The sequence below is a fragment of the Rubripirellula lacrimiformis genome, from assembly GCF_007741535.1.
Classification (GTDB): domain Bacteria; phylum Planctomycetota; class Planctomycetia; order Pirellulales; family Pirellulaceae; genus Rubripirellula; species Rubripirellula lacrimiformis.
On sequence record NZ_CP036525.1, the window covers coordinates 7035906 to 7093576 of the forward strand.

At 54.5% G+C, this 57671-nt stretch carries 47 protein-coding genes and 3 pseudogenes (2 of these 50 cut by a window edge); 37 read left to right on the forward strand and 13 right to left on the reverse strand.

The genetic code is table 11. The features are described 5' to 3' along the window. From K227x_RS24570 to K227x_RS24595, 6 genes are all read left to right on the forward strand, one after another. Positions 1 to 32: the 3' portion of a hypothetical protein gene (locus K227x_RS24570; protein ID WP_145174158.1), read on the forward strand. It extends 706 nt beyond the left edge of the window; only the last 32 of its 738 coding nucleotides appear in the window; its start codon lies off the left edge, out of view; it ends in the stop codon at positions 30 to 32. Further along, positions 19 to 384: a hypothetical protein gene (locus K227x_RS24575; protein WP_145174161.1), complete on the forward strand. Its 366-nt coding sequence runs from the start codon at positions 19 to 21 to the stop codon at positions 382 to 384. The genes K227x_RS24570 and K227x_RS24575 overlap by 14 nt, the downstream gene beginning before the upstream one ends. Further along, on the forward strand, positions 372 to 1076 hold the full coding sequence (locus tag K227x_RS24580) for a hypothetical protein (protein ID WP_145174164.1): 705 nt from the start codon (positions 372 to 374) through the stop codon (positions 1074 to 1076). The genes K227x_RS24575 and K227x_RS24580 overlap by 13 nt, the downstream gene beginning before the upstream one ends. Before the next feature lie 174 nt (positions 1077 to 1250). Further along, positions 1251 to 4304, forward strand: a complete 3054-nt coding sequence (locus tag K227x_RS24585) for a hypothetical protein (protein WP_145174167.1) — start codon at positions 1251 to 1253, stop codon at positions 4302 to 4304. Beyond that, positions 4304 to 4558 carry a hypothetical protein gene (locus K227x_RS24590; protein WP_145174170.1) on the forward strand — a complete coding sequence of 85 codons (255 nt, stop codon included), beginning with the start codon at positions 4304 to 4306 and terminating at the stop codon, positions 4556 to 4558. Before K227x_RS24585 ends, K227x_RS24590 begins: the two co-directional genes overlap by 1 nt. Then, on the forward strand, positions 4530 to 4946 hold the full coding sequence (locus tag K227x_RS24595) for a hypothetical protein (protein WP_145174173.1): 417 nt from the start codon (positions 4530 to 4532) through the stop codon (positions 4944 to 4946). The genes K227x_RS24590 and K227x_RS24595 overlap by 29 nt, the downstream gene beginning before the upstream one ends. 195 nt (positions 4947 to 5141) lie before the next feature. Here the strand turns inward: K227x_RS24595 and K227x_RS30825 are convergent, their stop codons facing one another. After that, positions 5142 to 5324 carry a hypothetical protein gene (locus K227x_RS30825; protein ID WP_218933496.1) on the reverse strand — a complete coding sequence of 61 codons (183 nt, stop codon included), beginning with the start codon at positions 5322 to 5324 and terminating at the stop codon, positions 5142 to 5144. Between the two features lie 161 nt (positions 5325 to 5485). Between K227x_RS30825 and K227x_RS24600 the strand changes: the two genes are divergently transcribed. From K227x_RS24600 to K227x_RS24620, 5 genes are all read left to right on the forward strand, one after another. Then, the gene (locus tag K227x_RS24600; RefSeq protein WP_145174176.1) at positions 5486 to 5752 is read left to right on the forward strand and encodes a hypothetical protein; all 267 of its coding nucleotides are present in this window, start codon (positions 5486 to 5488) and stop codon (positions 5750 to 5752) included. Between the two features lie 714 nt (positions 5753 to 6466). Next, on the forward strand, positions 6467 to 6919 hold the full coding sequence (locus K227x_RS24605; RefSeq protein WP_145174179.1) for a hypothetical protein: 453 nt from the start codon (positions 6467 to 6469) through the stop codon (positions 6917 to 6919). A gap of 39 nt (positions 6920 to 6958) precedes the next feature. Further along, positions 6959 to 7414 (forward strand): hypothetical protein, encoded by a 456-nt coding sequence (locus K227x_RS24610; RefSeq protein ID WP_145174182.1) that lies wholly within the window; start codon positions 6959 to 6961, stop codon positions 7412 to 7414. 106 nt (positions 7415 to 7520) lie between these two features. After that, the gene (locus K227x_RS24615; RefSeq protein ID WP_145174185.1) at positions 7521 to 8471 is read left to right on the forward strand and encodes a helix-turn-helix domain-containing protein; all 951 of its coding nucleotides are present in this window, start codon (positions 7521 to 7523) and stop codon (positions 8469 to 8471) included. Between the two features lie 796 nt (positions 8472 to 9267). Continuing rightward, positions 9268 to 10128, forward strand: a complete 861-nt coding sequence (locus tag K227x_RS24620) for a hypothetical protein (protein ID WP_145174188.1) — start codon at positions 9268 to 9270, stop codon at positions 10126 to 10128. Positions 10129 to 10970: 842 nt separating this feature from the next. Here the strand turns inward: K227x_RS24620 and K227x_RS24625 are convergent. The 3 genes from K227x_RS24625 to K227x_RS24635 form a co-directional block, all read right to left on the reverse strand. Beyond that, positions 10971 to 11270, reverse strand: a complete 300-nt coding sequence (locus tag K227x_RS24625) for a hypothetical protein (protein ID WP_218933497.1) — start codon at positions 11268 to 11270, stop codon at positions 10971 to 10973. Positions 11271 to 11500: 230 nt separating this feature from the next. Beyond that, positions 11501 to 13273: an autotransporter family protein gene (locus K227x_RS24630; protein WP_246146198.1), complete on the reverse strand. Its 1773-nt coding sequence runs from the start codon at positions 13271 to 13273 to the stop codon at positions 11501 to 11503. Positions 13274 to 14124: 851 nt separating this feature from the next. Then, positions 14125 to 14634 (reverse strand): peroxiredoxin-like family protein, encoded by a 510-nt coding sequence (locus K227x_RS24635; protein WP_145174194.1) that lies wholly within the window; start codon positions 14632 to 14634, stop codon positions 14125 to 14127. A 256-nt stretch (positions 14635 to 14890) separates the two neighbouring features. On the opposite strand from K227x_RS24635, the gene K227x_RS30830 reads away from it, so the two are divergent. Beyond that, positions 14891 to 15103 (forward strand): hypothetical protein, encoded by a 213-nt coding sequence (locus K227x_RS30830; RefSeq protein WP_218933498.1) that lies wholly within the window; start codon positions 14891 to 14893, stop codon positions 15101 to 15103. A gap of 542 nt (positions 15104 to 15645) precedes the next feature. Here the strand turns inward: K227x_RS30830 and K227x_RS24640 are convergent. Together K227x_RS24640 and K227x_RS24645 are read right to left on the reverse strand one after the other, a co-directional pair. Next, a pseudogene (locus K227x_RS24640) lies at positions 15646 to 16635 on the reverse strand (IS4 family transposase); the annotation flags it as partial. 27 nt (positions 16636 to 16662) lie between these two features. Beyond that, positions 16663 to 16938 carry a hypothetical protein gene (locus K227x_RS24645; protein WP_145174200.1) on the reverse strand — a complete coding sequence of 92 codons (276 nt, stop codon included), beginning with the start codon at positions 16936 to 16938 and terminating at the stop codon, positions 16663 to 16665. Positions 16939 to 17384: 446 nt separating this feature from the next. Between K227x_RS24645 and K227x_RS24650 the strand changes: the two genes are divergently transcribed. From K227x_RS24650 to K227x_RS24690, 9 genes and pseudogenes are all read left to right on the forward strand, one after another. Next, positions 17385 to 17885 (forward strand): DUF1016 N-terminal domain-containing protein, encoded by a 501-nt coding sequence (locus K227x_RS24650; RefSeq protein WP_246146203.1) that lies wholly within the window; start codon positions 17385 to 17387, stop codon positions 17883 to 17885. Positions 17886 to 18164: 279 nt separating this feature from the next. Beyond that, complete coding sequence (locus K227x_RS24655) at positions 18165 to 18767, forward strand: hypothetical protein (protein ID WP_218933499.1); 603 nt, start codon at positions 18165 to 18167, stop codon at positions 18765 to 18767. Positions 18768 to 19344: 577 nt separating this feature from the next. Next, entirely contained in the window at positions 19345 to 19809 is a 465-nt protein-coding gene (locus K227x_RS31635; protein ID WP_391540464.1) for a hypothetical protein, read from the forward strand. 508 nt (positions 19810 to 20317) lie between these two features. Continuing rightward, positions 20318 to 21681 (forward strand): annotated as a pseudogene (locus K227x_RS24665) (IS3 family transposase); the annotation flags it as partial. Positions 21682 to 21933: 252 nt separating this feature from the next. Next, on the forward strand, positions 21934 to 22680 hold the full coding sequence (locus K227x_RS24670; protein WP_145174209.1) for a hypothetical protein: 747 nt from the start codon (positions 21934 to 21936) through the stop codon (positions 22678 to 22680). A 686-nt stretch (positions 22681 to 23366) separates the two neighbouring features. Next, on the forward strand, positions 23367 to 23942 hold the full coding sequence (locus K227x_RS24675) for a hypothetical protein (protein WP_145174212.1): 576 nt from the start codon (positions 23367 to 23369) through the stop codon (positions 23940 to 23942). Positions 23943 to 24811: 869 nt separating this feature from the next. Continuing rightward, positions 24812 to 25960, forward strand: a complete 1149-nt coding sequence (locus tag K227x_RS24680) for a response regulator (protein WP_145174215.1) — start codon at positions 24812 to 24814, stop codon at positions 25958 to 25960. Between the two features lie 361 nt (positions 25961 to 26321). Next, entirely contained in the window at positions 26322 to 26636 is a 315-nt protein-coding gene (locus K227x_RS24685; RefSeq protein WP_145172788.1) for a transposase, read from the forward strand. A gap of 35 nt (positions 26637 to 26671) precedes the next feature. Continuing rightward, a complete protein-coding gene (locus tag K227x_RS24690) occupies positions 26672 to 27613 on the forward strand; it encodes an IS3 family transposase (RefSeq protein WP_261343464.1) in 942 nt (313 codons plus the stop codon). Between the two features lie 200 nt (positions 27614 to 27813). Here K227x_RS24690 and K227x_RS30840 read toward each other — a convergent pair whose 3' ends face one another. Next, positions 27814 to 28224, reverse strand: a complete 411-nt coding sequence (locus K227x_RS30840; RefSeq protein ID WP_218933502.1) for a hypothetical protein — start codon at positions 28222 to 28224, stop codon at positions 27814 to 27816. A gap of 296 nt (positions 28225 to 28520) precedes the next feature. Next, positions 28521 to 29540 (reverse strand): flagellar motor switch protein FliG, encoded by a 1020-nt coding sequence (gene fliG / locus K227x_RS24700; protein ID WP_246146205.1) that lies wholly within the window; start codon positions 29538 to 29540, stop codon positions 28521 to 28523. Between the two features lie 370 nt (positions 29541 to 29910). Between fliG and K227x_RS24705 the strand changes: the two are divergent. Together K227x_RS24705 and K227x_RS24710 are read left to right on the forward strand one after the other, a co-directional pair. Then, positions 29911 to 31274, forward strand: a pseudogene (locus tag K227x_RS24705) (IS3 family transposase); the annotation flags it as partial. A gap of 736 nt (positions 31275 to 32010) precedes the next feature. Beyond that, complete coding sequence (locus K227x_RS24710) at positions 32011 to 32964, forward strand: HD-GYP domain-containing protein (RefSeq protein WP_145174218.1); 954 nt, start codon at positions 32011 to 32013, stop codon at positions 32962 to 32964. Positions 32965 to 33143: 179 nt separating this feature from the next. On the opposite strand, the gene K227x_RS24715 is transcribed toward K227x_RS24710, so the two are convergent. Continuing rightward, complete coding sequence (locus tag K227x_RS24715; RefSeq protein WP_145174221.1) at positions 33144 to 33326, reverse strand: hypothetical protein; 183 nt, start codon at positions 33324 to 33326, stop codon at positions 33144 to 33146. Between the two features lie 517 nt (positions 33327 to 33843). Here K227x_RS24715 and K227x_RS24720 point away from each other — a divergent pair. Together K227x_RS24720 and K227x_RS24725 are read left to right on the forward strand one after the other, a co-directional pair. Next, on the forward strand, positions 33844 to 34215 hold the full coding sequence (locus K227x_RS24720) for a response regulator (protein WP_145174224.1): 372 nt from the start codon (positions 33844 to 33846) through the stop codon (positions 34213 to 34215). Between the two features lie 132 nt (positions 34216 to 34347). Continuing rightward, positions 34348 to 35331 carry an integrase catalytic domain-containing protein gene (locus K227x_RS24725; RefSeq protein ID WP_145174227.1) on the forward strand — a complete coding sequence of 328 codons (984 nt, stop codon included), beginning with the start codon at positions 34348 to 34350 and terminating at the stop codon, positions 35329 to 35331. 13 nt (positions 35332 to 35344) lie between these two features. Here the strand turns inward: K227x_RS24725 and K227x_RS24730 are convergent, their stop codons facing one another. After that, positions 35345 to 36562, reverse strand: coding sequence for an ISAzo13 family transposase (locus tag K227x_RS24730; RefSeq protein ID WP_145169668.1), 1218 nt, complete (start codon positions 36560 to 36562; stop codon positions 35345 to 35347). Between the two features lie 68 nt (positions 36563 to 36630). On the opposite strand from K227x_RS24730, the gene K227x_RS30850 reads away from it, so the two are divergent. The 8 genes from K227x_RS30850 (at position 36631) to K227x_RS24765 (ending at position 45608) form a co-directional block, all read left to right on the forward strand. Then, entirely contained in the window at positions 36631 to 37197 is a 567-nt protein-coding gene (locus K227x_RS30850; RefSeq protein ID WP_218933503.1) for a hypothetical protein, read from the forward strand. A gap of 752 nt (positions 37198 to 37949) precedes the next feature. Continuing rightward, positions 37950 to 40247: a chemotaxis protein CheA gene (locus K227x_RS24735; RefSeq protein WP_145174230.1), complete on the forward strand. Its 2298-nt coding sequence runs from the start codon at positions 37950 to 37952 to the stop codon at positions 40245 to 40247. Between the two features lie 27 nt (positions 40248 to 40274). Then, the gene (locus K227x_RS24740) at positions 40275 to 40709 is read left to right on the forward strand and encodes a chemotaxis protein CheW (RefSeq protein WP_145174233.1); all 435 of its coding nucleotides are present in this window, start codon (positions 40275 to 40277) and stop codon (positions 40707 to 40709) included. Between the two features lie 85 nt (positions 40710 to 40794). Further along, positions 40795 to 42558, forward strand: coding sequence for a methyl-accepting chemotaxis protein (locus K227x_RS24745; protein WP_246146207.1), 1764 nt, complete (start codon positions 40795 to 40797; stop codon positions 42556 to 42558). A 122-nt stretch (positions 42559 to 42680) separates the two neighbouring features. After that, positions 42681 to 43055: a response regulator gene (locus K227x_RS24750; RefSeq protein ID WP_145174236.1), complete on the forward strand. Its 375-nt coding sequence runs from the start codon at positions 42681 to 42683 to the stop codon at positions 43053 to 43055. Continuing rightward, the gene (locus K227x_RS24755) at positions 43052 to 44212 is read left to right on the forward strand and encodes a protein-glutamate methylesterase/protein-glutamine glutaminase (RefSeq protein ID WP_145174279.1); all 1161 of its coding nucleotides are present in this window, start codon (positions 43052 to 43054) and stop codon (positions 44210 to 44212) included. Before K227x_RS24750 ends, K227x_RS24755 begins: the two co-directional genes overlap by 4 nt. Positions 44213 to 44215: 3 nt before the next feature. Next, positions 44216 to 45052 carry a CheR family methyltransferase gene (locus K227x_RS24760; RefSeq protein ID WP_145174282.1) on the forward strand — a complete coding sequence of 279 codons (837 nt, stop codon included), beginning with the start codon at positions 44216 to 44218 and terminating at the stop codon, positions 45050 to 45052. A gap of 55 nt (positions 45053 to 45107) precedes the next feature. Further along, on the forward strand, positions 45108 to 45608 hold the full coding sequence (locus tag K227x_RS24765) for a chemotaxis protein CheX (protein ID WP_145174285.1): 501 nt from the start codon (positions 45108 to 45110) through the stop codon (positions 45606 to 45608). Between the two features lie 313 nt (positions 45609 to 45921). Here the strand turns inward: K227x_RS24765 and K227x_RS24770 are convergent, their stop codons facing one another. Genes K227x_RS24770 through K227x_RS24780 form a run of 3 tightly spaced genes read right to left on the reverse strand, consistent with a single transcriptional unit; the run spans position 45922 to position 48238 of the window. After that, positions 45922 to 46854 (reverse strand): WD40 repeat domain-containing protein, encoded by a 933-nt coding sequence (locus tag K227x_RS24770; RefSeq protein ID WP_145174288.1) that lies wholly within the window; start codon positions 46852 to 46854, stop codon positions 45922 to 45924. A 5-nt stretch (positions 46855 to 46859) separates the two neighbouring features. Beyond that, entirely contained in the window at positions 46860 to 47618 is a 759-nt protein-coding gene (locus K227x_RS24775) for a protein kinase domain-containing protein (protein ID WP_145174291.1), read from the reverse strand. Beyond that, entirely contained in the window at positions 47615 to 48238 is a 624-nt protein-coding gene (locus K227x_RS24780) for a sigma-70 family RNA polymerase sigma factor (protein WP_218933504.1), read from the reverse strand. Before K227x_RS24780 ends, K227x_RS24775 begins: the two co-directional genes overlap by 4 nt. Positions 48239 to 48511: 273 nt before the next feature. On the opposite strand from K227x_RS24780, the gene arsD reads away from it, so the two are divergent. From arsD to K227x_RS24800, 4 genes are all read left to right on the forward strand, one after another. After that, positions 48512 to 48886, forward strand: a complete 375-nt coding sequence (gene arsD / locus K227x_RS24785; RefSeq protein ID WP_145174297.1) for an arsenite efflux transporter metallochaperone ArsD — start codon at positions 48512 to 48514, stop codon at positions 48884 to 48886. Between the two features lie 33 nt (positions 48887 to 48919). Then, the gene (gene arsA / locus K227x_RS24790; protein ID WP_145174300.1) at positions 48920 to 50692 is read left to right on the forward strand and encodes an arsenical pump-driving ATPase; all 1773 of its coding nucleotides are present in this window, start codon (positions 48920 to 48922) and stop codon (positions 50690 to 50692) included. A 209-nt stretch (positions 50693 to 50901) separates the two neighbouring features. Beyond that, positions 50902 to 55881, forward strand: coding sequence for a beta strand repeat-containing protein (locus tag K227x_RS24795; protein WP_218933505.1), 4980 nt, complete (start codon positions 50902 to 50904; stop codon positions 55879 to 55881). A 530-nt stretch (positions 55882 to 56411) separates the two neighbouring features. Further along, positions 56412 to 57671, forward strand: the 5' portion of a protein-coding gene (locus K227x_RS24800; protein WP_218933506.1) for a ShlB/FhaC/HecB family hemolysin secretion/activation protein. The gene runs 513 nt beyond the window's last position; 1260 of the gene's 1773 nt are visible here — the first part of the coding sequence; its start codon is at positions 56412 to 56414; its stop codon lies beyond the right edge, outside the window.

Here is a 57671-nt window from a genome sequence, read left to right on the forward strand (position 1 = left end):
ATCCAAGAGGGGACATCGATGAGCAGATTTGAATTGTTGGCGGCAATCGAGCAGCTGGATGCCGAGCTAGAAGCAGCCGACGAACATCACGCAAAGGTCACGGCAGGGTTGCAGTTTGAACTGTTCTGCATTGATCGGCAGCAAGACGAGACGCTTGCCGACCAACGTCACCAAGTCACAACCAAGATCGAAGCCGCCAACGCCCAGCTTGAAGCGGCGGCCAAGTCGATCAGCCGACAACGGGCGATTGCCGAAAAGCAGATTCAACAACTGAACGCGGACCGCTCGCCATGCGGCGTTAGAGACGTTTTTCCCCGTCAATCTAACGCCGCTGGCGGGCAACTTCCCACCACCACAGAAAAGGCCTACCAATGTCAAACGTGATTGACCAACTCGCTTCCACACTTCGCGACCGGAAAGAATCGGGCCGGATCAAATACCGTGAATTGGTCCGATCGATTGCGGATGGTGAACAGTCGCCGGATCCCGAAGTCGTCGAAGCCGTGTTGCGTGATGCCGATAAATCGATCGACGATCTGGCATCCGATGAAAGCCGTTGCCGACGACGCAATCAGCATCGCGCAGCTATCGCCGAAATCCCCGAGGTACAAAGGCAACTGGCAGAAGCCAACGCAGCCATTGCTGAGGCTGACGCAATTCTCGAAGCCGCTAAGCAAGCGAGACACATCGCGGTGCTTCCACAAGCCGCGAAGATCAGGGAATGCAATGACGCGCTGATGGTATCAACAGCGGCTAAGTCGGAACTTCGCAATACGATCTGGCCCGAGGACAAGGCGGAGTTGGAACGGCTCAACAGTCGCTGCGAGAGGGCTCACAGCGCGATGCGTGAAGCATCCGCACACTTGGCAGCGGTCAAGTCGAGAACCACCGTCGATCGATCGGCCTTTGTGAAAGACTACGAATGGACCAAGGAATCGGACCAGGCTACCCGAATCAAGACAGCAACGCCCGAGCAACTGCAAGCGGCACAGGATCGCTACGACGAAGCCAACGCCGTCTTGACTGATGCGATGGCCGAGCATGACGCATTCCTCGCGGAGGCTCTGGCAAGATGAGGCAGCACACCCCCCTTTGGGTCCTTCCGGGGTGTTTCGCGGTATCCCCGAGATCAAGCAGCCCGAACACTAGCACACACAGTCCGGCGCTAATTTAAGCCAGCGGGGTAAGGGGGCGGTGCATACCGACTCGGCCATCCTGATCAAAAACACGAATAGAACCAAGGGATTGAAATGTCACAGTCAAAAGTCAAAGCCGGCGAAGGCTACGTCGAAATCGGGCTTCGCAACCGCATTGCCCAAGGCGCGGCTGGCGTGCAGGCCGATCTGGAAAAGCTGAGTAAGAACGCTACCGCACTGGGGGCCAAGATCGCTGCCGGATCCGCTGCATTGCTCGCGTTCCCGATCAAGTCAGCGTCGGAAATGCAAGAAACCGTTGGTAAGTTCGAAGTCGTCTTTGGCGAAGCTGCCGGAAGCGTTCGCGAATGGTCAGACACCACGGCGAAGGCAATGGGACAATCCAAGCAAAGTATGGCGGATATGCTTGCGAGCATGCAGGATCTGCTGGTTCCGATGGGCGTGATGCCGCAAACGGCCGCCGGCATGAGCAAGACGCTTTCGGCGCTGGCTGTTGACCTTGGATCGTTCAACAACATGGGCACGGCGCAGGTGTTCGAAAACCTGATGTCAGCGATCACTGGCGAAGGCCAGGTGATGAAGAAATACGGCGTGATCCTGACCGAGACCGCGACCAAGCAAGAACTGTTCAACATGGGGCTTGACCCCGACACCACGGACAACGCCGCAAAGGCTAAAGCGCGTCTGAACATCATCATGCGAGGGACCACCGCGGCCCAAGGTGATGCGATCCGGACGGCAAGCAGTTTTGAGAACCAGATGAAGGCACTTTGGGCGGCCGTTGTCGATGCGAGTGGTGCGATCGGTGGGGCGTTCCTAGATGACACCGCAGCATTGGTCACCATGGCCCGTGACGCTGTTCAGTTGATCGCGGATTTCGTGACAAAGAACCAAGACCTTGTTCGTACCATTGGGTTAGCAACCATTGCAGTTGGTGGGCTGGGTGTCGGGCTGGTCGCGACCGGGTTTGCCGCAAGCGCGATGGTATCGACTCTTGGCACGGCAATGACTGCGATCAAAGTGGCCGCCGGAGGCGCTACGATTGCATGGGCGGGCGTTGGGTTGCTATTTACCGCGGTGACGCTCAAAGCAAGGATCACAGCTGCCGTTGTAACCGCAGGATGGAAGGTCGCCAGTGTCGCCGTATCGGCGGCGTGGACTGTAGCAATGGGAGTGATCGGCACTGCGTTCAAAGCAGTCACAGCTGCGGCGATGGTGACCGCGGTTGCTACGCCATGGGTTGCTGGTGCTGCGGCGATTGCCGTTGCGTACTTTGGCTTGGACGTGATCATGAGCGCACTAGCAACGGGCGTTGCTGCGGTTTGGTCAGCAAGTGCCGGAACTGTCACGGCTGCTTGGTCGGCATCTGCGGCGTTCTTGATGCCAATTGCTGCTGCGATCAGCGGCGCATGGTCAGCGAGCGCAGCATTCATCGCGACGGCTTGGGGTGGGCTGAGTGCGGTGTTCGCGGCATCTGGCCTTGCCGCATCCACATCCGCATTGCTTGCCACGGCAGCGTGGTCGGCGTTCGGTGCGATCAGTGCAATTCTGGCCGTGGAGCAAAGTGCATCCGCGGCAATCGTCGCGATCGCTTGGACAACGGCATCATTTGTTTCATCAACTGCATGGTCTGGGTTTATGGCTTTGCTGACGGCCGCTCTAACGCCCGCTTCACTGATGGCCGGTGCCGCGCTGCTTGTTTCAGGATCTTGGACGGTTGCCGCTGGGTTGGTGTCGCTCGCTTGGGGCACCGCATGGGCGGTTATCTCTGGCCCGCTGCTGCCGTTCATCGCCGCGGCCGGTGCTGCAATCGCGGTGGTTGGTACCCTGGCCGCCGGCATTGGCGTGCTGGCCGTCAAGTCACTGAACCTTGGCGGGGCATTCGCGAAAGCAAAGGACATGATTTACGGCATCGTTTCGGTGGTCACCGATACTTTCGATGCGATCAAAGCAGCAATTTCGAGCGGAGATTATGCCGCGGCCGCACAGGCACTATGGGCAGGCGTTCGGCTTGCGTTTTGGGAGGGCGTTTCCGGCACGATGGATGCGTTCAGTTGGCTTTGGAGAGAGGCCAAGCTGACAGCCGCGAGGTTCTTCACAGCACTACTGGTCAACACTCAAAGGGTTATGTCGGCAGTCGTGACATCGATTACAAGCCCATTCAAAGCAGCCAAAGAGATCCAGTCGGCAATGCTTGCCTTGGGCGCGTCAGCCACATCGTTTGACGTAGATGGCCGGGCTAACGCAGCTCGCGAAGAGTTGAAGGCCATCCGAGACCGATTGACGGCGGAGAATGAAAGCACCGAGGCCAAAAAGAAATCACAGGCCGAAGCCAAAAAAGAAGCGGACGCCGCATCCGAATTGTTTGATACCAAAATCAAGGCACTCGAAGCGGAGATTTTGGCACTCGAAAAGGGCGAAACTGCCGCCGACCGCAAACGTCTGGCTGACGAAGGATTAAACGCCATCCAGATCAAGCAAATCGAAGCCATGAAGGCCAAGAAGAAGGCCCTCGAAGATGAAGAAACCGCCCAGAAGAAGGCGACCAAGGCGGCCGAAGATGCGGCGAACAAGGCATCTGATAAACGGGCTGATGCGGTGTTCAAGCGAGCCGACCAAATGAGCAAAGACGGCATGAACCCGGCGGACATCTTCAGGAAGGTCATCGCCCAAATCAATTCCGATGAACAAGCTGGAAGGATCAACGGAGGTGACGCCGCTGATGCAAGGGATCGAGCAAGAGATAACCTTGACGATCGCACCGAGGCGATTCGTCAGGAAGGTAAGGCGCTGGCCGAATCGCTTCGCACGCCTGCCGAGAATCTTCGTGCAAAGATGGCCGACATCGAGAAGTTCAAGTCGGCCGGTGTGTTTGGCGACAACATGGCAGATCGAGCGAAGGCAAAGGCGAGAGAAGAGTTTGCCGAAGAGGAAGCCCGCAACAGGAAGCGAGCCAAAAAGGTTGAATTGGGTTTCGAGAAAGAGCAAAAGCGAACGGGTCCGTCCGGAGCGTTTTCCGCAGCGGCCGCGGGAGTCATCGGCATGGGCCGACAAGAGGACGAGAAGACGAAGCTGACCAGGATCATCGCAGGCAACAGTACCGAGCAAGTCAAACTTGCCAGAAAGAAAAACACCGCGAGGTTTGGCTGATGGACGACCCAAGTTTGAACGCTGCTTTTTGCTACGAATCGCAGGGTGAATGTTTCAGGATCCAGCGTGATTTGTTCCTTGAGAAGATCGATCAGGCAGGCGACCGAGAAGGGTTTACCGAAACCGATTTGCGATACTTTGCGTTGCTGGATGAATGCGCCGACCTGCTAGGGCGGTTGCACCCGGCTTTCATGACCCTATCTGCGCTGACACAACTGGCATCTGATGAAGCAGACGACGCAAACGGTGTGTGAAGCAGGGAACGAACCACCGCGACGGCGATCGGCCAGAGCCAAAGCACTGATTCAATCCCATGGATGGCCCCAGGATCAAGCGTGTGAGGCGATGGGGCTGGATCCGGCAAAGTATCTGCCCAACGTCGCGGCGTTCACCATGCCCGACCACATGCCCACACGGGCCGAAATCGAAGCGATAACTTCGGCGATGCGTTCCGGCGAACTGGTAATCAGCCAGCAGTCGGCGCGACGGTGGGAAAAGTACCGCGCCGAACAAGAACGCATGGCACAGCCCGAGGCCGAACAGCGGGATGCCTATGAGCTTGCCGGCCGGATCGCAGAGGACGATTGCCCGGTGCCTTCGTGGTTGTACTCGGCTGGTCCGATCGGTGACGAAGCGGATTAATCGTGGTCCAAACTTCGCCTATCGAGAACGACCACTTTCGTCTCATCATCGAACGGGATTTTCGTTCTAGATTTGGGTACATCGCCAAGCTTATCGCGGACGACAAGACCAGCTGAATCATCAACCTTCTCGAATGTGCAGTTGCCGAAGTGGAAACTCTTTCCAATCGGCAGACTCCGAAACGTCATCAGGTTCCTAGTCGTCATCGGTCTGGTTCTCCTCATGAGGGGTCACCCTGTCGTCTGCGTAGAATCGGAATCTTTGTTTTCCGGCTGTACTCGCGAAAGTTTCATCCACTTTGGTGAACGATTCACCATCGCTCGTGAAGCTTTCGCCGATAGGGAGTGATCCGAATTCGATGTCGTTTTGCGTATTCATGCTTTATAGCCCTTTGCAGTAGAGGTTTTGCACATGAATACGCAAATTACATTCCAAAGCCCGAGACTGGCCCAGGTGATTCGCACACCGCCTGCCCGTCCAATATTTTCCCTACCGTTATCCCCTATGCCTTCCCGGCGACAAAGCGGAACAATGACGGCATGAGCCACCGCGATGATGCCATTGCCCGACTGACGATCCGGATTGCCGAAAGACTTGGGATTGATCAAGACCGGATCCGGTGGGGGCCGTTGCCGTCCGGGCGTGGAAAACTCGGCACCAGTGGCGACCATTGGCAAATCTGGTATCGCGCCGAATGGCGGGAGTTGCCGTGGCACTTCGATGGGCCGGACATGGTGACCCGTGAGATGATCCGCCGGCACTACGGTGATCCGACTGCGGACGAAGCGAGCGAGCCGCCCAGGTGACCGGCTGACTTGCACCGCCATCATCACAATTTCAGCGTTGCAGATCTAGAGACCATTCACCCCGGCATCGAGTCGATTTGACAGCCTCGCTCAGTCATCTAGGATCTTGCCCAATGGGGGAATTACTAAGGATTTTAGGATGATCAAGAAGAGAACTGTTTCGCGTTTCGGTGTTCGGATCGGCTGTAGAGAAGACCGAATTATCGTGGTCCATCAGTGGAAATCGTTCCGCTCTGGTTCACATGGCCGGCAGATCGTTTGGGTGTCGGATTCAATCCCAATTCTCGAGAGTTGCGGGCATCGCGTCAGATGGGATGGCGAGACATTTCGTGACCGAATCGGCCGAGAGATTGGAGTTCACGACCATGATCGGAAACACATTCGCCAGTATTTGCGAGAATAGTGTTGACCCAATCGGCAACGGCCGTAACAATCCGAGAGAAGTGATCGGAGCTTAGAACCTCCACATGGTCACACCGGTTTCAGAATCCTTCGATCTGGAACGTCACTACCACTCTCGCATTCAAGGAATTTCTCGGCCTGGGCGTTGCGGCGGCTACCACTGTTTGAAACTGCCTGTTTGGTGGCGGTTAGGTGATGTAGTACGGGCTGCATTTTGGATTGTAGTGATCCAGAGCGTCAGTTGTTCTAACCGCAATGTCCAGGCCCGGACGTGCGCCGACGTTTTGAGCGTCGGCGGAAAGTGTTTCCAAAATGGAAGCCAGCATCACCACCTATCTAAAAGCCCAGTCCTACGGGGACCGTGGCTACTACCGCGAAGCCGACGATCCCACACCCGATGAGATCCGGCAGCGTTGCCGCGAAATTCACCGGATGAAGAGCGCCGAATACAACCGGCAAGATCAGGTTCGCCAATCTCGACAGCGGAAGATTGTTTCGGCGATCCAACGCTCCGGTGCGATCAATGGTCGGGCCGCATCTGATCTGATTGGAACCAGCCAGGCAACGGCATCGAAGCTGCTATTTGAGCTCGCAAGCGTGGGCACTCTCGTCCGCATTAGCCGGTCCCGCTACGGACTGCCGGACACCGAGCCGACTATCGCGACAGGACCAGACTTGGCATCACCGGACGCCATTCTGCGCCGATTCCGCGATCGCGCACGTTCGCCGCGTTTCAATCGCTTGCCGGCCGATCTGGTCGCGTAGCTTCCCCCGATCCAATCCCATTGAGAAAGAGACATTGTGATGATTGTGCAACTTCACGATTTGCGAGCCGAACGACGAGAACGGCTGAACCAGAACCGGCGGGCCAGAGAAGAGGCAGCAATGCCCAAGACGCCGCTACAAGAAATGATCCGGCTGGTGGCCGAGAAGCAGGCGACCAAGGCCAACGTGGGCGTCGAAACGCTCGAACAACTGGACGCGGTTCTAACCTCCACGGAACGAATGGCGCTAGATTGGCCGGCCGATGCCAGTGCCATCGCTACGGGACTCCTGCGGTCGCTGCTACGGCTCAACTTGGTCAAGGTGACTGGCAAGCCGAACTCGGCACCCGAACATTCACGCGTGGCAATGAAGCTGTTTCAAAAGAACGTCATCGATAAGCCGACGATGCGACGGATCACGGCATCATTGAAGACCGATAACCCGGTCCACATTCTCGACACTTGCCGCGCGCTGCTAGTACTGCTGGCGAACTGATCCGAGAGGCTTTGCCGGTTGGCCGTTGCTTGGAATTGAGACTCCCGAGCGATTGGCCTGCCGGCTTTTCTTTTGTCGCCATCGACCCGACCACCGAGCCGAACCAATGAAACAACAAGACCTATTCACCGATCTGCCGCGCGGCGAGCAGCTGGCCGCACTGCGCCGGATCGAGTTTGCCACCTATTCGATCGGGAAGAACAAAGTATCCCCCAAGATGCAGAAGGCCGTTCTTCGCGCGATCGATGATCACGAAGGGCAGCGGGAGTGCTTCGCCACCCAAGAGACGATAGCCGCCGAGATCGGTTGCAGCGTATCGACGGTGGTACGGGCCATCGCCGCGTTGGTCGATCAAGACTTAATCACGAAGGAACGCCCCAACGGATTCAGCCCCAACCATCATCGCATTGTGTGGACATCGGTTTTCATGAAAACGAAGCAGGGAACGGCACCCGAGACCCGGAAAGCTTCCAGCGGGAAAACTTCCGGGGTGGAACGTATCCAAGTCGAAGATGGAACACTTCCAACTCGGACACGGATCACTTCCAACTCGGACGTGGAAGTCTTCCAACGGAAACGCCCAATAAACGACCAGTTAACCGACCAACCAACCGCCAAGTGGCAGGCGGTGGCGGCGACGATGAGGCGATGGGGTTTGGCGTCAGCCGTCCAAGCGTGCAAGGCAGCCCAGGACCGGGGGCTTGCGCTCGAGTATGTGGCCGAACTGTTCCGAGAAGCCGGCGGCGATCGATTGCCCGAGCGATGGGAACCGGGACAGCTGGCGAACTGGTTGACCGGCCGGACACCGCCACCGTTTGATGAGGCCGAAGCAGACCGCCGCCGCGAAGCGAGGGACCGGGCAAAGGGCATCGAAGCCGACCGAATCCGGGAGAGCGTCAGGCGGGACGGTGAGAGCCGCGGTGCGCCCGAGTGGGCTATCGCTGGGGTTTCGTTCAAACGGTTGCGAGAGGCTGGGTTGGAGCGGCTGACTACCGACGCAGAAATTCAGAATGCTCTTCTACTGGACCGGCATGAACGCACTCGAATGCCCGGATAAAGACATCGCGTGAATTTCACGGCTCTGTTGCAGTTTTCCCCGTGCACCGTTACTCAGCCCCCCCCCCCGGTTATTGCCGCCCGCGACTAATTGCTGGGAAAATAGCAACGATAGAGCCGGAGAAACTACAAAGGCATCAAGGTAGGCGACGCAAGAAGCACTTACCCAAAACTCAGTTAAAGAGGCTGATCGCCGAATTTAAAAAGCAGGGGTGATGTGTCGCTACGGGTGAGAAGAACGACAAAGCTCCCTATCTGCATTGCAGAAACGCCGTCAGAAATGCCGTCAGAGACTTCCATCCGGTCGACTTCTGTTTCGCTTGCCTAACGCGAATCGAGTAAGGCTTTGTCTGGACAAGCGCATCGGAAAAAATTCTTATCGTCGAATGAAGATTGTCTGACTCGATTCGGATTTCGCGTTGAGAAGCCATTTCGCCGGTTTCGCGTTCGTCAATATCGGGGGGTGAGATCGTCATTGTTCTATTATCGGAACGTTTTCAAGTCAACGTAGAGCATAGTCTGGGAGGCCGCGCAACTCGGCCTATTCGCGCTAGTTTTTCGAAATGGCGTGCATTTTGGCTGGAAACAAGCAGAAGAAATAAATCGCACACATTGTTGCAAGCTACAGGACAGTTTATAAAACCGCCAATCGGGGGCTGCCGTCGGCGCAGCTTAGGCAGTTAGGCAGCGCTCATGGGCATTCACATTTGACCAACGCACCAAGTACGCTCGCCGAGTACCAAACCTACGCCGCAAACTGTCGATCGAAGTCGCAGCGACTCCAGAATCGCTGGACAATGATCGTCTCAATCGGAAACTCGCTGTTTGCGGCGGCTGGGGTTATTGCACATCTCTTCCTAACCGACACACAGGGACGAGAATTCTTCCAATTACTTTCTCTGGTGTTAGTGTCCGTGTGTTCACTTGCAGTGGCCGTCGGTGTGTATGTTCGAACGCAGAAACGCGAGCGTTATGCAAGGGCATTTGAGTTAGTCCATCTTGCGGTTCACGCAATTAGAGACGAGTTGCAGCGGACACTTCCGGACGGGGACGATGAGGACGCGAGGAACCAATCCATCAAGGATTGCGTAGAAGCTGTCTTGAACTGCTTGTCAATTGGGTTCTCGATGATCACTGGTGGAAGATGCCGAGCCACGTTAAAAACGTTAGAAGTCGACGTGCCGCAGGAGCTGAAGGGAAAGACGCTGGACGATGGGGATCTCGCCAAATACGGGAAAGTCGTGACATTCTGTCGTGACCCGATCACAAGCCAGCTGATTGCTGAGAACGACCTGGGGAGCTCAATTGATCTCCAAGAAAACGATCGTTTTTTCGATCTGTACAAGTCTTCGCGAACGCGTTTTTGGATCAACAATGACGTAAAATTGGACAATTCGCGAAGAACCAAACCGGAAAAGTACGGTAGTTGCCTGCCGTACTCATCCCAGATGATTTGGCCTATTCGGCACACCCGAAAGGGAAAAGCAGATGCAAATCATGCGAAAAGAGTTACTCTAAAAGAGCAAGATCTAATCGGTTTCTTGATTGTCGACTCGCCCGAAAAGAACTGCTTCAACAAGCTTTTTGATTTTGATGTTGGTGCGATAGTTGCTGACGCTCTATACATCTACTTAGACAGTGTGCAACCGAAAAAGTGAACGAACCGAAAACAGACATATGAGGTGTTTGAGGAATGTGTTCAAAAAGAAAAGCGGCGAAAGACAGGAATCGAGAGCGAATTCGCCTGTCTCGTTTAAAAGCTGCTCGAGCCGTTGGTGATGAAACGCATGTGGTCGTTATCCGATCAACAGCCGGGGACGATCAATCAGTTGAGAATTTGACGACAATTCGGTCGTTTTCTGACCAACTGGTCCGAACGCTCCCCGCAAGTTTGCGGAGAAGACTGGCGCAGCACGCCTGACCTGCAGCGTTTTCAAGTCCACAAGCCTCCTTGGTGTTGCGGCAAAGCAGTAATGCCGAGACCCCAAACGGAAATAGCACGCACGTTCTCGATTGCATTCCAGTTGCTTTGGGGATGGCTTCGTTCGTTACAGTAGGCGTCCTGCTTTTAGTGCTTGAATGTTTGACGGGTAATGCCGATGTGCATCGGGATTCTGGATTCGGTCAATCGCGGTCTGACCAGAAACGCGACGGGGTTGACCAATTGGATTGGCGTGAGCGAAGCCGGCGGGCGCTGGCGTGACAGCCCTGTCTCACCTACGCGACTACTCCATAACGGCACCTTTTCTTGCATCGCTAGTGGCATTTTGCTAAGCTGTCAGACGACACCAAACATGCAGTTTTCCCCGTAAATCGCGGGAGAAAACGAATCAGAGGTAGCGGAAACTCGAACGGCCGGACCACGTTGACATCGTGGAGGTCACAGATTCGAGTTCTGTATCGCCCATCCGCAAGAACCCCGTAAAACCAAGCGTTTTGCGGGGTTTTTTCGTGTCTGCATTCTCCGCGTCACTGGTCGCCAAATGGTCAGGAATGGACCCTATTTGACCTGTTTGGACGGGGTTAGGTGCATCCACAGGTGCATCCGTTCGCGGGGGGTGTTTCCGCTTTCGTTTCCCCTGTTTTTCCGGTTAGGTCGGCTTCCGAAGCGTTCACGCGTTTTCGGTCCGTCAACCGCGCCGGTCTCATCATCGGCGATCGGCAGTGTTGGTAGCGATTCAACCGCAGTGGCGGTGTCGAGCAATTTGGCGTCGGCGTAGGTATGCGTCGATGGGTTTGCAGACAGAGCGTTGATAAGGATGCAGAAAAGAACGGCTGCCAGTTCTTGTGCTTTCGTCAAAACCAGACCCGGATGGGACGGCATCACCGCCCCGTAGACGCTTCCGACGCGCGATCAGCAGGAGACAACCGACTGCCAGTAGAAGTGCAATCGTCGTGTTTTTCGGAACGCGAGCGTGTGCTAGCAAGGGACGTTGGCCCTGTCGCTCTTTCATCGGGTGCAGCGTGGGCGTTTGGTGTTCTCACATCCAACCGAGTATCAGTCGGTGGCAAGTCGGTCGCGAAAACCTGCTACCAAAGCCAGCGAGCACCGATCAATCCACTTTGAAACGCCGTATGTTGATTGAGATTACCTTGGTAAGCCAACGTCAATTGACCGCCGAACAGAATTGCCCAGTCAAGTTGACCACCGACAGACAACCAGTCTCGACCGGTGTCGGAACTTTGAACACGGAAGTCGCTCGGGGTGATCGACGCATTGAGGCGATTCGCAGTGATCCGCGTCGTATCACCAAATTCGTGCAACCATCCTCCCCGAATTTGGGTCGTCGCCATGCCGATGCCGGTCATGTTCGATTTAGAAATCGAAAGCCCAACCATGCTGCGAATCGAATCCTCGTCCAATCCATTGACGGACAGACTGAACTCAGACGTACCGGTCTCGACCGCGGAATCCGTTTCGACGTGAATGCCTTGAAGCGAAACAAATGAAAGCAGTACCGAGTCGCCGGCAGTCAAAGCGGTTCCTGCCTCGACGTAGGCAAATTGATCGGTTCCGTCGAACTTGCTGCCAGCGGATTGGCCTGCCCCGAATTCACTTAAAGAACGCTCGACGGAGTGGTCTTGAAACCCGAACCCGCTTGCACCGACTAGATACATCACTTCGCCAACGTATTGAACCGAACCGCCAAACCGGTACGAGTCTGTGTCAGCGTCTTGATTGACGTCGCGAAGCTGAGTGTCTGTTGACCCCAGTCTCGCAAAGCCGTGAACGCCAATACCGGAAGCCCACAGAAGGCCTGTTCCCAAATCGAGCCCGGCAGATTGCTGACGGTATCCCGGTGTCAAACAGTCGTCGGGATCGACACTCATGGTACTGCCGTACGCTCGCGCCCACGGTGTCCAGCGTCCCAACTCATTGAACGAATCGCTGTGTAGAACGATTCGATCACGGAAGCCGTGAATGTTGTTTTGAACTTGTTGAATCTGGCCATCGACCAGCGAAGTGTAAATGGTTCCTGAGAGCTGATTGACCGCATTATTCACTCTCGACATGATGCCATTCCGCAGATCAGCGATCGCGCCGAGTTGCCCCGCAGTGGCAGGAGGGCCGAGGCGAAGGCGATCAAGTTCCGCTGCGGCGGCAAGCTGATTGCAACCTTCGAGCACGCTCGCGAAGGTGACGTCATTGTCCCGAACAGCCAGCTCCACACTGGAAGGCGACATGTTGATCGTGGCTTCCAGAAACGGGTTAAGCGAAAGCTGGAAAACGTCGGCTGCGTTGGCAAAGGCTGGCGTGACCACTCCAGTCGCCTCGATCACCGAAAATGTGTCGCCGACTGAATAGGCTGAACCGGCGAAGGTCGGCACCAGCGTGGAATCAGTCACCGTCACATTACCATCCACGTCAATCAAATCATTGCTCGGCACGTCACCAAGAATGTCGACCTGGATGGTTGCGTCAGTGGCATCAAGATCGCCGGTGATGAACAGTGTGCCCACCGTTCCCACATTGCCGTTTGCTCCCGGCGCAATGGCCCCCGAAGCGGTCACATTGGCAGTAACTTGATCAAGGTCTCCGATCAAGGTGGTCGAGGGTGAGAGCACGATATCCGGAGACGCATCGCCAGTCAGATTTAGATCTCCCAGATCGATCGTTCCTCCCGTGGCACTGATCGCACTGTTCCCAACCCGATCAATGACGACCGCAGCGACATTGTCGTTGGCAAAGGTGATGCTATCGGTAATCGTTGGCAGGTCACTTAACAGAATGATGGTACCGCCGCCGGGAATATCAAACACGATCCGGTCGCCCGCAGCAGCGGTTCCAATCGCTGCTCTCAAGGAACCGCCCCCTGCATCACTCAGGTTATCAACGATAACGTCCGCCGAGCGGGCGTCTTGGGCATGCAGGAGGACACAACATGCTACCAACGCCCGACAAAAGGAACGCGTGCCGGTGATTCGAAAAGGGCTTGAAAGCATCGTCATTAACTTCTCGCTCGTGTCAGCAGAGGCCATTCGATCCATTCAAATCGACCTTCGATAGCATCGGCGGCAAACCGTTACATGCTGAAGCACCGTTGCGTTGATTTCTATTGATGCCATCGCTTGGATCACAACAATCCTCATCACGCATCAATTCCGCGCAACCCGCGAAGCCTGCTTCACCCGCACAGTTCGCCAAAGAACTTGAGGTGATTTCCATTCGTGTTCCATCCATCCGCTGGAGCCGTCAGGGACGAGGAGTAGGGAACACGAGATCCTGGCGATGGCACTCTATTGTTTTTTTCGATTTTTTGAAAACACGACTTTGCAGAATAACTAGATATCCGTGACCGGAGCGAGCGGGGTTCCGGGTCAAGAAACGGAATCGGTTTAGATCGACAGCGTGTCCATTGTCCCACCCTGGGCGGCGTGTGCTCGCTCGCCCTCTAGCGTGCCACCAGCGGCAGGGGCGGGGCGGTAAATTCCACCACTCGCTTTCATGCACTCTGCGGCAGTGCGTTGTCATCTCTGGGGCCAATGACAATGCTCACTGCCTGCCGTGCGTCACGTTACGTTACGTGACGACCTTTGAACTGAATCCTGATTCCGGCTTGCCGATTCGGTCTGAACGATTGCCTTGATCTCGCTCAGTTAGGCACCGGTCAATTCTGACTCCACGATTCCAATCAGTTTGCTGTCCAAGTTGCTCACGCTTCGCCTCTACCCGGATATCCGTTTTTGATGATGTACTCGAAGCCAGAGATCAGCTCATCAATGCTAGGCCTTGTGAAGGGCATCGTTTGTATCGACGCTGCGTACAACTCTCCATCTGGTCGGACCACGAAGAGACCGGGTTCACTGAAGGTGTCCGGCTCGCTTGGCTTGATCGCCTTTGACACGTAAAGCCCCCACGCCCTGGCTTCTTCGATGGTGAAGTCGTATCCAATCCGAATGTTGTTCAGGCGCCATTCATCTTTGCTCTTCTTGGCTCGTTCGCGTGAGTCACTGCTGATCGCAACGGCCCCGATGCCCATCGCCTCCAGCTCATCCATCTTGCGCTCGATGCTGCCCAGATAACTTCGGCATATCGGGCAGTGATAGCCGCGATAGAAAAAGACGAACGTGAAGTGCTCAGGGGCTTGCTCGCTGAGCTCCCAGTCCGGTCCGTCAACTATTTTGACCGTCAAAACAGGAACCGTGGATTGTGGCTTAAGCATGCGTAGTATTTCCAATTCTAGTGTTCGCTGTATCATCAAAGTGATCAAAGAACCACCAAAGGGGTAATGCCCGAATGCCGCGTGGTTAAGCAGTGAATCACTGCATGTAGTCGACTTTGTCATTTGCCTGCACTGCCGGTAGCGATAGCAAATGTCGTACGGCACTTTTCGAGCCAACTAAATCAACAAACACGACCGAGCCCTGTTCTGATGGACTGAACTTCAAAACCCAGTTCTCCAAAACAAGAGCCCAGTCGTGCCCTCAAAGTCTAACCGATCGTTGGCCACAGTGGCCGCCAGTCTGCAAACCGAATCGGAACAGTCGTTGCTCTTTGAGCGGTTCTTGCCGGCCGCTGGAATCAACCAAGTCTGTCACGATCTTGACCACTCGTTTCGCGATCGAATCTACAGTCCCGTGGTCACGCTCGGGATGCTCCTCGGGCAGACGCTTTCAAGGGATCACTCGTGACGAAATGCTGTGGCCCGCCTGAACGCATGGCGGGTAGAGCATTCAAAACCGAAAGCCGACGCCAATACAACCGCATACTGCGAAGCCCGGCAGCGTCTGCCTGACGAGGTTGTTGCAGAAATCGCTCGACGCAGTGGGCATCAGTTGGAACGAAAACAAATCCATGTGGTGAATCTGCAATGCCTCGTGCAAAATCCTCTCGGACGCCGCGTAATCCTCATCCTTGTGAAAGACCGTCGCTCACAAGTTGCCGCGATTCAAAGCATGGTAAAGACCGCTTGCTTCATCGGCACGTGGCGGTCGAGGCATTGCTGCTTCCCGCAGTGTAGAAAACCGAGTGGAACAGGAATCGAAACACCTTCAAAGAGGCCTGACCCAATACTGTTCGGCCCGTTTGCTGCTGTGTCGCGTGGTGAGCAGTACTTTAGCCAGGAGCATGGGTTCGGTGGAGGCGAGTTGCTGAACCGAAGATGGCTGCGATTGACTGACCGCGCAGCATCGAACCGCCGAAGTTGTTGAGCTTCGGTCGGTGCGCAGTGGTCCTAGAGAGCCTTGGGTTTCAGTTTTTCGATGTGGGCTTCCAGTTCGTCGAGACTGGCCCAGCCAAGCAGGTAAAAGCAAATCATTTCGTAAGTGCGTTTGTTCGGTTGACCGCCGGTGTAGATCAGGATCAATAGGCACGCGATGATCGCCAAGTACATCTGAATCTCCACGCCGGCCGGCTTGGTGCTCAGGAGGTGACGACAGCCCAAGAGTTGTTTGATCATCCGGAAAAACAGTTCAATAAGCCAGCGAAGCCGATACGCTTCGGCAATCAGTTCGGCGGGGACATCCATCAAGTTGGTGACCAAACGCAGGCGACCATCGCAGTTGGAACCTTTGCTGCCAGTGCGGGTGTGAAGTGGAACTTCGATCTCGATGAAGCGAACCGGATGGTCGCTTGCCACTGTCTTGCTGTTGCTGGTGTGAGCCCCCAAAACGACTTCTCGGTCGATTCGCACGCCAGCATCGCGATCAACTTGAGTTAGGTCTCGATCGCATAGAATCTTCGGGGTGCTGTTGTCACGGGCCCGGCAAATGTAGCTGCTGCCGATGGCATTGATCTGATTGAACAGCTCGAACTTGGCATAGCCACGATCGGTCACATAGCATCGATCAGGTTGGAGCACTGAAGCCAGGACTGACTTCTCGTCATCCTTTCCCTTTGGTTTGGCCGGTGTCGCATCAATCCGCTCGGGGATACCGCGTAGGATCTCGAAGTGCGTGTGCATACGGTAGCCATCAACGGACTTTCCCTTGGTGGTTCCGCCAGCTTTGTCAGGCAGCCAAGCGAGTGAGGCCACCGGCACGGCTGTTTTGAATACGCTGCCATCAACGGCGGTGAGTTGATGTCCGATCGCGTCAAACTTCGATGGATCAGCTGATGGGACTTCGGTCGCAAGCTGCGCTGCGATTCTCTTCAGCGGTTCGGGATCAAAGATGCTGACCGACTCCGAAAGTGAGCCAAGGGAAGCTCGGTCGACGCCAAATTTCTTCTGAACCTCTTTGAGTGTACTGGCTTATTGAAGTCCACGCAGCGATGTCAGAATCGGATTGAACATCCACATAAGAACCAGTACGCCAAACTGGTCCATGTGCAGGTCACGATTGTCGGATTTGTCACGCTGGGTGCCGATATCGTGCAGGGTTTCCAGCAGCGGCCGGATCTTCCTGAAGAACTTCAGGCCCTGTAGATCACGTGCTCGGACATCCGACGAGTCTTCTGCGACGTTGCATTCATCGCTATCGACATCCTTGGGTGTTGGCTTTCGTCGTTTAGGAAGACGGTTGGTCACTGGCTAATCCGCTGTGTGTCAAACTGGCGGACGGTCCGCCGAATTCAATCGCATGCGCAAACGCCGTGCCGAAAAACAACAAAATCAACTTAGCGACTTTCGTGCCGAACAGTATTGGGCCTGACCCCTTTGATCTGCCTGCGCTGGAATCTACCAGATGCGAGCGATTGGCTATTCCTCGCCAGCCCCGCCGCCGCCATCACAGCTGGATGACATTTTCGCCCCCCCCCAGTCGATCGCTAACCAACCCCGCCCAATCCGCTAAAATGCTTGCAAAATGAGCGTGGGGCGTGCGAAAGTGCGTAAACGGATCACGCATGCGGGCGGATTGAGCCGGAGTGCCCCTGAGAAAAGGTTCATCCATCCCCGCAATTAGGCACAGGCAGGAAGCAAACCATCATGGCGAAGAAACGAGCGACGAAGAAGGAAGTCACAGAGGTCGCCAAATGAGCGAGCTAACCAACGACAAGGAGTACCGCGACTGGATCGTTTCGATCAAAAGCCGGGTCCAGGCATCCCAAATCAAAGCAGCCGTTGCGGTCAATTACGCGATGCTGGGACTTTATTGGTATCTGGGCGAGCAGATCATCGAGAGGCAGGAAACGGCCAAGTGGGGCGACGGTTTTTTGCAGCAAATGAGCAAGGATCTTTCCTCCGAATTCCCTGAAATCAAGGGGTTTTCCTATCGAAATCTGCGATCGATTCGGCAGTGGGTCAGCTTCTGGAATCAGCCCGATTCAATTGGGAAACAAGCTGTTTCCAAAAGTGATCCAAATTGGAAACAAGTTGTGGCCAAATTGGCCCCGGATGCGAAACAACTTGTTTCGCAGATCCCCTGGGGACACAACATCTTGCTTCTTCAGAAGCTAGACCGCCCCGCCGATGCCCTGTTCTACGTCCAAAAGACGATCGAAAACAACTGGTCGCGAGCCGTCCTGACATACTAGATTGACTTTGGACTGCACCGGCGAGAAGGCAAGGCGATCGACAACTTCGAGCCCACGCTGCCGCAGTCGGAGATGATGCGACGCAAGTACAAATCGCGGCGGTTCATCCGTTGGCCCCGAGTCGGGCCAATGGGATTGCATGAAGTGAAAACTTTCATGCTGCCGACTCGGTCAATGGCGTCGGTCGTTGACGGACGATTTTGACCTAACACCCATGCGAAACAAACGTTGTATCAACGCAAAATTGTCGTCGTTCTTCTTGTCTTGTTTCTCATTGCGGTGGCGTATCCAATTGTTCGCGTGCTGTTCGCGGTCAACGATGCGAGACAACGCCGCGAGGCGACGCTTGCCGAGCTAACGGACTACGTCTCGGTGTTGCGAAGCAATCAGTGGGACATTGATTCGGTTCTGACGTTCGAATTCGAGGCTGCAATCGCTCAACTGGAGCAAACGCTTCTTCCCGACTTGGAAACCCCACAATTGTTCTCAGCCTATGTTTCGCCAGCAAACATGGCCAACCATCCTAGCTCGACTCGATCGATCACGGTCTGGTGGTTGGAAGACGGATTTACCGTTGATGGCGTTGCTCTTCACATCGATGGGCAACCCCATTCAAAGATCGTTGGCTGGGGCCAGAGCATCACAGACAGCGATGGGAATCCCCCTGAACGATTCGGGAACCGCTATGACCGATACTTGGTCGCGGACGTTCTGGTTAACGAGAGCGACGAACCAGTTCGCGACGTCGGATTCGTTCTGAACAGCAGCGAATTGCAGCAATCGCTGGAGATAGAATTACTGACATCCAAACCGACGGGTGCTAAAATCCCAGTACACGTCGGAGGATTCAGCGATGGGGCTAGAACGAACTCAATCAGGTAATCTGGACCACTCCCCACACCGCTTCGCGTGCGGGCCACCTAACCAAGCCCGTGCCAGAACGCGGCGCATGCTTCTCAATCGCGGGTCTGACCGGTTCACGGTTTGGTACGTAGCCATACGCGGTTGAAGCTTTGCCCACCGGAAAGAAGCTAACCTTCTCTATTTGATACGCATCGACCAGATCGATTACCTGCTGCCGGCCGAGTGGCTATCGGACTTTGAACAGGAGCTGAAGTCTGGTTCGGACAGCTGGGAATGGCACGTCTTTCGACGAACTAGCCCAACCAACGTCCAACCGGTTGCACCGGAGTCCGCAGGTTAACGTTTCCGAATGGACGATTCGCTGGCGCGGGCCCCATTGTACGGTATCGTTCTATCGATCCGTTTCGCAATGCACCCAATTCACTTCGAACATTGCTGCTCCAGACATTCGGTGGATGGACTAGACGGTGCAAGCGAAACGCTAGCAGTCGCCAAATGGTTTTCTTTCGGTCAATCACCCCACTCGGTGGTACAATGTTCTTGCACCCCAAACAGGCGAACGAAACATTCTTCCGTTGGAAACCCAGACTTGCCCATGAACGAACCTTCTTCACGAACTCCCGAAGGCGTACCACACAAGTGCGAAATATGTGGGACCACATTTCAATTAAGCCCTGCTGTTGTTGGCGATGTTTGTTGTCCGAACTGCAACGGGCTCGCATGGCCGGTTGGCAACGAGGAACTCGATACCGAACCACACGCGAGCGATCTTGCGTCTAGCTGCGTGAAGGAGATTCGCTTACGTCCAGCGACCATTGACACGGACTTCGATCAGAAAGCGAAGCGGGCGATATCGCATTTTCGCAAGCGACGAGACGTGCGCGTGTCTGCACTGTTCCGAAGTCGTCATCCTGAGGCTCAAAGTCAGGCTACGGCACTGCTTGAACGTTTCGTCAACTCGCTGGTGCCAAAGCATGCGACAATCAAGTCCTCCGCACAAATCGATGGACGACGGATACGCTGCACCTTGACCTCAGCGCTGCCTCAGGACGGCGAATAACCACGCGACCGACGGGGAACTGCCGAGCCGTGTTTTTTGAGATGGAGGATTGAACGCGGCGCGTCCATCGCACCGGTTCATCCGCTTGAATCTATCGAACAGCCACCTCCTCCACCAAGGAATTTGAAATGAAGCGGACATGGATGACCATCGGTGACAGATGACGATTTGCGACATGTCCGTGCGGCAAAGCAAACTGCCGCGGCCGACGATGACCTCCATGCATCTCCAAGAACTCGCATCAACACGACGCGCCAATGCTAGGCCATAGTGACGGCGAACGGGCACCCGAGCAGATCGCCGAGACTTACAATGCTTGGACCGTGGTAACGAAACTTGAAAAGGAATCAAATGAAGTTTGCAATGCGTTTGGGAGGCTTTCTCTGTTTCGGTTTTGCACTGACCTATTTCAGTTTTGCAGAGAGCCCGCGAAATAGAGGCGCCCTCTGTGCCAACATGCGTGAGACAACTTTGAATTTCATCAGAGTTGAGGGCATGGAGCATTCGCATGACCGATACCGCCAACAAAAAAATTGAAAAAGATCCCGAGGTGACACAGAAAGCGGCCCGTCGCCGCTTCACCGCCGACTACAAACGCCGTATCGCCCTGGAGGCCGAAAGCTGTAGCGAGCCCGGAGAAATCGGGGCGTTGCTCAGACGCGAGGGAATTTACTCCTCGGTCCTGGCAAAATGGCGTCGTCAATTGCGGGAGGAATCATTGTCATCATCGAAAAAGTCTAACGGCAAAACTTCACCAGCCGATCAACTCAAACGTCTTGAACGTGAGAACGAGCGGCTCAAGGAGAAGCTCCGCCACGCCGAGCTGATCATTGACGTCCAAAAAAAAGTCTCGGAGATGATGCAGATACGATCACACGAGAAGGACGACTGACAGCCGCCAAACAACTGAGTGAAACAGTCGGCGTCGCGGCGGCTTGCCGTGCGATGAATGTGTCGCGTGCGACGTTCTATCGTCGCCGCGACCCCGATCGACAAGCCGCGCCGAGGCCGGCGCCCGCTCGAGCTCTATCACCGCAAGAACGCCAAGAAGTACTTGATCAACTCAACAGCGAGCGTTTCGCTGATCATGCACCACGACAGGTCTACGCCAAGTTGCTCGACGAGGGCGACTACCTGTGCAGCGTGCGAACGATGTATCGCATCTTGGCCGACAATCAAAGCACACGCGAACGACGAAACCAGCTGAAGCATCCCGAGTATCGCAAACCAGAACTGCTCGCCACCGCGCCCAACGAAGTCTGGTCTTGGGACATCACCAAACTCAAGGGCCCCGAAACATGGACGTACTACTACCTCTACGTGATTCTGGACATCTACAGCCGCTGCGTCGTTGGCTGGATGCTGGCCGATAGCGAGAGCGCCGACTTGGCCAAGCAGCTGATTGAAACCACGATCGACAAGCAGAACATTCCACCCGAACAACTGATCATTCACAGCGACCGGGGACCTTCGATGACATCTCACAGCGTCGCGCAGCTACTCAGTTCGCTGGGCGTCACCAAATCACACAGCCGACCGCACGTCTCCAACGACAATCCGTTCTCGGAAAGCCAATTCAAAACGATGAAGTATCGACCTGAGTTCCCCAAACGCTTTGGCTGTTACGAAGACGGCTTGCAGTTCTGTCGCACGTTTTTCACCTGGTACAACAACGAGCACTATCACAGCGGCATCGGGTTGCTAACTCCATCATCGTTGCACTTCGGCCGCGCCGAGGAAGTTACTGCCGCTCGCACGCAGACTCTTCATGGTGCGTGGAAAAAAACACCCGAGCGTTTCGTTCACGGAATTCCCAAGCCAGCAAGTGTTCCCAAAGCCGTCTGGATCAACCCTCCCAAACCAATCGATGAACGCAAAAGGGAAGCCCCCGAGCCAACCTGCCCGGGAGCTTCCGAAGAAACGTCTTTGACGCACCCTCGATCCGATTATCCCTTGGACGGTTGCGTCCCCGCAGAGCCGTCTTCCGTTTCACCGGACGAATCAACCTTACCACCGAAAACACCTTTGAACACCCGAGCGATGCCTGAAAAAATCCCGGGGGTTCGGGGGCTGGCCCCCAAGTGCGCTGGCATCAATCACTGAACCGTTTAGAAAGTTGTCTCAATGTCGTTGACACATTCCGGCGACGAAGCTCGAGAAAGACCAAAAGAAGTGCGACGGTTGGCCGAAGAGATTCGTCGGATTGACGTCGTAGATCTCTTGTCCGCCAGGAGCGATGAGTTTGCACTTCCAGCACGAAACCCAGAAAAGGTGCAGTCGGAGATTCACATTTTGTTCCAACTTCGCTCGGTACTGATAAGCGAATTGCGAGAGGTCGTTAGGCAAGCAGACGCTGGAACGGTGGACCTCAAGAAAGTTCGTGAAGGTACAGAGGAGCTAGAGAAATTTCGAAATGCAAGTGTGGAACAGGTAGAAACATTATTGAAAGATCAGTTCTCCGAGACTCAGTTCAACGCTATTGTTGATGGCTTCATGCGAGCGTGTCCGCAGAATTACTATCACTGCGAGTTTCTTGCGAAGCAGCTAGATCTAACCGACGAGCAAATCCAGAAGCTTCATGGGCTGCGACGCGCTGAGATACTGATTATAAATGGCGTTGACCGCAGCGGGGAAAACCCGTTCGCTGCTGTTGCCGCGAGATTGGGGGCACAAAGGGCGAAAGCTGCAGACGTGCTGACAGAGGAGCAGTTGGAAATCGTTTGGAAAGCACAAAAACTGTGGAAAGAAGGCGAAGATGTTGAGAAGTTTCTTGCCCGATTCAGTGGCAATCCAGGCGGGAGAAGATTCATTAAGGAATCGAAAGCCTTAACGCAGAAGTGGGACGAAATTTTCCCGAACACCCCATTGTAAAGCAGCCGTTTCCCTGGATTTGCGAGAACGGTTGCAGCGGTGGGTTCCCGAGCGTTGTCGCCAACGAACCGATCGAAGACGACGACGCCTTGGATGCGAATTTGAAACCATGACTTCTTCATTCTGCAATCATCCATGCGGTCCAGGTCAAATGCAAGCCTTCACAACAGAGGCGGGTGCGTGGCAAACGCAACGACTCCGACAACGAGGGCCCCGCGAAAACGTATTGTTCTGTCGATGAGTTTTGCCATGCATCCAATTTTTCTCAACGATTGCTGGCCCGGCCATTCGGTGGACGGCCTAAACGGTGCCCGCTGAACGCTAAGCAGTCGCGGGACGGTTTTCTTTCGGTGAAACAACTCACTGTTGCGGTACAATGTTCACGTGTCACAAACAGGCGAACGAAACATTTTTTCGTTGATCCCCTGACTTGCCCATGAACGAACCTTCTTCACGAACTCCCGAAGGGGTACTTCACCGGTGCGAAATATGGGGGACAGCATTTCAACTGAGTCCTGCTGTCGTTGGCGATGTTTGCTGTCCGAACTGCAACGCGCCGCCCCAAGACGACGAATAACCACACGATCGACATGGAACCGCCGAGCCGCGTTTTCCCACGTGGATGACCGATTTCCGCCGCTCAGTGATTTCCGACGATAGCCAACAAAAATGAAAACGAACGCACTATGAATCGCACTCTGATCTTTGTCGCATCGGTCGCTGCCCCGGCTGCTACGCAAGCTGCGGACACTGGAGTGACGTATGCTTTTTCACCGGATCTTGGGATCGAAGGAAATCCCGCAATGGCCGCGATCGGCTTTCCCGGAATCATTGCGATCAAGTCATTGGTTTCGATCGTGATCGCGTTTATGACCTACTACTGGTGGCGAAATCCAGTTGCACTCAAAGCCCCGGAGAAACGCGATGACGTGTGGGCCTTCGCATCGCTCAACTATTTTGGATCGGAACTGTCGGGACGGACGTTTGTGCATAGGTTCCTGACGAGGGCGCCGAAAAACTGGGCGATGGCGATTCAAATGACGGGACTCATGCTTGCAGTGATCGTTGCTGCGGGAAGCCTCCTGGCGATTTTCTCCTGGTTTGCGATCCACCAATGGAACCTGACTTGGTATCGGAAGGCATATTTCCGCACTCACTTTGCGTTCCCCTTTCTTTTGCTTGCGCCTATCTACGCAGCCGCCGCCACCCTGTATTTCAAAGCCGAACACGCTCGACTTCGTGCGACCCTAGCCGGCGAATAACCTTGCGTTTTGCGAGTGGATGCCCAGAGGATTCGAAACAAACTCGATCCCGTGGGTGTCCCCATAGAATCTGACGTCGGCTGCGTCGCGGACGCAATGTGACCGCGCAGCCCAGCGGCCCAGCGCAAGATCGCGTTTAAGCGATGCGGGTGCGGTATCGATAGAACCATGCCAATGACGCGATGCCGAGCCAAAGCAGCGCGGTGCCGACAGGTGCCACTCATGACTTGCGTCTTCCGCAAAACCGCCACTATCGACACTGCTGTGATGAAGGCGCCGACAAAACATCCATTTTCTCCCGAAGGCGTCGCGAAAACACCTTGCTGGATGCTACTTTCCTTAGAGCTATTCAATTAACATGGGGGCATTGTTGATGAAGAACTATTGGGCATACTTTTTAGAACATTCTTTACCGATCTCTCTTTCGCTTGCCACAATGATGACAATGCGAAGTGCTGATACGCAGCCTGCATTCGGATCAAACCCGGAGTTCCTAGGCACCCATCGTCGCTTCAACCACCCAGTATGGATTGTCATGCCGGACATAAAGCCAGATCACGTCCCTCTGGACGTTGGAGATGAGCAGGTTTGCAGAGCTCCGAACACCCATCCCATGGCAGCGGCCTACCACTTGCCGGCTAGTTGACGGTTGCCGTCGACGCCCCCATCGTACCAAAGTCCGATTACCCAACACGCAGGCACGCTGCTCTCGATTGCACTCAATGGCGCAATTGTCTTTGAAAAAAGGCCTTCGAGCAGGTTGCGGGGAAGCACCTCGCGAGCAGTTCGGATTCGATTGCGATAATGCTGGACAGGAAACACGCTAAGAACCGACCAAAACAAACCTGCCACTCAACTTCTGTAAAGCAATGCAAAACAAACTGTTATTTGTTGACGACGATCCGATCCTCCTTGGTGTTCTTTCGGGTATCGCGAGCAGAGGCCTGGGCCCTGACTTTGAAATAAACTCGTGTGAAGGCGGCGAAACTGCGATTGAGGCAGCGAACTCGCTGGGACCGTTCTCTGTTGTCGTTGTTGACATGCAAATGCCGAAGATGAATGGCATTGAAACGATCGGGCACCTTCGCGAAAAAATGCCGAAAGCCGTCTTTGTGATGCTGACTGGCAACAAGGACCAAGAGACTGCAATCCAAGCGATTAACGCTGGGCAACTCTTCAGGTTTTTGTCCAAGCCGTGCAAGGCGGAAGAACTGACATCGACGATCCTAGCCGCCCAGACGCAGTACAATAAGCTGACCTCCAGAAATGAACTGCTCAGCAAGACATTGGCAGGCACCTTGGACCTGATGACCGATCTGATTGAGATGCCTAGCGGGCGGAACATTGACACTACTCGCATGCTAGAAGCAATCAAAGATCTTGCGAGAAGAATGTCGGTCGAACTGGACTGGGAGGAAGAAATCGCTGCACGTGTGTTCCTAGTGGGGATTGCGACCCTAAGCCCACGTGAGGCCGAAATTTTCGATTCTCAAGAGCCAACCACGGTCGAACACAGAGAACTTTTCGCGAAAATCTGCAGGACTTCCGCTGGTCTCCTACGAAAGATGCCAAGGTTTGATTGGATAGTGGAACTGCTGCATGCGGTTCCTTCGGCAGAGAGGTTCCATCGATCAGGTGAACGGATCGACGTGTCTGCAGTCTTGCTGCGTGTCGTCTTCTACTGGAATTTCTTGACGATGAAAGGCCTGTGCGTAGAGGCAGTGTCTGCAACTATACGAAAAATACTTCCGGAGGTGAATGACTTACTGATTGACGCGATGGAATGCCTTCATGACAACCGCGACGCACTTTGCCTAACAAGGGTATCCGCTGCCGACCTGAGGCCAGGGATGATACCGCACGAAGACATTACTGGACAAAACGGATCCATTTGCATTGCCGGCGGACGTCGGTTGACACAATCGACGATCGAAAACATGTCCGAGAGGCCTGGGCTAATGAAAAAAGAATATCTGATCGTTTCAAACTCAATCCTGGGTCCGCAATACGCGGGTTAACGAGCAAGATTCTCTGCTTCGGAAACAGTCAGCAGTTCCCGGTCGCCCCGTGCTACTGGGTGGTGAGCGTGGGGTGAAGGTGCATTTGAAGGTTGGCCGAGTTGCCGTGGCCTACTGCGAAGGCGATTTCGTGCCTTCGGAACCGACGTCCATCGCTCGTGGGGCGTCCCAAACGACAAATCGGAGGGAGAGCGCGCGGCTGGGCGCGTAGCGCCACCAGTGCTGAGTCCAAAATCGACGTTTTAGACCGCTGAGGTTACGCTACTTCTGGCCGATCTTATCCACGAGGCGGCGTGTGCTGCCTCTCTTGAAATTGGAAATCTGCCAATGGTGAGCTATTTTCACTTGAGGAGATTTCACAATGACACGAAAACGACGCTCTTTCTCGGCTGCTGAAAAGGCTGCCGCCGTCCGCAAGCACCTTGTCGACAAAGTTCCTGTTTCCCAGATCGCCGACCAGATGCAGGTTCAACCGACGTTGATCCACAACTGGGTCAATGCCGTCATGAGCCAAGCTGAACGGGCTTTTGAAACGCCCCGCTCGACCAAGGCCGGCAAGGTGAAAACCGATCGCACGGTCATCGAACTGCGTGAGAAACTCATCGCTAAGAACGAGGTGATTTCCGAGTTGATGGAGGAGAACATCCGCTCAAAAAAAGACAATGGGGAACTCTGAAAGGTCGATGGGTTCCCCATGACACGCGAGACCAAATCGTCGACTACACCAAGTACTGGCACGAACGAACTGAGATCGGAATCGGTCAGCTCTTGCGATGGATCGAGCTGCCCACCAGCAAGTATCACAACTGGAAGCGACGTTACGGCAAGGTGAATGCCCACAACGGCAAAGTTCCCAGGGAATGGTGGCTGGAAGACTGGGAGAAGCAGGCGATCGTCGATTTTCACGACAAAAACCCGCTCGAAGGTTACCGAAGGCTGACGTTCATGATGCTCGATGAAGACGTGGTGGCGGTCGCTCCGTCGACGGTCTACCGCGTGCTCAAGGCCGCAGGCCGACTGGATCGAAAAAGCAACAAGGCATCGCAAAAAGGAAACGGATTCAAGCATCCGCTGAAAGCCCATGCGCACTGGCATGTCGACATTTCCTACATCAATGCTGGCGGGACGTTCTTCTACTTGATCACGATTCTCGATGGCTACAGCCGGTACATCGTGCATCATGAACTACGCGAGTCGATGACCGAACTGGACGTGGAAATCGTCTGCCAAGCGGCTTTGGAAAAACACCCCGGCGTGAAGCCTCGGATCATCAGCGACAACGGTCCTCAATTCGTCGCCGGTGACTTCAAGTCGTTCGTCCGTCACAGCGGGATGACGCATGTAAAAACCAGTCCGTACTATCCACAGAGCAACGGCAAGCTCGAGCGGTGGCACAAGTCGCTCAAGGTTGAAAGCATTCGTCCGAACTGTCCACGAAATGCCGCCGAAGCGATCAAGCTGATCTCGGAGTATGTCCATCACTACAACGAGGTCAGGCTTCACAGCGCGATCGGCTACGTTACGCCGGCTGACTTCCTGGCCGGATTGGCACCGGAAATTCACTCCGAACGAGACCGTAAACTCGAAGAAGCTCGGATGCGTCGGCGTTCGACGTCGCGCAGTAGTGACAGCGAACTTGCAGTTGCCGGATGATCAGACGAGAATGTCTACGCTTGGTCGGAGGATAGGGCTCTGCAGAGGTGCAACCTGAGCGCCGCATCAAGTGCGTAGACCGAAAGGCAGGCGGTTGTCGCCAGTCGATGACCGCCACCTTTCCCTTTCGGGATACGCCACAAAGCGAAAAACCTTCCACACTGGAGGCGTGGATCACGAGGCGGGAGGACGCCATCAAATTACGTTTCAAGCCATCGGTCGATTTCCAATTCCCGCTGAACCAGCACAGGCGGAACACCCATCGCCGATCCACTGAGCATCGCTTGCCAAAGTTCGGCAAACGACTCAAACACGAAGTGATTCACATGGCTGCGAAGCTTTTCCCACAACGCTCGGCGACTCTTGAACTTCTCCTGCACCGAGGCAAACAGCGGACAGCATGCTTGCTGTACTTGGTCAACCATGAACGCTAAAAACATCAGCAGCATCAGTACCGTTGATAGGTTTTGCTTTCCATGACCGTAGTTGTGTTCAAAGTGGTAGCCTTGATTCTTGAGCGTATTAAACGTCTCATTCTCAATCCGCCAGCGACTACGACCTCCCGCGGCGAATTTCGATAGCAGCGAACGATCTAACGTGACGTTCGTCAACCCCCGGCTCCAATCAAGGCTTCATCCAATCGCGACACGCTAGCAAATCACCACACCGTATTTTACGGGATTTAGCCAACCGCCGGGAACTGCTGGGAAACAGGGGACGTATTTCGTGCATCCCTGCGAGGCCATACCCGCAAAATGATCTGTGAAGTCACGAACGCCGCCTAGCTGAAGGCAGCCAAGAAGTGCATCCTATTTGCGGAAACCAAGATCGTCGATAACCGCCTTCATGGGATGAAGTTTGCGACACGAACCCCAGGCGGACCTCATGAACTGGTTCGGCCTGGCTGCTAGGTAAATAACTCTTCCTCTCCCTCACAGGTTCGACGGGAGATCTGGCCAGCATCATCGAGTTGGCGAGCAATATTTATGATTTTCTGCCGTGCTAGCTCTACTTCCTTGAGCCGGACGCTCCCAAGGTACTCTATTTCCTCCTGCAGATTCGCCGCGGCTCCAGAACTCATATTGAGCATGATCTTCTCTTTCAGTTGCGTGTCAGCCCCCTTGAGCGACATCGCCCAATCAGACGTGGCAACCTGCTTGAGAAGTGTTTGAATGTCACAATCGACGAGCTTTGAGATATCGTCGAACACAAACATCAGTCGTCGGATTTCGTCACGCAGCTCGGGATCTTCTTGGCCAACGGCCTCCAATAGCCTTGATTCATTCGACGGCTCGGAGGCCTTTAGAATATTGGCGACCACCTCGACCCCGCCCACCTGAATATGCTGGCCACCCAAGCCGCTAATCTGCAACTCTAGGCCGTCATTCAGTTCCTTGACCGCTCCTGGGCTAGCCTTCTCCATAGCGGCGAGGCGAGAAACGACGTCCAATCGTTGATCTGGATCCAAGCCCGTGATCACCTCAGCCGCACAAGGGCCAGACACGTGACACAGCAGAAACGCTATCGCTTGCGGATGTTCGTTTCGAACGTTTTGCAGCACGGTTTGGGCGTCGACATTCCGAAGAAAACCGAACTGGGGCGACTCGATTGCCTGCTGCAATGCATCGACGAGATCCTGGGCATCGTGCCCAAACGCCTCTACCAGGAGCTCCCCCGCTCGCTCAAGTCCTCCGAGACCGGCGCTCAGCAAGCTCACCTTGCTGTTCAAGAACTCCGCGAGGACCAATTCTTGGTCTTCGCCGCCGACTGACTCAGTCTTAGCGATCGTCAGGCCAATCGCTTCGATGTATCGGGGAGATAGCTTGCTCAATACCGTAGCAGCTAAACTGCTAGGCATACTCATCAACAGGATGGACGCCTTGCGCAGCCCCTCTTCGTCAAGCCCCGGACTGTTCTGCAACGTCACGCTAAGTTCCCTCCGTGCTCGTAATTGCTCACTAGCACCTGCACTTTGTTCACCAACAGGTCACTGCACCCTGACCTGCATTGAAACGATTAAATTAACGGACGTTGTCGTTCCAGCTTCAATTCCTAGGGCATCCCACGGTCGACGGCGCACAGGACCTGAGCCAGCGTCTCGCCAACGTCTCGCCATCGTTGCCTGTGATCCTTTGACTCTTTTCGGTTAGCTAAAATCAACTACCAACGCTCTGTATATCAGACACGGGGGCACCCTTACAACAGCGAAGTATTGGTGATTTATCGGCCCACCCTCTGTGCCAACATGCGTGAGACAACTTTGAATTTCATCAGAGTTGAGGGCATGGAGCATTCGCATGACCGATACCGCCAACAAAAAAATTGAAAAAGATCCCGAGGTGACACAGAAAGCGGCCCGTCGCCGCTTCACCGCCGACTACAAACGCCGTATCGCCCTGGAGGCCGAAAGCTGTAGCGAGCCCGGAGAAATCGGGGCGTTGCTCAGACGCGAGGGAATTTACTCCTCGGTCCTGGCAAAATGGCGTCGTCAATTGCGGGAGGAATCATTGTCATCATCGAAAAAGTCTAACGGCAAAACTTCACCAGCCGATCAACTCAAACGTCTTGAACGTGAGAACGAGCGGCTCAAGGAGAAGCTCCGCCACGCCGAGCTGATCATTGACGTCCAAAAAAAAGTCTCGGAGATGATGCAGATACGATCACACGAGAAGGACGACTGACAGCCGCCAAACAACTGAGTGAAACAGTCGGCGTCGCGGCTGCTTGCCGTGCGATGAATGTGTCGCGTGCGACGTTCTATCGTCGCCGCGACCCCGATCGACAAGCCGCGCCGAGGCCGGCGCCCGCTCGAGCTCTATCACCGCAAGAACGCCAAGAAGTACTTGATCAACTCAACAGCGAGCGTTTCGCTGATCATGCACCACGACAGGTCTACGCCAAGTTGCTCGACGAGGGCGACTACCTGTGTAGCGTGCGAACGATGTATCGCATCTTGGCCGACAATCAAAGCACACGCGAACGACGAAACCAGCTGAAGCATCCCGAGTATCGCAAACCAGAACTGCTCGCCACCGCGCCCAACGAAGTCTGGTCTTGGGACATCACCAAACTCAAGGGCCCCGAAACATGGACGTACTACTACCTCTACGTGATTCTGGACATCTACAGCCGCTGCGTCGTTGGCTGGATGCTGGCCGATAGCGAGAGCGCCGACTTGGCCAAGCAGCTGATTGAAACCACGATCGACAAGCAGAACATTCCACCCGAACAACTGATCATTCACAGCGACCGGGGACCTTCGATGACATCTCACAGCGTAGCGCAGCTACTCAGTTCGCTGGGCGTCACCAAATCACACAGCCGACCGCACGTCTCCAACGACAATCCGTTCTCGGAAAGCCAATTCAAAACGATGAAGTATCGACCTGAGTTCCCCAAACGCTTTGGCTGTTACGAAGACGGCTTGCAGTTCTGTCGCACGTTTTTCACCTGGTACAACAACGAGCACTATCACAGCGGCATCGGGTTGCTAACTCCATCATCGTTGCACTTCGGCCGCGCCGAGGAAGTAACTGCCGCTCGCACGCAGACTCTTCATGGTGCGTGGAAAAAAACACCCGAGCGTTTCGTTCACGGAATTCCCAAGCCAGCAAGTGTTCCCCAAGCCGTCTGGATCAACCCTCCCAAACCAATCGATGAACGCAAAAGGGAAGCCCCCGAGCCAACCTGCCCGGGAGCTTCCGAAGAAACGTCTTTGACGCACCCTCGATCCGATTATCCCTTGGACGGTTGCGTCCCCGCAGAGCCGCCTTCCGTTTCACCGGACGAATCAACCTTACCACCGAAAACACCTTTGAACACCCGAGCGATGCCTGAAAAAATCCCGGGGGTTTGGGGGCTGGCCCCCAAGTGCGCTGGCATCAATCACTGAACCGTTTAGAAAGTTGTCTCAATGTCGTTGACACATTCCGCCATCCGGGTTTCGCGCGGGTAAAGACCGAGTCCACCGCAGCAAAAGCAGATCGGGGGCTGGCCCCTGACCAACCTGGTTGCAGCATCGAACGCACATCAAAAAGTTGCCTCACTGCCGTTGACACATTCCAGGATCGCGAACAAGTCGAGTCAATCAGTGAACTTCTTGCTTGTGCTCACGGCGTCACCTATGATTCGGGACTTTCTCAACGGAGGCACCAATGCCGCTCAGTCTCCGATTAATCAAGACGATGCGGCAGGGAATTCGAATTGCCGTTAAAGCGAAGAACTAATTGTTTCCGAATAACCAAATGAAGCGTTTCATTGCCATAGGCAGTTTGTGGCGAGCGTCGCTTGGCCAGAGAAAATACTCGAAACGAATACTTGAACCGACAACGGGAAGGAAGCGTGCCAGTGCCCAGGAATTTCCCTGAGGTTCCGACCTGAATATGAGCGATTCACCCATGTCAGATTACATCCCGATATTCATTTCGACGTTAGAACCAAATACAATTCCGGGCGTTGATCTTTTTCAACGCGAGGCAGACGGAGATCGCTTTGTCTTATACTGCGCTGACGACCACCCAATCGACGAAGGCGGTCTGGCAAGACTTCGAGCGAGAGGCACCAAGCATCTCTATGTTGCCAGCGGCTCAAGGGACTTGTTTCAGCAATATTTGCGAAGCTTGATCGAAGCCCCATCGCGACCAGGGGAGGTGAGCGTCGCCGCGCGTGCTGGTGCTTTAAGCGAAGTGGTTCGCGACGTGCTTGACGCTTCTTTTAGCGCTGGCGACTTAGGAAACACTGTCGCCGAAGCGTCGCGATGGGGCGCGTTGACTGCTGGAATAATATGCAGCAATTCGTCAGCTGCTGCTGAGCTATTCCGCGTACTTCACCATGACTATGCGACCTTTACTCACTCAGCAAATGTCGCGTTCTATGCCGCTATGCTGGCGGCCAAACTCGGTTTTTCGCAACACGATATTGAGCAGATCACCACGGGCGGACTGTTGCATGACCTGGGAAAGCTCTCCATCGACGACAAAATTCTTTCCAAGCCAGGTCGCTTAACGGAAGGAGAATTCCGGACTGTGAAAATGCACCCGACCTGGGGGTTGAGGCAGCTAGGCTGCCGGAAAGACCTGTCTTTTGGGCAGCTGATGATGGTCTACCAGCATCACGAGCGTGTGGACGGAGAGGGCTACCCGGTGGGCATTCTTGATGATGAAATCCATGACTGGGCAAAAATCTGCGCGGTTGTCGATGTATTTGAGGCGATGACAAGCTTTCGGCCCTACCGTGGCCCGATGCCGAAACAGCTTGCTTTAGAAATCATGGAAAAAGACCGCAGCAAGGCTTTCGATTCGGAGGTACTAGAATGTTGGGCGAAGCTTACTCGCGAGATTTGCAAGTTTTGATCACAAGCTTGCCACAAACGATCAGATTACCACCTTCGCATGAGCGTTTTTTTGAACTGAGCGGCCCGTCGACGCCCTACGAGAACAATACACGAAGAGCGGTTCGCACTAATATTCGAGCGCGCGGAGTATTAGTGCCGGAACATTCACTTCACGCCGTGCCAAGGAATCCGGTTCCATCAACTATCTTTACTAAAGACTTTTCCAAAGTAGGCTTCGGCTTCATCGCCGACCAGCAGTATTATCCTGGCGAAGTCGTCCGAGCGATTCTCGCGACGTTTTGGTTGAGGATTGAGATTACCCAGTGCAGGCGCATTGGCGACCTCTGTTACGAATGTGGTGGAACGCTCGTCAGCCAGCACGCGCCCTCCCCTGATGCGTTCAGCTTTCTTTCATCTAGAAATCCTTAGCTCGACTAGCTTGCCCCATCCTTCAACACCAGGAGTCACAAAAGAAGGGCCTGGGTGCCCCCCCTTTGTTTTGGTATGCCCCCACGGCCACCGCACCAAACGACGGACGGAGTACTCGGCAGAGGGTTAGTTTGCATTGCAGTCCTAGCGATGGCGGCCCACAAGCTGCCAAAACGCAGTGCCTGCGTCCATGGGCACCGCCTATGCGTTACTTTCGAAACAGTTTTTCGATCTGCCGGTTGAATGAGCTATTTGTGTCGTAGCGTTTAGGACGCCCAAGTAAACCTTAGCGAAGCATCTTTTTAGCGACTATGTGCTAATTCAGTGCTATCGTTTGGCAGAGAATGATCGGAACTGCAACAATCGATGCGAAAAGATCTTAATCGCTAACTGTGGCGTTCGAGGACGTGGGTTCTCGCAATCGCGCATGGGTTCAATTTAACTAACGTAAAGAGCTTAGGGGATTTCGATGGGACCGAAAGTACTACTGGTAGACGATTCAGGTGTGATGCGAAAGATTATCATGCGAGCACTAAATGCGATTAACGTTTCCGACATTATTGAGGCAGCGGATGGCGAACTGGCACTTGCCGCCTTCAACGCAGGAGCCTTTGATCTTGTCTTAACGGATTGGAACATGCCCAACATGAGTGGACTAGATTTACTGAAGGCTATTCGCGCCACGGGTTCAAAGGTTCCCGTGATCCTGATTACGACTGAATCGGAGAAGGAACGCGTGCTGGAAGCGATCCAAGCTGGCGCGAATAACTACCTTGTCAAGCCGTTCGATCAAGATCAGTTGCTCGATAAGCTGCAACGATATATTGCTGTTGGAGCTTAGTGCACAGCCATTGCTGCGTGCACCTGCCTACCGGGCGATGGTGGACAGTGACAACGACGGTGGCGCGGAGTTGATCGCAGGACGACGCATTGCCTCAACGAAACGGATACCGAACGATATTGGTTGCCTCAAGTGAAAGATACCCAAATCGTGAGTGCGGCCGTGGAAATGCAAGCAAAAGCGGAACTGGTTGACTCGATTCGGTCGCGATACTGTGCTGCACGAAAGAGAGATAAGTCTCGGATACTTGACGAGTTCGTTGCGATTACAGGACACCAACGCAAGTACGCGCTTCGAATGCTCGCGGAGAGCGAAGTTTCTGGGCCAGCGAGTTCTGGAACACTTGGTCGCAAGATTTACGACGGTGCGGTTAAGGAAGTGCTTGCGACTCTCTGGGAGGCCTCTGATCGATTGTGTGGCAAACGTCTCAAGGTGATTTTGCCGGAGTTGCTGAAGTCGATGGAATCGCATGGCCACATGAATCTTGATGATTCCCTCAGGGCCCTGGTGTTGTCGGCAAGCGCCGCGACCATTGACCGACTCCTCCGTCCGATACGTGAGCAGGCAACTGGAAAGAAACCTGTTCGACCCAAGAAAAAGACTCGCGCGGCGATCGCGGTCAAAACCTTCTCTGAATGGGACGACGTCGCGCCAGGGAGTCTCGAGGTTGATTTCGTTGCGCACTGCGGAGGCAATCTGTCCGGCTCGTTCATCCACAGCTTGGTCGCTACTGACGTGTCCTCTGGCTGGACGGAATGTATCCCGATTCTTATTCGCGAACAGTCACTTGTGGTTGAAACGATGGAACTGCTGCGGAATCGCTTTCCGTTTCCGATTGTCGGGATCAACACTGACAACGACAGCTCGTTCATCAATGAATCTCTCATCAAATACTGCAGTTCCCACAATATCTTATTCACTCGATCACGGCCCTATCGTAAGAACGACCAGGCATGGATCGAACAAAAGAATGGTTCAATCGTTCGCAAATACCTCGGTTATCATCGATACTCAGGACCCGTCGCATGCCAAACGATTGCGCATCTATTCGACTGCGTTCGCTGGTACGTCAACGTGTTTCAGCCTTCCTTCAAGCTCCTAAGGAACGACGAATAAATAAGACGCGCTGCTATGAAGGGTTGGCCGTGTAGTTTAGTCGAGGCAGTAGGTTCGAAAATGTGATTGGCATTCGTGTCATGAATTCCTCGGTTGCCTTGCGTTTGAGTTCGTAGGCTCGTTTGATGATATGGGCGGTCGTGCTCAGACCGGTCGCTGTTGACGTTTGTCTCATTAGCTCTGCTGCAAACTCGGCTGATCGCATCATCAGCCCGCTGCAAGTTCGGCCCACCTGTGAGAAGAACCGCCGTTCGATCGGATTGTACTTGCTGCAGTATGGCGGGTAGTGAGCAACCTGGATCGGCAGTCCGATCCGCGTAGCCAAGCGAGACAAGTCTTCTTTGAAGATCCAGTACCGAGCATTGTTGCTGCCACCGGCGTCACACAACCAAAGTATCTTTTTGGCCCCTGCATAATGGAATCGCCCGACACGACGCCAGAACCACCAAAAACTATCGCAGGCAAACTCGCTGGTATCGTGACTGAGCCCCAAGTTAAGGTGTCCGTGGTTGCGAACCGGGTCGTAGATTCCGTGGGGAATCAAAACGCCATCGGACCAACTCGGATAGTCGTGATCGAATGCTCGCATCGGACTGCTCAGGTAGGCACGGCCGTCGCGATACATCGTGCCAAGAAGCTCTTTCGCCTTGGTGTCAATGGAGAAAACAGGGTCGCCAGCCTCTCGGAAGAGCGAACGGAATCGATCGATTTCCTGAAACTGTGTATCGCGATCGGGGCTCTGTCCGCCGGCAATCGACTTTTCAATTTTGCGTCGACGGATATCTTGGCCTTCGAGCCAATCGGCCACCGTGGGCGCGCTGATCGGTGTGCCATCGTGCGTCAACGTCGCAGCGATCGCTTGCGGCGACTGATGAGTCCAGATGATATCGGGTTCGTCGGGACTGCCAGCGATGTGAATATCCACGATTTCAAAGAGTTGATCTTCGATCTCTGGTTCCTCGTCAATTTTCTGCTTTCTTCCTCCACCTTCAGCCCGTTGTCGATCGCCCAGAGGATCCTCGGGCAGCGATTCAATCTCATCCAAACCATGCCGGATCGCATGCTCGGAACAACCAAATAGCTCTGAGATGTAGCGTTGACCACCATATCCAAGCTTCTCCGTCTCGATGGCGGCGTAGCGGCGACGATCCTTTTCAGACAAGCTATCGAAAACATTTTTCATGCGTTCTTCGATCTGCTTGGAGTACGGGGACTCAAATTGAAACGCCATGGAATTACCCTCCGTGTGAATTCTGAGCGGTGCCTCCCACCGCAACGGTAGATCACATTATAGGCGATGTGGCGAGGACTATTTATTCGTCGTTCCTAAGCAAGAGTCGGAACGGCGCCAAAGTAACCAAGAAATTCCACTCACCGCAAACACCCTGTGATCGGCTATTCGGTGACCTGCGAGTTTCAACTGAATCGAAAGAATATCTGTTACGCAACCGAAACGAACAGGACCCGCTCAAGCTACTTCACGAAATACGGCAAACGCAAGCTGCGTTGGTATCGTTGTCAACGGAGGGCTCACTCTCCCAAGAGCAGCAGATTGATCTCGAAGAATTCCTTGCACAACTGCCGGGGCTGTGGAAGAAAGGCGAAGCCCGCCCGACTCACCAACCGAAACCAACGCGAACGCGAGACTATCGAACGCGTCGTGATCCTTTCGAAGGAGATTGGACGACGATTCTTGAATGGCTTGAAAAAACACCCGACGCAACCGCCTCGTCACTGCTCGAACGGCTCATCGAACGAACACCTGACAAGTACGACAGCCAACATCTACGAACACTTCAGCGGCGTGTGGGGCAGTGGCGATATATCATGGCCAAGCAGTTGGTGACGGGCTCAACTTCAACCTAGGTGTCTTGTCCGCCCAAGGGCAAAGTAGCCGCTGTCATAGGCCTGCTTCGCTACGCTCAGCAGGCCTATGACAGCATTCTTTTTAAAGCTGACATTTGGGTATCCTCCTCGGCTGAGGCAACACGAGGGGGAAATCTAATGGTCGCTAGACAATCACGGTCGGTTAACCGATCCGCCAACCGGCAAAGTCCCCGAGCCGCGCATTCCCATGCTCTTCATGACCAATTGCGCTGCGATCGCCGGTGCCAGCGACCTCCTCGCCATCGTCCAGGTAGCCACCATCTGGAAAGATTGGCTTGAGACGCACTTCGGCTAGAGATTTGGTGTCCCTTCGCAGGGCCCAATCAGTTCGCCTCTCATGCATACCAAGCCAAAAGGACCTGCAGGCTGCGCGATTGGCTGACGAAGTTGCTGGACCAGGGCGCCGCGATCGACGACAAAACGCTGCGGCGACGATGCGATCAATGAGACGGCAAAGCGGCCATCCATGCGGCTATTCTCAGGCAACGGAGAGCAGCGTCGCGGATTCAGCCGTTTTTTCGATAGGACAGCACGCACACCCGCACCCAAGGGTGCAGGCAACATTCAGGCCCAGCTGTCAATAAGCGTCGCACTGAAACACTCATTCTGCAAAAGATTGCAAATGAACAAATATTTCCTCCCTGATGCTACTAATTGCGTTGTAGATACTTGAGGTCAACGGCAGTCTTTGCCCAGGTACGATATCTTAACACCACTTCGAAGCAGTAAACGTGACAATCGACGACACAGAGATACTGAACGAATTCGTAATCGAATCCCAAGAGCACTTGGGTGATATCGAAACCGACTTCCTGACGCTTGAACTGCAGATCGATGGTGTTGACGTCGCCTTGGTGAACAAAATCTTTCGAGCGATCCACTCGATCAAGGGGGCAGCTGGATTCATGGGACTTCATGTCCTTGAAAAGCTGGCGCATCGCGAGGAGGAGGTTCTCAATCGAATGCGGAACCTCGAGATCGCACCAACCAGTCCAGTTATCAACACGTTGCTGAGGTCCACCGACGCAATCAAGCACCTGCTCGACAACATTGAGACTTCCAATGATGAAGACGTTTCCGTTCACATCAAAGCTCTCAGCCAACTGCTAGACACCTCCGCTGAAGCAGCAGTCAGCGATGTGGTTGAAGTCAGCGCTGAACGGCTCGATGGAATTGAAGAGGCGATGCAATCGATCGAAGAGCCACAACCGACAGGGGCCGAGGCCCCCGCGGCGGAAGTGCGGGATGAAACCGAAACGCCGTTAGCAACAACGGTAGAGACGAAGCCAACACCGAACGCCAAGACGCCTTCCGCTGCCAAGCCTCAAGCAACGGAACCGGCTCACCAAGATAAAGTCACTACCGAGAGTTCGATTCGGGTTGACGTTTGCTTGCTTGACATGTTGATGAATCAAGTCGGCGAGCTTGTTCTTGCACGCAACCAAATGCTTCAATTTGCCAACCGCTTTGAAGACGGTCAGTACAACAAAACCTCACAGCGACTCAACTTGATTACGACCGAGTTGCAAGAAGGCGTGATGAAGACACGCATGCAACCTATCGGTAACGTGTGGAGCAAATTCCCGCGTCTGGTTCGCGACCTTGCACAGATCTGCGACAAAGAAGTTCGCATCGAAATGGAAGGGAAAAGCACGGAGCTCGACAAGACGATCATCGAAGCTATCAAAGATCCGCTCACTCACCTGGTCCGCAACACTGTGGATCACGGCATTGAGAATCCAGACGTGCGAGAATCCAATGGCAAGAATCGCGAAGGATGCTTGACGCTACGAGCTTTCCATGAAGGTGGCCAGGTAAACATTGAGATTTCGGATGATGGTGCCGGGTTGAACCTGAATCGCATCAAGCAGAAAGCAGTCGAGAAAGGGGTCATTACCCAGAAGCAAGCCGAGGAAATGCAGGATCACGAACTCTGCAATCTGATTTTTGCGCCAGGTTTTTCGACAGCGGAAACGGTGTCGAATGTTTCCGGCCGTGGCGTCGGAATGGATGTTGTCAAAACGAACATTGAAAAAATTGGCGGCACGCTTGACCTTGATAGTCGCCCGGGAATTGGCACCACCGTTCGAATTAAAATACCATTGACGCTGGCGATCATTCCCGCACTGCTGGTTTCGTGTGCAGGGAATCGATTCGCGATTCCTCAGGTCAACCTGATGGAACTGGTGCGTCTTGAAGGCGAACAGTCCCGGACAAAGATCGAATGGATTCAGAATGCCCCTGTATATCGTCTCCGTGGCCGCCTGTTGCCGCTTGTAGATCTTCGGCAGGTGCTCAAACGCGAGGTCGAAAAAAACGATGAATCCAATGCAATCAATATTGTCATTCTGCGAGCTGACGACCAACAGTTCGGATTGATTGTTGACCACATCAGCGATACGGAAGAAATTGTTGTCAAGCCTCTCAGCCAGCAGTTGAAGGATCTTCCGATCTATTCAGGTGCGACGATCATGGGCGACGGAAACGTCGCATTGATTTTGGATGTCCTGGGTATTGCGCAACGATCGAATGTTTTGCAAGCAAACCTGGATAAAGCAATGAAGGAGTCAAGCGTCACATCGGAAGCTCCAGGTGCCGCGCTGCAGACATTGCTGATTCTGGGGCTTGGTTCGACGACAAGAGTGGCAATGCCAATGTCACAGGTCGCCCGCTTAGAACAAATTGCAAAAAACTCCATCGAAGTAGCAAACAATCGGCCTGTGGTTCAATATCGAGGAAAGATCCTTCCATTGATTCACTTGCCTGAAACTCTCGGCACGCAACCTCGATCCGGGGAGGCCTCCACAGGGGACGAAGAAGAGTTCATTCATGTCGTTGTTTACACGGAAGACACACGTAGCTTTGGCTTGGTCGTCGATCGCATTCTCGACATCGTTGAAACGAAAGTCGAAATATCCGAAAGCTCGCGCAGTTGTGGATTGTTAGGATCAGCAATCATCCAAAGCAAAGTCATTGATCTCCTCGATCTACCCGTGATCATCCAATCGTTCGACGCACCGAACGCGTAACCTCGCCATTGTGAAACAAGTATTGAAATGCTAACTGATAAACAAATCTGCACGTTCTATCTTGATCGTCAAGTCTTTGGGATTGAGGTCAGCGCAGTCCAAGAGGTCATCCGCTACCAGGAAATGACTGAAGTCCCGCTTGCTCACGAGTCCGTCTGCGGACTCATTAACTTGCGTGGTCAGATCGTGACTGCGATTGATCTTCGCAAACGATTTGGGCTGGAGGATCGTAAACCGGACAAGCTGCCAATGAATATCATTGTTCGCGGCAGTGGGGGCGCCACAAGCTTTCTCGTCGATCGGATTGGCGAAGTGAGGGAGATTTCGAATAACAACGTTGAATCATCACCTGCGACATTGAATGGTGTTGCTCGCGACCTGATTCGTGGTGCCTATAAGACTGATGACAACCTGATTCTGATCCTCAACACGGAGCGTGCCATGAACGTCACACTTAATTAGGCGACACATCGGACTCATCTTTTTCAGAATTTCACCAGTCAGTCAAGTACTATCAAATACTTTCTATTTACTCGGAGAATCGCACGTGGTCGCTACGCTCACTAAGCCTCGTAAGACACAACCAACTGCAAAAAACGCTACTGCAGCGGCGAACAAGCAAGATCTGATGAACTACAAGGGCCAAGTCGAAGCGATGAGTCGCTCGCAAGCCGTAATCGAGTTCGATCTTGAAGGCAATATCACTTTTGCAAATGACAATTTCCTAAATGCCCTCGGCTATTCGCTTGAAGAAGTGGTGGGCAAGCACCACAGCATGTTTGTGGAACCTGCGACGAAAAACAGCGAAGAATACAGGCAGTTCTGGCGCAATCTTGCCCAAGGGCAGTTTCAAGCTTCCGAATTCAAGCGGCTGACGAAAGACGGACGAGAAATCTGGATCCAAGCATCCTACAATCCAATCCTCGACGATGCCGGCCAACCATTCAAGGTTGTCAAATTCGCAACTGACATTACTGCGTCGAAGCTGAGGGCTGCTGACTTCCAAGGCCAGCTGGATGCCATTGGTAAAGCACAAGCGGTGATTGAGTTCAACTTGGACGGAACCATCTTGACCGCCAATGAAAATTTCCTAAAAACGCTGGGTTACTCACTCGAAGAGATCGTCGGCAAACATCACCGAATGTTTGTAACCACGGATCATGCAAATTCAGTCGACTATACTAATTTTTGGGAACGGCTCAAGAATGGCGAGTACCAAGCCGCAGAGTACTTGCGAATTGGCAAGGGTGGGAAGGAAGTTTGGATCCAAGCGTCTTACAATCCCATCCTGGACATGAATGGCGCGCCATTCAAAGTCGTTAAGTTTGCGACGGACACGACCGCGCAGGTCAACGCAAGAGAAGAGCTGAAGAACAAGGTCGCTGACATTCTAAAGGTCGTCAATGCGGCAACCGATGGTGACCTTACACAGACCATCGATGTGAATGGCGATGATGCCATTGGTCAAGTGGGGGCGAGATTGGCAACCTTCTTCAGTGACCTGCGTGGGAGCATTGAATCGATTGCAGAGAATTCTTCGTCACTCGCTGGTGCTTCGGAGGAATTGTCGGCCGTGAGTGCTCAGATGAGCGGAAATGCTGAAGAAACGTCGTCGCAAGCAAACATTGTGTCGAGTGCTTCGACCGAGGTGAGTCAGAACATTCAGACTGTCACAACGGGCGTTGAAGAACTGAACTCGGCAATTCGCGAAATTGCTCGCAATGCAACCGAGGCTTCGAAAGTTTCCAACCAAGCCGTCAAGGTGGCGAGCGAGACGAATGACACAATCTCGAAGCTGGGTGCAAGCAGCCTGGAGATCGGAAAGGTCGTCAAAGTCATCACATCGATTGCCGAGCAAACCAACTTGCTGGCACTCAATGCAACGATCGAAGCAGCCCGTGCTGGCGAAGCCGGCAAAGGATTTGCCGTGGTTGCCAACGAAGTCAAGGAATTGGCGAAAGAGACAGCTAAGGCAACAGAGGAAATCAGCGGTAAGATCGAAACGATCCAGTCGGACACCAACGGTGCAGTTTCTGCGATCCGCGAGATCAGTGAAGTGATCAACCAGATCAACGATATTTCGAATACGATCGCAAGTGCTGTTGAGGAACAAACCGCTACGGCGAATGAAATCAGCCGCAACATTGGCGAGGCCTCACTGGGTGCCGATGAAATCGCGAAGAACATTACTTCGGTTGCAACGGCTGCCGATGGCACTTCGCAAGGGGCAGGCAACACTCAGCAAGCGGCGGGTGAGCTCTCCGAAATGGCAGCAAACCTGCAGAAATTGGTGCAGCGTTTCAAGTTCTAGACACGATGTAAACCAAGCTGGCGAGACCAATTGGACTCGCCAGCTTGCGTTTTGGCAGTGCAAAACTCTCAACCGCCAAACTTTCGGTGGTACGTTAGCTCTCTCTTAATTCGAAGACCCAAATGAACGCCCTCATTGTTGATGACTCTCGAGCCATACGTCGCATGATTTGTAACATGATGTCGACTTTGGGATTTGAAACTACTGAAGCTTCAGACGGAATCGAAGCACTTCAGCGATTGGCTGAAATGGAAACGCCAGATATTGTACTGGTCGATTGGAACATGCCAGAAATGGATGGTCTTGAATTCATCAAGTCGGTTCGGCGCCAAGCAGAGCATCGCGATTTGCCGATGATGATGGTAACGACTGAATGCGAAATGGATCGTATGGCATTGGCCTTCGTGGCCGGCGTCAACGAATATGTAATGAAGCCGTTCACAATTGAGGTGATTCAGTCCAAGTTGGAGCTACTGGGGATCGGGGTCTTTCAATGAGTGAAGCAAGGAAAATTCGCGTCTTGATTGTGGATGATTCTACAGTCATTCGACGCTTGCTGACCCAGGTCCTGGCTGATGACCCGAATATCGAAGTTGTTGGGACCGCACCGAACGGTAGGATCGCTCTGGCGAAGATACCGAATTTGAAGCCAGACGTTGTGACATTGGATATTGAAATGCCCGAAATGGACGGGCTGCAAACCTTGACAGAACTGCGGAAGATCGACCGAAAATTGCCGGTGATCATGTTTAGCACGCTGACACATCGCGGTGCTGAAGGAACGCTTGATGCCCTCGAACGAGGTGCTAACGACTATGTCGGTAAGCCTGCAAACGTAGGGAGTGTTACCGAAGGGATCGCGAAGGTCAGGGGCGAAATGGTTCCGAAAATCAAGGGATTGTGCTCTTGGTTTCAAGATCATCTGCAATTGGCACGGGCTACTCAGAGATCCGCCCAGGCCTCCTCTGGTCCAGAGGCGACTGGATTGGGGAATGCGTTATTGGACAGTTGCAGTTCGCCAACCTTTCGGCGGACTCCAAAGCAACGTGTGGACGTGATTGCGATCGGTGTGTCCACCGGTGGCCCAAATGCTCTTGCACAGGTGCTTCCAAGCTTACCCGCGGACCTACCTGTTCCGGTCGTGATCGTGCAGCATATGCCGCCAGTCTTTACGAAGCATTTGGCGGATCGTTTGAATACAAAGTGCTCGGTGACGGTTGCAGAAGCAAAAGCTGGCGATTCGCTCCAGCCTGGAACTGTGTGGATCGCACCGGGTGACTTTCACATGACCGTTAAGGCTGTGGGGGCATCGCATCGAGTTGTGCTCGACCAGTCGGCGCCGGTGAACTCATGCCGTCCTGCCGTCGATGTACTTTTCCAAAGTGTCGCGTCCAATTTCGGTCCAGGAACGTTAGCTTGCATTCTGACGGGGATGGGATCGGATGGACTCCAAGGATGCCGCGATGTTGCAAAGGCGGGCGGTCATATCATCGCGCAAGATCGCGAAACCTCTGTCGTATGGGGAATGCCGGCTGCGGTGACCAATGCCGGCTTGGCACATCAGGTTCTTTCGCTGCAGCGAGTCGGAGCTGAGCTTACCAAACACGCAATGCACGGTCGGAACAAACTTACTCTCGTGAAATCAGGGGCCTAATTCATGAGCACAGCAACATTTTCTTTCTCGGACGCTGACTTCGCAGCTATCGCCAAACTTGTTAGCGAGCGATCCGCCATCGTTGTTGAAGCGAACAAAGCTTATTTGGTCGAATCTCGGCTGGGGCCGGTCGCAAGGGAGAATGGATTATCCTCGATCAGCGAATTGGTCGAAAAACTCCATCGTCCAGGAAGCCGACATCTTGAAGAACAAATCATCGATGCGATGACTACAAACGAGACTAGCTTCTATCGAGACGCCTATCCCTTTGACTTGCTCAAGAGCAAAATCATTCCAGAATTGATTGAAAAGCGAAGCAAGACGAAGCGATTGACGTTTTGGTCCAACGCGTGTTCGAGCGGTCAAGAGGCCTACTCGATTGCGATGCTGATTCGTGAAACATTTCCCAAGCTGATGGACTGGGATATACGCATTCGAGCCACCGACCTGTCAAGCCAAGTGCTTGAACGTGCACGAACAGGCATCTTCAACCAGTCGGAAGTCAGTCGAGGTCTGCCGATGCAATTGCTGATGAAATATTTTCATCGCCAAGGCGTTCACTGGCAAATTAGCGATGACATCCGAAAAATGGTGAAGTTCGACACAGTGAATTTGATTGAGCGTTGGCCGGCGTCGCTGAGTTCCATCGATGTCGTATTCTTACGAAACGTGCTGATCTATTTCAGCCCGGACACCAAACGCGAGATATTGTCCAACGTTAGGCAACGGATTTGCGACGATGGCTGCCTGTTCTTAGGTGGTTCCGAGAACACGATGAACTTAACCACCGAATTTCGACGTGTCCAAATCGACCGCGCGGTTTGTTACGAACCGGTTTAGTCCGCTCCCTGATGGTCCTCGTTTAAGCAATCTCATGAATTCAAAACACCAAATAATGAATACTCAACTCATCGATCCTCAGGACGTCTTTAGCTTGGTTCAAGCAATCTGCGTCAGCATGCTCGATATGGAATGCAAAGAAGCGTCCGATCGCTCACCGCAGCAGTCTCCCCAAGAGAATGCCTGCAACTTTATCGGTTGCGTGCAGATTTACGGTGATTGGAATGGCGCCGTCGAAATTCACACGGACGCCGATTTTGGTCGCAAGGCGGCTGCGAGAATGATGATGATACCCGAGGAAGATATTGCGTTAGACGACATTCAAGATGCGATCGCAGAACTGTCGAATATGGTCGGTGGTAGCCTAAAGGGGATTCTGCCAGGGACGTCATCGCTCTCTCTGCCAAGCGTTGCGAGTGGAGTTGATCTTGGCTTCAAGCTGCAAAACAATGATTCGAGCCAATTGGTTGCTCTTGAATGCGACGGGCAAATGTTTTCGATTGCCATCAAGCATTGCACGCCTAGTGTCCTTGCTGGAATGCTCCCCAAAACCTGATCCAGGTGCTATGATAGTCTAGAGCCGAATGCCGCGTGGTTAAGACGCAAGTCGTTCATACTGCTGATCTTCGGGCGGCGTGTCGGGGGCGATGCAGATTGTCGTCCACGATCGGAGGGGCGAAATGCGTTCATAGTAGAATTTCCTGCATCGGGTGAATGATCAGCAAGAAATCCGCCAGACCGGCAGCCCTCCCCCCGTACAAAATCGGTCGTTTTTTATAAAACCACGAAATACCGTTGTCGCCGGTCAATGAAAACCATGGGCCGGGAACGAGTCCTTTCCGAGCCAAGCAAAGAAGACACCTGCGAAATCAGTCAGTGATCGCGGTCGCGGGAGCCGATTGAATGAACGATTCAAGTTGCGTGTCCAGTGCCTGCAAGTCCCAGATCGTGACGTTCGATCGCCCGCGTTCGGTAACCAGGTACCGACCATCGTGACTGTAGGCAAGCGGTCGGCTTTCGGGTTGTCGGTTCAGACCGGGCAACAATCGCAGCGGCGTCTGCTCGGATCGATCCAGAACCAAAGCAGCTCGAGGGTTCAGCGTTTCCGTCGCAATCCGGCTTCCGTCGGGCGAGACCAGAATTTTGGCCAATGAGGGCAACTTCCATTTTGCCAAAGCACTCGATCGCATGCCGACCGATGGTCGGTAGGGGTCGCTCGCGTCGACAACTCTGAAGCCACCACCACGGGTGACCAACCAGCGATGATCATCTGTCTCGATCAGGTCCAACGGAAGTGAATCGAATTCGCCCACTTGTGTTCGCGTTGCCAAGTCAAAGACTCGTGCCAGACCTGGCGTCGACAATCCAACCAACAGCCGTTGCCCATCCTCTGTAAAACGGACGGTGCTGTTGTTGAAATCGGTGGTGAACGTCGCCTGCAGCGAAAAATCGGTAGTCGAATAGACCTGCAACTCTGCGGGCGTGCTATTCAACACCGCCAAATGACCACCATTTTTCGCAACTGCAATGTCCAGTATCCTTGCACCATCCAGATGGACGACTGCTTCGTTCTGCTGGCTTGGCAATTGACCGGGATTCACTTGAAAGACGTTTTGCCAGTCGTGATAGAAGAGGGTGCCATCAGCATCGATCGCAATTTGTGGAAAGTGTTGATCGAAATCGCGGGCAGCTTTCCGTCGAAGCGTGTCGCGATCGAAGACACGAATGCCGCCGGAGTGAGCGACCACCACATCGTCGACCAAAGGACGGATCTCTGCATCAGCCACGCGATGGACATCCATGCCAATTACCTGTTGAACACTCGGCGATGCCAGTCTTCGGATTTCGAATCCATCGGGCGTTTCAAACAAGATTGCCCCCTCTTTTCCAGCGACTGGTGTAACGTCGGATTCGACACGCAGAACTTCCTGGTCCAGCATCGAATGCACACCTTGGTGATACGGCGTTCTCCCGCCCCCACTAGCAGCGTTCCATCGTCACTGTACGTCAACTCGTACAGACCGACCGACTTGCTGGTTTTGTGGGCAACGGCGTCGTTCCACTGCAAATCAAAAATCAACAGCCCGTTCGTGCTGGCAACCGCACCGAAATCGAACACTCGAACGATGTTGGGATGATTCATGAGGGCGGCAGCGGACGCTTCTCGCAGAAAGCGTTCGCGATGCTTGGTGCTGTTTAGCATTCGCGGCAAGACTTTGATTGCCACGACACTGCCCAGCAAGACATGCTCGGCTTGGTAAACAACTCCCATGCCAACGCGGCCGATCACTTTGACGAGTGAGTAATCACCGAGTCTTGACCCCGCACCGATCGAATCGTCGTCGGAATCGAATTCGCCTAGCATGGGGCGTGCGGTGTCCAACAGATCCGCCATCGGCAACAGTTGGCGCAACTTTTCTTCGTGACCGGGGTACATGGGCACAAACGCGTCCAGATCAGGCGCACGCCCACCTCGCTGCAAGGCCAGGTATTCGTCGACGATTGGACCCAGCAAATCGCTCGAGGAATCCTCCATCGGCGTCGGTCCGCCCGGTTCAGAGATCATCCGACCGTGGACGTCACAGCGAGTTGCTGGCGAAAATGCATCAGTGCACGAACGTAGCGATTGCTGGCTGCATTGCTGCTGATGCAGAGTGCAGCAGCAACCTCTGCATTGGACAAATTTTGAAAATGGCGAAGAACCAGCACTTCGCGATCGACTTCCGCCATGTTGGCGAGCACACGCTGGACTTGATCACGTGATTCGATTCTTTGCAAATGCATACTGGGCGACGAAACGTCCGCAGCTAACCCATCCTTCGGATGCTCGCCATTGGATCCGGGACAATCCATGGGCCGTTCGCGTCGGACACTGCGTTTGGCGGCGTGAATGTGCCGACGCTGCAAATCAACCAGCTTCTGTTTCAGCAAGATTCGCAGCCATCCGTCCAGCGGCAATTCGGACTGTTGCAACTCGGGAAGCCGTTGGTCAGCATCCAGAAAAAGCTCTTGGACGACATCCGACGCATCGACCCGCCGTAACATCCGGCCATAGAGCCGTTGATGCACCTGAGCTTTCAGATCGCCACGTCGCGAATCAAACCAACCGCTGAACGCCGTTCGGTCACCCGCCCGGCAACGTTTGATCAGACTGGCGTCGGTCGGCGAGGTCGAAATGGACGTCACACTCTGCTCCCATAAAATCCTGTTCAATACCATCCAGCATTCAGTGTCGTGGATCAGGAAACCAAATGCCACTGAAAAAGCCAGACGGAACGAACTCGGTACGCAGACCGTTGCCGACCGGCCGAAAACCGAAAGTGGCCGCGATCGGCGGCGATTTGTCACGGGCAAGTGATTTTGGCTGATTGTCCGTTGTCGGAACCGACGACATCGCATATCGTTAATAGACGATAAACGATTTGACGTCCGCCAGGTGGTACTCGAAAGGAAATTGAAATGAGCAAAGTTGAAATTTACGACAAGGCGATGTGCTGCTCCACCGGCGTCTGCGGTCCGCAGGTCGATCCCGCGCTGCCGAAGTTTGCCGCGGACTTGGATTGGCTGAAGTCCCAGGGCCACAGCGTCGTGCGGTTCAACCTGTCGCAGAACCCAGCGGAGTATGCCAACCGCGAACTGGTCAAACAAATGCTGGCGGACGAAGGCGTCGAATGTTTGCCGTTGGTGATTGTGGACGACCGCGTGGTTAGCCGCAGCGAATATCCATCTCGCCAGAATCTTGCGTTGTGGACGGGCACGGCAACCCAACCGAAAGCCGGGCTTCCGATGGCAGATGGCGGCGGATGCTGTGGCGGCAACACGGGCTGCTGCTAATACAACAACGATCCATGTCTTTGGAGACAAACGATGCAGTTCCTCAGCACTCCCACACGCAACCTGTTCTTCACGGGCAAAGGCGGCGTCGGCAAAACTTCGATGGCCTGTGCGACCGCGGTCCAATTGGCGGATCGCGGATTGCGAGTTTTGTTGGTATCGACCGACCCAGCATCGAACCTGGATGAAGTGCTTGGCACGCCGTTGTCGAACGATCCGACTGCGATTGAGTCCGTGCCGAACTTAATGGCGATGAACATCGATCCCGAAGCGGCGGCCCGCGAATATCGCGAACGGATGGTCGGTCCGTATCGTGGCGTGTTGCCGGATGCGGCCGTTGCCAGCATGGAGGAACAGTTTTCGGGTTCTTGCACGCTGGAAATCGCAGCCTTCGATGAATTCGCAAAGTTGTTGGGCGACAAACAGGCGACCAGCCAGTTTGACCACGTGATCTTCGACACGGCTCCCACCGGTCATACGTTGCGATTGCTGACGTTGCCATCGGCATGGTCTGGATTCATGGACGACAACACTTCGGGAACGTCTTGCCTAGGACCGCTTGCGGGTCTGCAGGCACAACAGGCGATCTACAAGCAAACGGTCCTTGCACTTGGCGACGCCGCGGTGACGACGTTGGTGCTGGTGACGCGACCAGAACCATCTGCGTTTCGCGAAGCCCAGCGGACCAGTCAAGAACTGCGCACCCTTGGCGTCGACAATCAACACTTGATTATCAACGGAGTCTTCAAGAGCCAGACGCCAAGCGATGCGATCTCGGTCGCCATGCAGAGCCGAGGCGACGAAGCCGTGGCAGGCATGCCCACGGAGATTAGTGAACTGCCACGAACCACGATCCCGTTGGCGAGCGCTGGATTGATGGGCGTTGATTCACTGCGCCAGGTCGGGCAAGCGTCGCAGGAGACCAACGAAGTTCCGGTCAATGTCGTGGATGTGGATTCCTACCCAGCCGGACTCGGTTCGTTGATCGACGAACTAGCGGCCGTCGGCCACGGCGTCATCCTGGCGATGGGCAAGGGCGGCGTCGGCAAAACGACTGTCGCCGCGGCGGTTGCCGTCGCGTTGGCCGAGCGTGGTTTGGACGTGCATCTATCGACGACGGATCCGGCGGCTCACATCGCTGCCACGATCGCAGCGGACGAAATCGCCGGCCTGACAGTAGGCCGCATCGACCCGGCCCAGGAAACGGCCGACTACACCAGCGAAGTGCTTCAGAACGCGGGACGTGATCTGGATGCCGAAGGCAGAGCGTTGTTAGAGGAAGATTTGCGTTCGCCGTGCACCGAAGAAATCGCGGTGTTCCGTGCTTTCGCCAAAGCGGTGTCCGAGGGCAAGGATCGATTTGTCGTTTTGGATACCGCACCGACCGGGCACACGGTTCTGTTGCTCGATTCGGCGCTGGCCTATCACCGTGAAGTGTCGCGGCAATCCCAACAGATCACCGAGTCGGTGCAGGAATTGTTGCCACGACTGCGTGACCCGAATTTCACACGGGTGTTGGTCGTGACGCTTCCCGAGGCAACGCCGGTCCACGAAGCGGCCAAGTTACAAGAGGATCTGCGACGAGCAGAGATTGAACCATTCGCATGGGTCATCAACCAGAGCCTGGTGCCACTGGACGTCACCGATCCGACACTGCGGCGTCGTCAACAACACGAACTGCCGTTTATCGACGAAGTGAAATCCACACTTGCCAAACGCGTCGCACTGGTCCCTTGGCAAAGTGAACCGCCGACCGGACGAACGCAACTTCAAAAGTTGACGCAACAGACCGCCACCGAAAGATGAACCTGCGGGGTTGTCCGGCCTCTGTCAGTTGTGCCCGATCGAAACCATTGCATAGGTCAAAATTTGCCGCTCGAAGCGATCCTGAATGTTAATTGAGGGCAATAGTTAGGCCTATGACCTTGGGCAAGACATTCACGACTGCACGGAAGAGTAAAATGGGGCAATATTTACCTGGCACACGTTTCGTAAGAAATCGATTTCAGCGAGGTATGCTGCTGGCTAACAATCGCAAACGCCTCCTGTTGGCTGCCATGATTGTTGGAACCGCAGTCCCCAGCGTTGCCAATGCCCAGTCACCCACAGGTGGCAACATTGTCGCTGGTGCGGGCGTGATCGATAACAGCATTGCGAATCTGACCAATATCACCACGACGACGGATCGCGCCGTCATCAACTGGTCGGACTTTTCCGTTGGGCAAGGTCACACGGTTAACTTCGATCAGATCCATTCCAATTCAGCGGTCTTGAACAAGGTCGTCTCCGGCGCCCCTCAGTCGCTGATCAACGGTGCGATCACTTCCAACGGGAACGTCTTCGTGTCGAACGCCAGTGGCGTGGTGATCGGATCCACCGGCACGATCAACACGAACGGTTTCACCGCGACGACGTTGGACATTTCCAACGAACGTTTCATGAGCGGAAATCTGTCGTTTTCGGGCAGTTCGTCGGCCGCCATCACGAACAACGGATTGATCTCTACCGGCGCTGGTGGAGCCCACCTGATCGCATCGCAGGTTTTCAACAACGGAACCATCGAATCGACCGGCACCATCAACTTGGCGACTGGCGGTCGTCTGAAGATGGCTGGCGGCACCTACATCCAAGCCGACCTCGATACGATCAAGGGCGGGATCGCCGCGGGTGCATCCCTGATCGGCAACAGTGGCACGATCCGAGCGATCGGCGGCCTGAATGTGGGCGGCGAAGTCTATCTAGTCAATCCGAACGGTCGAATCGTCAACGACGCAACCATCACCGCGGCACTGACGAATCCCAGCGGTTCGCAAACCGGTGGCAAGGTTGAAATGCTGGCTTCCACCGAAGCGATCCTGAACCAGGGCACCATTGACGTCAGCGGCACGACCGGCGGACGAGTCGTCGTGACAGGCGAAACCGTTACCTTGGAAGCATCGACGATTGACGCATCCGGCGAACTGGCCGGCGGTGACGTCCGAATCGGCGGCGGCTGGAAAGGGCAAGACGCGGAAATTGCCAATGCAAATCAGACGTCCGTTTCCGCCGACACGGTGATCAGCGCCGACGCCACGGTTCGCGGTGACGCCGGCACGGTCGTGGTATGGGCCGATGGCAACACCGAGTTTTCTGGCCAAATCAACGCCAGGGCGCTGGGGCAAGGCAATGGCGGAAACGCCGAAGTATCCGGGAAAGACCACCTGACCTTCACCGGCAACGCGGACCTGCGATCGGCCAGTGGCCAGTACGGGAACTTGCTGCTGGATCCATCGACCTTCACGATCGATGCGGGGAACGAAGACGCGATTCGAGCCCAGTGGGGATCCAGCGCGTTGACCATCGAAGCGGACAACCTAATCGAAGTCCTATCGGATCTGTTCCCCACCGTATCGTCCGGCGGTGATGAGAAGACGTACGCAGACGGATCCAAAACCGCGCTGACGCTACGCGAGGCCAGCAGCGGCGACGGTGCGGTGAACATCAACATCGCGGCCGAGATCCGTGATTCCCGACAAGGATCCGCTGCGGTCGAATTCAATGCCGGAACCGGCACGTTCACGGTGACCGAAGACGGACGCATCAGCAGTTCGCTGGGCGGGGCTTCAGACGTCACGGTGACCGCCGGCGAAGTCGATGTTGCCGGTGCTAGTTCGATCGACAAGTTGATCGCGACCGGTGACGCAACGGTCGGTTTGGGGACCGGAGCGACCGGCCAACTGAACCTCAGCGATGACGACCTTGCCCATCTATCGGTTGGCGAAATTCAGGCCAGCGACGTCGATATCGAAATGGGCGAATCGGCCAGTGCGATCTCGTCGCTTCACATCGACGCCGACACAGTCAACATCGACCGCTTTGCCGGACGATCGCTGTCGATCAGTTCAGACGACCTGACCATCACCGGTCCGGTTGCGGGCAGTGGGACCTTTCAATTCAACGGCAAGTCCAGCAAGACCATCGGGCTAGGCAGTGCAGCCGGCGATCTGCAATTTTCCAAATCCATCTTGGAAGGAATCACCGGTTTTTGGACCTTTGATATCGGCACCGCTACCGGCCCCGGAAGCGACATCGCGATCGACGACGCAGCATTGAACTTCAATTCAGTCACGCTGCGAGGTTCATCGATTGATATCGACACACTGGAAATCGGAATCAACCTAAAACTGGTCACCGACTTCCTGAACGTGCAGAATCAAATCGTCAAAGCATCCGACAGCGGGACGCTGACTTTCGACACGATGACCAGTTCGCAGAGCATTGGCCTGGGCGATGCAACGGTGGGTGGTTTCAATGTCACCGCCGATGAGTTCGATTTCTTGGGGACCTACAATTACCTGTGGGTGACCGGCGGCAGCGGCGACGTCCGCGCCGACATGGACTTCACCGGCAAGTACGCGACCGGAATCACGATTGATGCGGTTAGCGGGAATGCCTTCATCGACGAAGTGACCACCGACTCTGGTTTCTTCAAGCTGACCAGCGGTGACATCTACGTCGCCAGTGCACTGACCGGTGACGCCGGGAACACGGATCTGCAGTTGTTCTCGGGGTCCAGCAGCATGGCAGTGGCTGCCGCGTCTGCGGGCGTCTGGAACCTGGACAGTAACGAATTCGACCGCATCACGAATTTCGAATCGGTGACATTCCAGAACACCAGCTCGTCGGGCCTGCTGGAAGTGGCCGGCGCCGATTTCGCCAATCCGGTCGACTTTGGCACGATCACGACGGGGGCGGTCAACTTGCTGAGCGACTGGCTGGTCATCAGTGACATCAAAGTTCCCGAAGCCCTTAGCATCTCCGTTTTCGGACCACTGGATATCAACGGTGCGGTCACAACCGAGAACAGCGATAGTTTCCTGACGATCAATGCGGGAAGAGTTTCCAGCACGAGCGGATCGCGAGCAACATCGGTTGGACTCGGCAGTGATTCCACCGGCGCCATTCACTTAAGTGATGCGGAAATCAACAACATCGTCGGGTTCGACACGATCGATGTCGATCACGTTTCGGCATCGACACCCGGCACCACGACGATCAATGCCACGTTCGACAAGAATCTGAAGGTCAGTGGCAGTCGCTCGATCGATGTCACTTCGCTGACCACCACGGGCGGCAGCAACATTGACCTGGCCACCGCCTATCAGTCCGGTGGGACTGGCAATATCGGGACCGACAAGATTGACGTCACCAACATCAATGCCTCGGGCGACATCAAGCTGGACGCCGCTCAGGTCGAGATCAACGGTGTAGCGCAAACCACTCAGGGCGATGTTTTGGTCGACGCGACGCGGACCGCGATCGGCAACGGCACGCAAACCAGCGCCGTCAGTCTGGGCAGTGCAAACGGTTCGACGACCGTCAATACAGAAACCTTAACGATCGATGCCAGTGCCAGTGCATCGGCGCAGCTTGGATTCGCATTCACGGACACCACATCGGATGTCAACGGAGACATCGCGGTGAACGCGTCCGGCGACATCGTGTTGACTGGAAACGGTACGCACTTCGCAACCATCGGGCATGGCGATGCCCCCGGAAACGATGACACCGGAAAGTCGGTTGCTGGTGATGTGACGGTCTCGGGAAGCAAGAATGTCTCGATCACCAAGGGCCACATTGGTCACATGATCGATGCCGGCGGAACTTACGCATCCGGTAGCACCATGGTCTACGCTGGACTGTCGGATTTCAGTGAAGACAACCCCGATCGTGACGTCGATGACTTCCATCAACCCTACATAATGATTTCAGACGCCGAATCGGAATTCGTCAGTGCAGCATTTGCAGACGACGGGAAACTGGGTTTCTATGTACCGGACGTCTCGCAGTTTCACATTGATCCCGACGCATCGCTTAACGGCGGTCACGCGACCGGTTCGGTGCCGACCAACTATGGTGGTCCAAGCGATCCCAACAACGACTACGCTGGCGAATACGTCGGCGACGCGGGACAGAACTGGTCCATTTTCTCCGCGCCGATTGGTCTAGAAATTCAAATTGGTGATTCCGCATCGGTCTACGGAGCGGACATCATCGATTTTGCGGACGTGACCTTACTAGGTGACAATTCGAATCTGTTTGGTGCGACCACCGAAGCCGAATTGAACCTTGCTGCGGACTATGACGGACTGAGCGGCGAATCCGATGCCGGCACGACTGTCCTGCAAATCAAAACCGATGACCTGAAGAAAGGTTACTACGTCAAACGCATCTATCGTGAAGGCGAAACGTTCGGGTCGGGGCCCGGCACCACCATCAACACCGCCGGCACTCACACGATCACCCCCGCGGAATTGACGATTCAGATTGATAGTCAAACGAAGCAGTATGGCGATCTATTCACTTGGGACGGTACCGAATTCGACGCCACCGGACTCGTTAACGGGCAAACAATTGACACTCTGACATTGGGTTCCGATGGTGCTGCCGCGACGGCAAACGTGACCGGTGGTCCGTACAGTATCACGTCCACGGCGATCACCGGATCGGACTTCAAGTCATCGAACTACGACATCCATTATAGCGCCGGTGCGCTTTCGGTGACGCGTGCTCCGTTGACCGTCAACCTAAACCCAATCACGAAAGCCGTGGGCTTGGAAGCGAATTTGACGGGCAGAGAGTTTTCGATCATCGGATTGAAAAACAACGATCTGGTGGAAAGTATCACCCAGACAAGCGATGGGATCCCTGCTGAAGCCATCGTGGGCGTCTACGAGCTTCTTGGCAGCCATCCAATCGGATCGGTCTTCGATGCCACCAACTATGAGATCACGATTGCAGATTCGACTTTGACGGTACTATCCCCCACCAATAACACTGCACACGACGTCTGGTCACGAGCTGGCTTGGCGGCCGGTTCGGTCAACCAGCTGCTTGGCGGAGGCGTGGGATCGATCAACAGCAGTCAACAGGGCAGCACGTCGGTCGAACTATCGGATTCCGGTTTGGGCAGCGATGCCGATGCCCCCACATCACCCGAAGACTCGACCCGGTAAACCAAAGCGGAATCCAACTTTGCCGCGTGAATCCTGGCCCCAGGATTCAGCGCCGGCATAGCGAGGGTCCAACCGATCCCATTGATGCCAACCCACGGCACGATCAAGCAGTGAAGACAGTTGGTCGCGGCGCGGCCAACGGTGCATCCGCGGTCGCTGGCTACCGCGTTTTCGAAAACTTTAGCGAAAACAACGCTTTGTTCGAGTTCAGCGACTGTGCCGGACGTTCATGTTGATCCCATTGTATGTCTGAGTGTGGTTATCGGGATTCGAAGTTCATCCATAGCGGATGCAGAGAACGGTGGTCGATCTAAACCTATTCAGGCTATGGATGGTCTGACAAGTCTTGGAACGACCAGCATTTTCGCAAATGCTGGCCGATGCCAAGGAAGACAAACGCTGAATAATTTCAACAGCGTTTTACGTCCTACTTTGAGACGCCCCGGTACCGCGGACGATGGCCAATGCTGTCGCACTTCGTGGTGGTCGTGGCGTCGGCGAGTAGGAAGGGGCAGATTTGGGGCAACAGGATGATGGATCGTCGTTTTCTAGTGGCAGTCGCCTTGGCTGCGATGGCACAGTTGGTATTTACCGAGCTTGCCCATTCGCAAAACTTTGAGCGATACCAACCGAAACTCTTTGGCCCGTTGAACGATCGTAAAATCGATCTCGACGCGACCTCAACGCCTGACGACGATACGCCCAGCAGCGATGTGGTGTTGGTCGATGCGCTCGAAGCGGTCATCATTCTGGATCACCCAGATGCGGTCGATCCACATGAATCCCACTCGGAACTGCAGGGAATTCACTCGCGGATCGGTTCCGCTTCCTCGTTGGCGAACTCGACCGCCGTCCACCGATCGATTCACTTGCACCTTGGCAAAGCGATCACGCTTCGCAATCTAAACCAGCTTACCCGTGACATCATTGGCATCTATGAAAAATCGGGTCAGCCGATTGTGGATGTGCAAATCCCGGAGCAAAAAATCACCGGCGGGACGGTTCAAATCGTCATCGTCGAATCTCGGATCCATACGCTTCGTGTGACCGGGACAACGTGGGTCGACCCCTGTTTGCTGCGACAACAGATCACGCATACCCGTGTTGGTGGACGAATCTATGAACAGTGCCTCGCCGAAGACCTGTATTGGCTGAACCGAAACCCATTCCGATCCGTGGGCTTGGACATCCAACCGGGCGGCCTTGACGGCACGACCGACCTGACATTCGAAGTGGACGATGTCTTCCCGCTTCGCGGCTATCTGGGATACGAGGACACCGGCGTTGAAACGCTTGGGCTGGAACGGCTGTATGCCGGCTTGGTGATGGGGAACCCGTTCGGGCAAGACGGCGTCCTGGGGTATCAATTCACGACCGACGCGGCCATTTCACAACTGAAAGCGCACGCACTTAGCTATAGCGTTGACGTTGACCGCAAACATTCAGCGTTCCTGTTCGGAAGTTGGGCCACGGCGTCGCCAACGCTGCCGGCGCCCCTGACTCAGGACGGCGAAGCCTGGCAACTCGGCACCCGATTGTTTCACTACCGAACACGTACTGCCAATGAAGAAAACGCGTTCTTCGTCGGAGCCGACTTCAAATCGTCCAACACATCTGTCGAATTTGGTGTCGTCAACGCGGCCCAATCCGACGCCGACCTGTTGCAACTGAACTTCGGTTACAACGCATTCAAACGGGTTGCCAACGGGGACTACGTTCGCTGGAACACCGATATCAACGTCAGCCCCGGGAATGGGTTCACGTCTCGAAACAACGCGACAGCCTTCAGT

Bases quoted from the DNA above. Each gene is read 5' to 3' on its own strand.
- K227x_RS24575 (WP_145174161.1), top strand. From the start codon at position 19: ATGAGCAGATTTGAATTGTTGGCGGCAATCGAGCAGCTGGATGCCGAG.
- K227x_RS24580 (WP_145174164.1), top strand. From the start codon at position 372: ATGTCAAACGTGATTGACCAACTCGCTTCCACACTTCGCGACCGGAAA.
- K227x_RS24585 (WP_145174167.1), top strand. From the start codon at position 1,251: ATGTCACAGTCAAAAGTCAAAGCCGGCGAAGGCTACGTCGAAATCGGG.
- K227x_RS24590 (WP_145174170.1), top strand. From the start codon at position 4,304: ATGGACGACCCAAGTTTGAACGCTGCTTTTTGCTACGAATCGCAGGGT.
- K227x_RS24595 (WP_145174173.1), top strand. From the start codon at position 4,530: ATGAAGCAGACGACGCAAACGGTGTGTGAAGCAGGGAACGAACCACCG.
- K227x_RS30825 (WP_218933496.1), bottom strand. From the start codon at position 5,324: ATGAATACGCAAAACGACATCGAATTCGGATCACTCCCTATCGGCGAA.
- K227x_RS24600 (WP_145174176.1), top strand. From the start codon at position 5,486: ATGAGCCACCGCGATGATGCCATTGCCCGACTGACGATCCGGATTGCC.
- K227x_RS24605 (WP_145174179.1), top strand. From the start codon at position 6,467: ATGGAAGCCAGCATCACCACCTATCTAAAAGCCCAGTCCTACGGGGAC.
- K227x_RS24610 (WP_145174182.1), top strand. From the start codon at position 6,959: ATGATTGTGCAACTTCACGATTTGCGAGCCGAACGACGAGAACGGCTG.
- K227x_RS24615 (WP_145174185.1), top strand. From the start codon at position 7,521: ATGAAACAACAAGACCTATTCACCGATCTGCCGCGCGGCGAGCAGCTG.
- K227x_RS24620 (WP_145174188.1), top strand. From the start codon at position 9,268: ATGATCGTCTCAATCGGAAACTCGCTGTTTGCGGCGGCTGGGGTTATT.
- K227x_RS24635 (WP_145174194.1), bottom strand. From the start codon at position 14,634: ATGCTTAAGCCACAATCCACGGTTCCTGTTTTGACGGTCAAAATAGTT.
- K227x_RS24650 (WP_246146203.1), top strand. From the start codon at position 17,385: ATGAGCGAGCTAACCAACGACAAGGAGTACCGCGACTGGATCGTTTCG.
- K227x_RS31635 (WP_391540464.1), top strand. From the start codon at position 19,345: ATGAACGAACCTTCTTCACGAACTCCCGAAGGCGTACCACACAAGTGC.
- K227x_RS24670 (WP_145174209.1), top strand. From the start codon at position 21,934: ATGTCGTTGACACATTCCGGCGACGAAGCTCGAGAAAGACCAAAAGAA.
- K227x_RS24675 (WP_145174212.1), top strand. From the start codon at position 23,367: ATGAATCGCACTCTGATCTTTGTCGCATCGGTCGCTGCCCCGGCTGCT.
- K227x_RS24680 (WP_145174215.1), top strand. From the start codon at position 24,812: ATGCAAAACAAACTGTTATTTGTTGACGACGATCCGATCCTCCTTGGT.
- K227x_RS24685 (WP_145172788.1), top strand. From the start codon at position 26,322: ATGACACGAAAACGACGCTCTTTCTCGGCTGCTGAAAAGGCTGCCGCC.
- K227x_RS24710 (WP_145174218.1), top strand. From the start codon at position 32,011: ATGTCAGATTACATCCCGATATTCATTTCGACGTTAGAACCAAATACA.
- K227x_RS24720 (WP_145174224.1), top strand. From the start codon at position 33,844: ATGGGACCGAAAGTACTACTGGTAGACGATTCAGGTGTGATGCGAAAG.
- K227x_RS24730 (WP_145169668.1), bottom strand. From the start codon at position 36,562: ATGGCGTTTCAATTTGAGTCCCCGTACTCCAAGCAGATCGAAGAACGC.
- K227x_RS24740 (WP_145174233.1), top strand. From the start codon at position 40,275: ATGCTAACTGATAAACAAATCTGCACGTTCTATCTTGATCGTCAAGTC.
- K227x_RS24750 (WP_145174236.1), top strand. From the start codon at position 42,681: ATGAACGCCCTCATTGTTGATGACTCTCGAGCCATACGTCGCATGATT.
- K227x_RS24755 (WP_145174279.1), top strand. From the start codon at position 43,052: ATGAGTGAAGCAAGGAAAATTCGCGTCTTGATTGTGGATGATTCTACA.
- K227x_RS24760 (WP_145174282.1), top strand. From the start codon at position 44,216: ATGAGCACAGCAACATTTTCTTTCTCGGACGCTGACTTCGCAGCTATC.
- K227x_RS24765 (WP_145174285.1), top strand. From the start codon at position 45,108: ATGAATACTCAACTCATCGATCCTCAGGACGTCTTTAGCTTGGTTCAA.
- K227x_RS24770 (WP_145174288.1), bottom strand. From the start codon at position 46,854: ATGGATGTCCATCGCGTGGCTGATGCAGAGATCCGTCCTTTGGTCGAC.
- K227x_RS24775 (WP_145174291.1), bottom strand. From the start codon at position 47,618: ATGATCTCTGAACCGGGCGGACCGACGCCGATGGAGGATTCCTCGAGC.
- arsD (WP_145174297.1), top strand. From the start codon at position 48,512: ATGAGCAAAGTTGAAATTTACGACAAGGCGATGTGCTGCTCCACCGGC.
- arsA (WP_145174300.1), top strand. From the start codon at position 48,920: ATGCAGTTCCTCAGCACTCCCACACGCAACCTGTTCTTCACGGGCAAA.
- K227x_RS24795 (WP_218933505.1), top strand. From the start codon at position 50,902: ATGCTGCTGGCTAACAATCGCAAACGCCTCCTGTTGGCTGCCATGATT.